This window comes from Calothrix sp. UHCC 0171, from assembly GCF_034931845.1.
Lineage (GTDB): Bacteria > Cyanobacteriota > Cyanobacteriia > Cyanobacteriales > Nostocaceae > Brunnivagina.
This window is the reverse complement of sequence record NZ_JAYGHN010000021.1, coordinates 1-57,671: the sequence shown is the minus strand read 5'-3', so window position 1 is coordinate 57,671 and position 57,671 is coordinate 1. Positions and strand designations below refer to the sequence as shown.

General features: G+C 40.6%; 49 protein-coding genes (1 of these 49 running past the window's edge). 18 read left to right on the top strand and 31 right to left on the bottom strand.

Annotation, left to right across the window (positions count from 1 at the left end):
* Positions 1–2,333: the 3' portion of a cation-translocating P-type ATPase gene (locus tag VB733_RS16530; protein ID WP_323341154.1), read on the top strand. 448 nt of this gene lie to the left of the window's left edge; the window shows 2,333 of its 2,781 coding nt (coding positions 449–2,781); the start codon falls outside the window, past its left edge; it ends in the stop codon at positions 2,331–2,333.
* A gap of 272 nt (positions 2,334–2,605) precedes the next feature.
* Positions 2,606–3,409, top strand: a complete 804-nt coding sequence (gene pstB / locus VB733_RS16525) for a phosphate ABC transporter ATP-binding protein PstB (protein WP_323341197.1) — start codon at positions 2,606–2,608, stop codon at positions 3,407–3,409.
* Positions 3,410–3,470: 61 nt separating this feature from the next.
* On the opposite strand, the gene VB733_RS16520 is transcribed toward pstB, so the two are convergent.
* The 4 genes from VB733_RS16520 to VB733_RS16505 all read right to left on the bottom strand — a co-directional run bounded on the left by VB733_RS16520 (position 3,471) and on the right by VB733_RS16505 (position 8,708).
* Positions 3,471–4,814, bottom strand: coding sequence for a glutamate-cysteine ligase family protein (locus VB733_RS16520; protein WP_323341153.1), 1,344 nt, complete (start codon positions 4,812–4,814; stop codon positions 3,471–3,473).
* Positions 4,815–5,054: 240 nt separating this feature from the next.
* Positions 5,055–7,817 (bottom strand): bifunctional acetate--CoA ligase family protein/GNAT family N-acetyltransferase, encoded by a 2,763-nt coding sequence (locus tag VB733_RS16515; protein WP_323341152.1) that lies wholly within the window; start codon positions 7,815–7,817, stop codon positions 5,055–5,057.
* 73 nt (positions 7,818–7,890) lie between these two features.
* On the bottom strand, positions 7,891–8,232 hold the full coding sequence (gene hypA / locus VB733_RS16510) for a hydrogenase maturation nickel metallochaperone HypA (RefSeq protein ID WP_323341151.1): 342 nt from the start codon (positions 8,230–8,232) through the stop codon (positions 7,891–7,893).
* Positions 8,229–8,708 carry a hydrogenase maturation protease gene (locus tag VB733_RS16505; RefSeq protein WP_323341196.1) on the bottom strand — a complete coding sequence of 160 codons (480 nt, stop codon included), beginning with the start codon at positions 8,706–8,708 and terminating at the stop codon, positions 8,229–8,231. Before VB733_RS16505 ends, hypA begins: the two co-directional genes overlap by 4 nt.
* Before the next feature lie 70 nt (positions 8,709–8,778).
* Between VB733_RS16505 and VB733_RS16500 the strand changes: the two genes are divergently transcribed.
* Positions 8,779–8,994, top strand: a complete 216-nt coding sequence (locus tag VB733_RS16500; RefSeq protein ID WP_323341150.1) for a hypothetical protein — start codon at positions 8,779–8,781, stop codon at positions 8,992–8,994.
* A gap of 37 nt (positions 8,995–9,031) precedes the next feature.
* Here the strand turns inward: VB733_RS16500 and VB733_RS16495 are convergent, their stop codons facing one another.
* From VB733_RS16495 to VB733_RS16480, 4 genes are all read right to left on the bottom strand, one after another.
* Positions 9,032–9,889, bottom strand: a complete 858-nt coding sequence (locus VB733_RS16495; protein WP_323341149.1) for a lysophospholipid acyltransferase family protein — start codon at positions 9,887–9,889, stop codon at positions 9,032–9,034.
* Between the two features lie 73 nt (positions 9,890–9,962).
* Complete coding sequence (locus VB733_RS16490; RefSeq protein ID WP_323341148.1) at positions 9,963–10,805, bottom strand: lysophospholipid acyltransferase family protein; 843 nt, start codon at positions 10,803–10,805, stop codon at positions 9,963–9,965.
* 248 nt (positions 10,806–11,053) lie between these two features.
* Positions 11,054–12,184 (bottom strand): aldo/keto reductase, encoded by a 1,131-nt coding sequence (locus tag VB733_RS16485; protein ID WP_323341147.1) that lies wholly within the window; start codon positions 12,182–12,184, stop codon positions 11,054–11,056.
* Positions 12,185–12,288: 104 nt separating this feature from the next.
* Complete coding sequence (locus VB733_RS16480; protein ID WP_096617146.1) at positions 12,289–12,783, bottom strand: bifunctional nuclease family protein; 495 nt, start codon at positions 12,781–12,783, stop codon at positions 12,289–12,291.
* Positions 12,784–13,157: 374 nt separating this feature from the next.
* Here VB733_RS16480 and VB733_RS16475 point away from each other — a divergent pair, with 374 nt between their 5' ends.
* Positions 13,158–13,829, top strand: coding sequence for a riboflavin synthase (locus VB733_RS16475; protein WP_323341146.1), 672 nt, complete (start codon positions 13,158–13,160; stop codon positions 13,827–13,829).
* A gap of 39 nt (positions 13,830–13,868) precedes the next feature.
* On the opposite strand, the gene VB733_RS16470 is transcribed toward VB733_RS16475, so the two are convergent.
* Together VB733_RS16470 and VB733_RS16465 are read right to left on the bottom strand one after the other, a co-directional pair.
* Positions 13,869–15,533: a M23 family metallopeptidase gene (locus tag VB733_RS16470; RefSeq protein ID WP_323341145.1), complete on the bottom strand. Its 1,665-nt coding sequence runs from the start codon at positions 15,531–15,533 to the stop codon at positions 13,869–13,871.
* A gap of 38 nt (positions 15,534–15,571) precedes the next feature.
* Complete coding sequence (locus VB733_RS16465) at positions 15,572–16,384, bottom strand: biotin--[acetyl-CoA-carboxylase] ligase (RefSeq protein ID WP_323341144.1); 813 nt, start codon at positions 16,382–16,384, stop codon at positions 15,572–15,574.
* A 48-nt stretch (positions 16,385–16,432) separates the two neighbouring features.
* Between VB733_RS16465 and VB733_RS16460 the strand changes: the two genes are divergently transcribed.
* A complete protein-coding gene (locus VB733_RS16460) occupies positions 16,433–16,567 on the top strand; it encodes a hypothetical protein (protein ID WP_323341143.1) in 135 nt (44 codons plus the stop codon).
* Between the two features lie 278 nt (positions 16,568–16,845).
* On the opposite strand, the gene VB733_RS16455 is transcribed toward VB733_RS16460, so the two are convergent.
* From VB733_RS16455 to VB733_RS16445, 3 genes are read right to left on the bottom strand one after another with little or no spacing between them, the layout of a single operon-like run.
* Positions 16,846–17,079: a hypothetical protein gene (locus VB733_RS16455; protein ID WP_323341142.1), complete on the bottom strand. Its 234-nt coding sequence runs from the start codon at positions 17,077–17,079 to the stop codon at positions 16,846–16,848.
* Positions 17,080–17,113: 34 nt separating this feature from the next.
* Complete coding sequence (locus VB733_RS16450; RefSeq protein WP_323341141.1) at positions 17,114–19,375, bottom strand: heavy metal translocating P-type ATPase; 2,262 nt, start codon at positions 19,373–19,375, stop codon at positions 17,114–17,116.
* 36 nt (positions 19,376–19,411) lie between these two features.
* Positions 19,412–19,606: a heavy-metal-associated domain-containing protein gene (locus VB733_RS16445; RefSeq protein WP_323341140.1), complete on the bottom strand. Its 195-nt coding sequence runs from the start codon at positions 19,604–19,606 to the stop codon at positions 19,412–19,414.
* 225 nt (positions 19,607–19,831) lie between these two features.
* Between VB733_RS16445 and VB733_RS16440 the strand changes: the two genes are divergently transcribed.
* The 4 genes from VB733_RS16440 (at position 19,832) to rppB (ending at position 23,731) form a co-directional block, all read left to right on the top strand.
* Positions 19,832–20,743, top strand: coding sequence for a hypothetical protein (locus VB733_RS16440; protein WP_323341139.1), 912 nt, complete (start codon positions 19,832–19,834; stop codon positions 20,741–20,743).
* Positions 20,744–21,036: 293 nt separating this feature from the next.
* Positions 21,037–21,522, top strand: a complete 486-nt coding sequence (locus VB733_RS16435) for a DUF2808 domain-containing protein (protein ID WP_323341138.1) — start codon at positions 21,037–21,039, stop codon at positions 21,520–21,522.
* 81 nt (positions 21,523–21,603) lie between these two features.
* A complete protein-coding gene (gene rppA, locus VB733_RS16430; protein WP_323341137.1) occupies positions 21,604–22,308 on the top strand; it encodes a two-component system response regulator RppA in 705 nt (234 codons plus the stop codon).
* Positions 22,295–23,731 (top strand): two-component system sensor histidine kinase RppB, encoded by a 1,437-nt coding sequence (gene rppB, locus VB733_RS16425; RefSeq protein ID WP_323341136.1) that lies wholly within the window; start codon positions 22,295–22,297, stop codon positions 23,729–23,731. The genes rppA and rppB overlap by 14 nt, the downstream gene beginning before the upstream one ends.
* 53 nt (positions 23,732–23,784) lie before the next feature.
* Here rppB and VB733_RS16420 read toward each other — a convergent pair whose 3' ends face one another.
* The 3 genes from VB733_RS16420 to VB733_RS16410 form a co-directional block, all read right to left on the bottom strand.
* Positions 23,785–24,471 carry a DUF305 domain-containing protein gene (locus VB733_RS16420; protein WP_323341135.1) on the bottom strand — a complete coding sequence of 229 codons (687 nt, stop codon included), beginning with the start codon at positions 24,469–24,471 and terminating at the stop codon, positions 23,785–23,787.
* A gap of 317 nt (positions 24,472–24,788) precedes the next feature.
* Positions 24,789–25,295, bottom strand: coding sequence for a hypothetical protein (locus VB733_RS16415; RefSeq protein ID WP_323341134.1), 507 nt, complete (start codon positions 25,293–25,295; stop codon positions 24,789–24,791).
* 93 nt (positions 25,296–25,388) lie between these two features.
* Positions 25,389–28,511 carry an efflux RND transporter permease subunit gene (locus VB733_RS16410; RefSeq protein WP_323341133.1) on the bottom strand — a complete coding sequence of 1,041 codons (3,123 nt, stop codon included), beginning with the start codon at positions 28,509–28,511 and terminating at the stop codon, positions 25,389–25,391.
* Between the two features lie 155 nt (positions 28,512–28,666).
* Here VB733_RS16410 and VB733_RS16405 point away from each other — a divergent pair, with 155 nt between their 5' ends.
* A complete protein-coding gene (locus VB733_RS16405; RefSeq protein WP_323341132.1) occupies positions 28,667–28,909 on the top strand; it encodes a type II toxin-antitoxin system Phd/YefM family antitoxin in 243 nt (80 codons plus the stop codon).
* Positions 28,885–29,226: a Txe/YoeB family addiction module toxin gene (locus tag VB733_RS16400; protein ID WP_323341131.1), complete on the top strand. Its 342-nt coding sequence runs from the start codon at positions 28,885–28,887 to the stop codon at positions 29,224–29,226. The genes VB733_RS16405 and VB733_RS16400 overlap by 25 nt, the downstream gene beginning before the upstream one ends.
* A 269-nt stretch (positions 29,227–29,495) precedes the next feature.
* Here VB733_RS16400 and VB733_RS16395 read toward each other — a convergent pair whose 3' ends face one another.
* The 5 genes from VB733_RS16395 to VB733_RS27510 form a co-directional block, all read right to left on the bottom strand.
* Positions 29,496–30,230 (bottom strand): hypothetical protein, encoded by a 735-nt coding sequence (locus VB733_RS16395; RefSeq protein ID WP_323341130.1) that lies wholly within the window; start codon positions 30,228–30,230, stop codon positions 29,496–29,498.
* 65 nt (positions 30,231–30,295) lie between these two features.
* Positions 30,296–31,936 (bottom strand): efflux RND transporter periplasmic adaptor subunit, encoded by a 1,641-nt coding sequence (locus VB733_RS16390; protein WP_323341129.1) that lies wholly within the window; start codon positions 31,934–31,936, stop codon positions 30,296–30,298.
* A gap of 420 nt (positions 31,937–32,356) precedes the next feature.
* Entirely contained in the window at positions 32,357–33,928 is a 1,572-nt protein-coding gene (locus VB733_RS16385; protein ID WP_323341128.1) for a Na+/H+ antiporter, read from the bottom strand.
* A 230-nt stretch (positions 33,929–34,158) separates the two neighbouring features.
* On the bottom strand, positions 34,159–34,437 hold the full coding sequence (locus tag VB733_RS16380; protein ID WP_323341127.1) for a hypothetical protein: 279 nt from the start codon (positions 34,435–34,437) through the stop codon (positions 34,159–34,161).
* Positions 34,352–34,639, bottom strand: coding sequence for a DUF3011 domain-containing protein (locus VB733_RS27510; protein ID WP_416336330.1), 288 nt, complete (start codon positions 34,637–34,639; stop codon positions 34,352–34,354). Before VB733_RS27510 ends, VB733_RS16380 begins: the two co-directional genes overlap by 86 nt.
* A gap of 325 nt (positions 34,640–34,964) precedes the next feature.
* On the opposite strand from VB733_RS27510, the gene VB733_RS16375 reads away from it, so the two are divergent.
* Positions 34,965–37,712, top strand: a complete 2,748-nt coding sequence (locus tag VB733_RS16375) for a cation-translocating P-type ATPase (RefSeq protein WP_416336328.1) — start codon at positions 34,965–34,967, stop codon at positions 37,710–37,712.
* A gap of 140 nt (positions 37,713–37,852) precedes the next feature.
* On the opposite strand, the gene VB733_RS16370 is transcribed toward VB733_RS16375, so the two are convergent.
* From VB733_RS16370 to VB733_RS16360, 3 genes are all read right to left on the bottom strand, one after another.
* Complete coding sequence (locus VB733_RS16370) at positions 37,853–38,554, bottom strand: HAD family phosphatase (protein ID WP_323341126.1); 702 nt, start codon at positions 38,552–38,554, stop codon at positions 37,853–37,855.
* A 125-nt stretch (positions 38,555–38,679) separates the two neighbouring features.
* On the bottom strand, positions 38,680–39,573 hold the full coding sequence (locus VB733_RS16365) for a class I SAM-dependent methyltransferase (protein WP_323341125.1): 894 nt from the start codon (positions 39,571–39,573) through the stop codon (positions 38,680–38,682).
* Between the two features lie 440 nt (positions 39,574–40,013).
* Positions 40,014–42,008, bottom strand: coding sequence for an amylo-alpha-1,6-glucosidase (locus VB733_RS16360; RefSeq protein ID WP_323341124.1), 1,995 nt, complete (start codon positions 42,006–42,008; stop codon positions 40,014–40,016).
* Between the two features lie 495 nt (positions 42,009–42,503).
* Between VB733_RS16360 and VB733_RS16355 the strand changes: the two genes are divergently transcribed.
* Positions 42,504–43,280: a phage Gp37/Gp68 family protein gene (locus VB733_RS16355; protein ID WP_323341123.1), complete on the top strand. Its 777-nt coding sequence runs from the start codon at positions 42,504–42,506 to the stop codon at positions 43,278–43,280.
* Here VB733_RS16355 and VB733_RS16350 read toward each other — a convergent pair.
* Positions 43,270–44,421 (bottom strand): three-Cys-motif partner protein TcmP, encoded by a 1,152-nt coding sequence (locus VB733_RS16350; RefSeq protein WP_323341122.1) that lies wholly within the window; start codon positions 44,419–44,421, stop codon positions 43,270–43,272. The two genes, VB733_RS16355 and VB733_RS16350, sit on opposite strands and share 11 nt — an antisense overlap.
* A 197-nt stretch (positions 44,422–44,618) precedes the next feature.
* On the opposite strand from VB733_RS16350, the gene trmFO reads away from it, so the two are divergent.
* Positions 44,619–45,956, top strand: coding sequence for an FADH(2)-oxidizing methylenetetrahydrofolate--tRNA-(uracil(54)-C(5))-methyltransferase TrmFO (gene trmFO / locus VB733_RS16345; protein ID WP_323341194.1), 1,338 nt, complete (start codon positions 44,619–44,621; stop codon positions 45,954–45,956).
* 172 nt (positions 45,957–46,128) lie between these two features.
* Here trmFO and VB733_RS16340 read toward each other — a convergent pair whose 3' ends face one another.
* Positions 46,129–47,151, bottom strand: coding sequence for an iron ABC transporter permease (locus VB733_RS16340; protein ID WP_323341121.1), 1,023 nt, complete (start codon positions 47,149–47,151; stop codon positions 46,129–46,131).
* Between the two features lie 169 nt (positions 47,152–47,320).
* On the opposite strand from VB733_RS16340, the gene fni reads away from it, so the two are divergent.
* On the top strand, positions 47,321–48,367 hold the full coding sequence (fni, locus tag VB733_RS16335; RefSeq protein ID WP_323341120.1) for a type 2 isopentenyl-diphosphate Delta-isomerase: 1,047 nt from the start codon (positions 47,321–47,323) through the stop codon (positions 48,365–48,367).
* Positions 48,368–48,531: 164 nt separating this feature from the next.
* A complete protein-coding gene (gene sppA / locus VB733_RS16330) occupies positions 48,532–50,361 on the top strand; it encodes a signal peptide peptidase SppA (protein ID WP_323341119.1) in 1,830 nt (609 codons plus the stop codon).
* A gap of 237 nt (positions 50,362–50,598) precedes the next feature.
* On the opposite strand, the gene VB733_RS16325 is transcribed toward sppA, so the two are convergent.
* Both VB733_RS16325 and VB733_RS16320 read right to left on the bottom strand, forming a co-directional pair.
* Complete coding sequence (locus VB733_RS16325; protein WP_323341118.1) at positions 50,599–51,273, bottom strand: ribonuclease T2 family protein; 675 nt, start codon at positions 51,271–51,273, stop codon at positions 50,599–50,601.
* 175 nt (positions 51,274–51,448) lie between these two features.
* Positions 51,449–52,981: a SagB/ThcOx family dehydrogenase gene (locus VB733_RS16320; RefSeq protein ID WP_323341117.1), complete on the bottom strand. Its 1,533-nt coding sequence runs from the start codon at positions 52,979–52,981 to the stop codon at positions 51,449–51,451.
* A 304-nt stretch (positions 52,982–53,285) separates the two neighbouring features.
* Between VB733_RS16320 and VB733_RS16315 the strand changes: the two genes are divergently transcribed.
* Entirely contained in the window at positions 53,286–54,308 is a 1,023-nt protein-coding gene (locus VB733_RS16315) for a hypothetical protein (protein WP_323341116.1), read from the top strand.
* 167 nt (positions 54,309–54,475) lie between these two features.
* On the opposite strand, the gene VB733_RS16310 is transcribed toward VB733_RS16315, so the two are convergent.
* Both VB733_RS16310 and VB733_RS16305 read right to left on the bottom strand, forming a co-directional pair.
* A complete protein-coding gene (locus VB733_RS16310; protein WP_323341115.1) occupies positions 54,476–55,177 on the bottom strand; it encodes an NAD(P)H-dependent oxidoreductase in 702 nt (233 codons plus the stop codon).
* Positions 55,178–55,395: 218 nt separating this feature from the next.
* Positions 55,396–55,878, bottom strand: a complete 483-nt coding sequence (locus VB733_RS16305) for a nucleotidyltransferase domain-containing protein (protein ID WP_323341114.1) — start codon at positions 55,876–55,878, stop codon at positions 55,396–55,398.
* Between the two features lie 271 nt (positions 55,879–56,149).
* Between VB733_RS16305 and VB733_RS16300 the strand changes: the two genes are divergently transcribed.
* Complete coding sequence (locus tag VB733_RS16300) at positions 56,150–57,025, top strand: alpha/beta hydrolase (RefSeq protein ID WP_323341113.1); 876 nt, start codon at positions 56,150–56,152, stop codon at positions 57,023–57,025.
* A gap of 114 nt (positions 57,026–57,139) precedes the next feature.
* Here the strand turns inward: VB733_RS16300 and VB733_RS16295 are convergent, their stop codons facing one another.
* Positions 57,140–57,589, bottom strand: coding sequence for an REP-associated tyrosine transposase (locus tag VB733_RS16295; protein WP_323341112.1), 450 nt, complete (start codon positions 57,587–57,589; stop codon positions 57,140–57,142).
* Positions 57,590–57,671 lie beyond the last annotated feature (82 nt).

Genomic DNA, 57,671 nt, shown 5'->3' with positions numbered 1-57,671 from the left:
ACTGTCGCATCTTGCAAAGCTTGGGTTTGCGAACCCAAGAAGCCGCCCTGACAGGGATGCCAGAGCCAGTGGACAAGGACTCGGAGAAAATTGCTCCAGAAGTAATCCTGGGGGAACGATGCAACATTGGTTACATGGGTACGGTTGTCACCTATGGACAAGGGGAAGCAGTGGTGACGGAAACCGCTATGGCTACAGAGTTGGGCAGCATTGCTCAGATGATTCACGCAGTGGAACCGGAGCCAACACCCTTGCAAAAACGTCTTGATGAATTAGGCAAAAACCTGGCAGTGGCTTCTCTGGGGCTTGTGGGGATAATTCTAATTCTCGGACTGCTGCGGGGAGAGGATATGAAATTAATGTTCCTTACTGCCATTACCTTGTTGGTAGCTGCTTTACCGGAAGGACTACCAGCTGTAGTGACAATTGCCCTCACCTTGGGAGCTAGGCAAATGCTGAAACGTAGGGCGCTAATTCGCAACTTACCAGCTGTCGAAACCCTGGGTTCTGTCACCACAATTTGCTCTGGAAAAACTGGTACTCTCACCGTGAATCGGATGACAGTGACGGTGTTAGATGTTGCTGGGCATCAGTTAAATTTAACTGCTGACATGCGCCTGGCATCACCGGACAATCGCCAGCCGACAGCATTGTCTTCACCCTTGGTAGACCCCAGCCAAGAACGACCATTTTTGTTAAGTCAACCTCCAGCCCTCGCCCTCTTGCTAGCAGGTGCGACTTTGTGTAATAACGCCCAGTTGGAAAGCGATCGCGAAGAACCCCGTTACTTCCGGGCAGTAGGTGATCCGAGTGACGGGGCTTTGGTAATGGCTGCGGCTCGTCAAGGACTGTGGAAGGCAGACTTGGAAACAGTTCTACCACGAATTGCAGAAATACCTTTTGATTCTAGACGGCAGCGAATGACCACCGTCCATCATTTTCCAGGGGAATTTTCTGCTATCCCTTGCGCCCTTGAAGTCCTCTGGTACTGGAACCGGGCTGTGGGAGAAGGTACTAGGATAGCTTTCTGTAAAGGTCGCGTAGCTAGCTTATTAGAGGTGTCCCAATCTGTTTGGGTCGATGGGGGTGCAAAACCTCTGGATGGAAACTGGCAAGAAAAAATTATGGTTGTCCAGCGCCAACTCGTACAACAGGGATTACGAGTGATGGGAGTGGCTTTTCGACTCTTGCCAGAATATCCAGATGATGGTTTCGAGGATTTGGAGCAGGATTTAACCTTTATTGGTTTATTGGGAATGACCGACCCTGCCAGACCGGAAGCAAGAGATGCTATCCTCACATGTAAAGCTGCTGGGATTCGTCCAGTTATGGTGACAGGCGACCATCCTCTCACTGCTTGGCATCTCGCCCGTGAATTAGATATTGCCAACGAACACCCCGTTCTGACGAGTGCAGACCTTGCCCACCTATCGATTGAACAAGTAAGAGAACTTGTGGGAGAAATTTCTGTTTACGCACGGGTTTCTCCACAAAATAAGTTTGATATTGTCCGAATTTTGCAGAGTCAACATCATGTTGTTGCTATGACTGGTGATGGTGTCAATGATGCACCTGCCCTCAAGGCGGCTGATATTGGTGTGGCAATGGGTATTAGTGGTACTGATGTCGCGAAAGATGCGGCTGATATGGTGCTGTTGGATGATAATTTTGCAACTATTGTGGCGGCGGTGAAAGAAGGGCGGGTGATTTACGACAATATCCGCAAGTTTATTAAGTATCTTTTGAGTAGTAATGTGGGTGAACTTTGGGTAATGTTACTAGCTCCATTGTTAGGAATGCCTTTACCACTATTACCCCTACAAATTCTCTGGGTAAATTTAGCCACTGATGGATTACCAGCCCTGGCTTTGGGTGTAGAGCCAGCAGAACGGGATACCATGAAGCGATCGCCCTATCCAGCAAATGAGGGTATTTTCAGCCGGGGGATGGGCAGAGATATTATTTGGATTGGATTGTTATTAGGTATGGTATCTATTTTGACGGGATATTGGTATTGGCGTAGTGCTAATCCTGCCTGGCAAACCATGTTGTTTACTACCCTCACGCTTTCCCAAATGGGTAATGCTTTAGCAATTCGTTCGGAACGGGATTCTTTGTTTCAATTGGGAGTGCTTTCCAATCTGCCGCTTTTAGCCGCAGTCTTACTAACTTTATTGTTGCAAATAGCAGTCATTTATCTTCCTTTCTTCCAGAATTTGTTTGCAACTGTAGCTCTATCTGCTAGTGATTTATTCATTTGTTTAGTGGTAAGTACGATTGTTTTTTGGGGTGTGGAATTGAAAAAGTGGCTGATGCATCACAAAAAGTTATGAATAAAAATAATCCAAATCCAAAAATATTTTCCTACAAAGTTTTAATTCCTCACAACTTCTTCAAATTTGATCAATACAATAACTGTTGAGATGAAAGAATGGTAAGCGTCTCTATAGTGGTTTTAATTTTAAAGTTGACTGAGTCTGGATACAGAGCTTATCCTCAACAGGAAATTTGATATTTTTAGAAATTTTTTCAATTTTTATCAAGATATATATACAGCATTTGACAAATAAATAAACTGACAGGAGAGGTTATGAACGAATCTTCTTTGCCAACTACAATAAACTCGATACATAATCAAGATGTGATTATACACGCCCAGGTAAAAGCTTTTTATTACGATGATTTTCTGGCATTGCGAAATATTAACCTACCAGTTTATAAAAACCAGATTACTGCTTTTATTGGTCCGAGTGGTTGCGGAAAAAGCACATTACTGAGGTGCTTAAATCGTTTGAATGAAATGAACTCAAAAACCCACTTAGATGGGCAAGTATTATTTCACGGTCGTGACATGTACCATCCCGACGAGGATGCAGTCAGACTTCGCTGGCAAATTGGTATGGTTTTTCAAAAACCAAATCCGTTTGTCAAATCCATCTATGAAAACATTGCCTTTGGCGCTCGCATTCGCGGCTACCAGGGTAATATGGATGAACTAGTCGAGCGATCGCTACGTCAAGCGGCTCTTTGGGATGAGGTTAAGGATAGGCTCAAAGAGAATGCTTGGGAACTCTCTGGCGGGCAGCAGCAAAGGTTATGTATTGCTAGAGCGATCGCAGTTCAACCGGAAATTATTTTAATGGATGAGCCTTGTTCTGCTCTCGATCCGGCTTCAACTAAGCAAATTGAAGAATTAATGCATGAACTTAAACACCAACATACGATTGTGATTGTCACCCATAATATGCAACAAGCAGCGCGGGTATCTGATATGACTGCCTTCTTCAATCTGGAAATGAAGGAGGGAAGTCGTACAGGAGAACTGGTAGAATACGATCGCAGTCCGATAATTTTTAACCAGCCGAAACTAGAAGTTACTTACCAATATGTTAAGGGTTGTTTTGGCTAGTAGTTTAGCAAAGCGAGCTTGCAGGAAGCAAAATCTGCCAGCCAATCTCAACCCCCAAATTTTAGTTTGGCGAACCACTAGTGCTAAGGGAAGAAGGAAAGATAAAAACATCTTTGCGATCTAGCAATGATAATTCCTGTTCTAATTTATCGCAAGCATCACGCACCAAACGCAAACCCTCTTCTTGGGAAAGTTCGGCAACTGTGGGACTAAATTTTTGGAGAATTTCCGTTTCGATAGTTGTGTAATTGTCTAATTTCTCCCTCATTTCTACCAAATATTTACCTTCTTTGCTACCTTCGATAATGGCAAACTCCAAAATCGAATCGAGATAACTCTTGACTTTTGGATGCTTCACGCCCTCAGTAGCAGCAGCATAGAGCAAGTCACCATTTAAATACTCAAAGTCTGGAACCCAAAGAGATTGCCCATCTAGCTCAAATACTTGCAGTCCTTTTGCTGGTCGAACTTTTAATTTTTCATAACGGACTCGACGAGCCGCATTTTCAATCAGTAGTATTACTGCTAAAATTACCGATGGATAGTTGCTATCTATACATCTAATTTCTACTGTGCCCAATTTATTTAACCTGATAGGGTTCCATGCAGATTTGAGTAGACTTCCTCCGCCATCGAAGAAGAGATGACGCTCCACCCCTGCTTTATCCATTGCTTCCAACCAAGCATAGAAACGGGCAAATTGCTGTTCTACCAAACCTTCGACGCAATGTGCATAGGGCATTAGTCCCCCCACTGGTTGTAGGTGGGTGTAAACTCCTTCCCAGCCAAATTTTTCACTGCCTCGGTAACGAATTGTGTGGGAAGCTAAACCAATTGCTTGACCTTCATAAAAAGGACATGCCCTTGCTAAAGATATCAATGCTGAATCTAGAGCAGTCGCTAGGTTATAGATATTTAACAATTCTTCCCTTTCGGCGACAGTTGAGTTGTAAGATACAGCAACGCGATCGCTAATTACTCCTGGTGATACTTCTAAATGGATGTGGGTGCCTGTACATTTGCCGGCATGTAAAAATCTTTCATAACCAACAGTCCGGGCTTGAATGTGATAATTTAGTTTGTCGCGGATCACTGGCATAATATGCAAGGGGTAGCTAGAAAGGGGGTAAAGTCGCAAACCCATTTTTTTCCCCGCAGTCACGGCTATTTGGAGATTTTGCAGATATTCCCTGGCTAATTCCATCCCAGATTTACATGGAGGGGTGTTAATTTCCACCATGCTTTTGACAAATTCCGTGACGAAATATTCTGGACTACGATTATTCTCCACAGCAATTTCATGGCAACATTGCAAAAACTCATCAGCACTTTCAGTCAATGCACCAGTTTCATCGACGATGAAAAACTCTTGTTCTAAGCCAATGCGACGTTTGAGAAAATTCATATTTACCCCCTCTCGAATTGTTTGCTTAATTTGGTTTATATACAAATATTTTGAGGAATTTGTGAAGGTTAAATAACTTCCAATACACTTCAGTTAAGCGTTAGCTATTAGTGGTTAGCTTTTAGCTTTTAGAATCAATAGCATATAGATGATTAAGTCTTATTCTTACCCTTTTCCTCCCTAACCTAACCGTATTGAAACAACTTCTTTCATCAATTCAGATATGTCTGTTATGAATATTTATAGATTCTCAATTTCCGCCTTAACTACACTAGGTTCATCTGTATGATGGATGCGAAAACCCAGTTTTTCACAAACTTTTTGCATGGCATAATTATCAGCCAGAATATCAGCTGTAATTTTGGTAATTTGCTCATCAACACTAACTTGTAGTAATCTACGCAATAACTCTGTTCCTAAACCCAGACATTGATAGCGATCGCTGACAACAATTGCAAATTCTGCTACCTTCAATCCGTGTAATTTACTTAATCTCCCCACTGCTAATATCTCCCCTGTATCTGTTTGTGGGTGTTTCAACTCTGCAATCAATGCCATTTCTCGGTCATAATCAATACAGCACATACGGGTTAAACGTTCATGGGCAACTCGCTGACTTAATTTAATCAGGTGGAAATAACGAAAATAAACGCTTTCCTCCGATAATGTTTTGTGAAATTGCACCATCAAGGGTTCATCTTCAGGGCGGATGGGGCGAATTGTCACCTGGGTGCCATTTTTCATCGTCCATTGTCCGACATATTGACTGGGATAAGGACGAATCGCTAATCTGGGTAAATCCTCTTTGTGTATGTTTGCGTCGTGGAGAATAATCCGCGCATCCAGTGCCAGGAAACCTTCCGCAGAAGCTAGCAAGGGGTTAATATCAATTTCCCGAATCCAACGTTGTTCGGCAACTAATTGGCTAAATACCACCATTAATTGTTCCAGAGCAGCCATATCAACACTTTTATTGCCGCGAACACCCTGAAGCGCCTGGTAAATTTGGGTTTGTTCCATCATCCGTCGTGCTAAAGTTGCATTGAGAGGCGGAAGTGCGATCGCGCGATCGTGAAATACTTCTACTAACTGTCCCCCAGCACCAAATAGCAACACTGCACCAAACTGCGAATCGATAGTGCTACCAATAATCAATTCATAACCATGCATTTTCACCATTGGTTGCACAGTCACACCTAAAAAATGCTCACTACCAGCCTTCTGACTCACCGATGCGGCAATATGACGATAGGCTTGACGTACTCCTTCCCCATCCTGGATATTTAGCTGGACACCGCCAACATCAGTTTTATGGGTAATTGTCTGCGAAAACAGCTTGACAACTACTGGAAAACCGATTTTTTCCGCACATGCAACAGCTTCATCTTCACTGTTGGCAACTGCCGTCGCCACAATCGGAATCCCATAAGCTGCTAAAATTTGTTTTGATTCCAACTCCGTGAGAATAGTTCGTCCTGCTTGTCTGGCAGCAGCAATTATTTGTTTCACAACAGCCTGCCCATTCTCAGCATCCCATTCCCGATTTCCTAACACTGGAGTTTCATAAATTCCCCTGAGGTTATAGTTATAACGCCACATATGCGTAAATACACGTGCAGCTTCATCGGGATAAGGATAAGTTGGAATCCGGTTGCGATTGAGAATTGCTTGACCTGCTGTTACCTCTGCTCCCCCCATCCAACTCGCAAAAATCGGCTTACTTTGTAGAGATTTGATTTTCGCCACCGAGTTTTTTAACTCCTCGGCAGTTTGAGTTGGGTTTGTCATTGCTTGCGGAGTCAAAATTACCAACAACCCATCACTATTGACATCATTAGCAATCACCTCAAGTGTCTTTGCATACCTTTGTGGGTCAGCATCACCCAGAATATCAATTGGGTTGCTGTGGCTCCAATGTACTGGGAGAAATTGATTGAGGGATGTGTGAGTTTCTGCTGATATGGGTGCTAATTCGCCGCCCGTAGCAATCAGGGCATCAGTAGCCAGAACCCCAGGACCACCTGCATTGGTGATAATTGTTAGCCGTGAACCTTGAGGACGGGGTTGTTTTGCCAAAACTTCCGCCATATCAAACAAGTCTGCAATACTCTCAACCCGCAATACCCCACAACGCCGGAAAGCCGCATCAAGAACCTCATCACTACCAGTAAGTGCCCCCGTGTGGGAATTTGCTGCCTGGGCTGCGGCTTCAGTCCGCCCAGCTTTAATGACAATAATTGGTTTCGTTAGCGCCACTTCCCGCGCTGCTGAGAGAAACGATCGCGCATTACCAATTGACTCCATGTAAATCACAATACTTTGTGTCTGCGGGTCATCACCAAGATAGTAAATTAAATCGCCCCAACCCACATCCAACATAGAACCAATGGAAACAAAAGCACTAAAACCGACATTTTCCTGAAAACTCCAATCGAGAATCGCCGTACAAAGCGCACCACTTTGACTAATAAAAGCGACATTCCCCGGACGAGCCACAGCACTCGCAAAAGTGGCATTCAAACCGATACGCGGACTCATCACACCCAAACAATTAGGTCCAATAATTCGCAGGTTGCCACGACGAGCCTGTTGCAAAATTTCCCGTTCTAACTCCACACCCTCAGCACCAGATTCTTTGAAACCAGCACTGAGAATAATTGCTCCCTTCACCCCAAAATCAACACAGTCACTAATAATTTGGGGAACTGTTGCTGCTGGTGTGGCAATAATGACTAAATCAATTGATTCGGGGACAGCAAAAATACTCGGATAAGCTTTGATACCTAATATACTGTGTCGCTTCGGATTTACAGGGTAAACGGTTCCACCAAAAGGATTGCTAATCAAATTCCATAGCACCGTGCGTCCCACACTACCGGGTTTTTCGCTCGCGCCAATCACCGCCACACTCTTCGGTGCAAAGATGGCATCCAGAGGATTAAGATTCTCAGTTCGCAAGATATCATAAGCGCGATCGATAATTGGTTCCACAGGCTTGGGCATGGTTTGTAACCTTCTTTGGATGGCTAATTATTCATATCCCCGACTTCCACCATAGGAGAAATCGGGGTTTGATTTACGAAACAGCTAAAGTAGCTAATTCCAATTCCTTACCTTGTCTAATCTCGCAATAGGGTTGTTGGCATTCCGGGCATTGATAGAGCGAATTAATCGGTTTAAACTCAATATTACAATTAGAACAGTAACAAACTGTGGGTACATAGTTAATTTGGAGTTGTGCCATTTCCGCAATAGTCCCTTTTTTCACAACCTCAAAGGCTTGCTCCAAAGACTCCTTGGCAACATCAGCAGCCTCACCAAGACGCATTTCCACCAGATAAATGTGATGAGCGCCTTCTTGGGTAGCACGTTCGACAGCAGAGTCTAAAATATTTCGCATTAATCCAACTTCATTCATATATTTGCACCTTTGTCAATAATTTTGGTTATTTTTTCCAGCGCGATCGCAACTCCTCTTTCTCCAATTAGTGATAGATTTTCACCCAGTTCAAAATTCACTCCTGGCACTGTCACCAGCCGACTAGGGGGATAATGTCCGTAAATCGCTTGGGTGAGAGCTAACAGCGATTCGGGATTAGTAATATGTCCGGTGATAATTTTGTTGTTGCTAGGTTCCAACCGGTGTACTTGGACATCAGGTGGGCTGTTTTCTGGGCTATTTGATAAGTATTGTTCACCACTTTCCGAACTGATATAGGCATCCACAAAAATCACTAAATCAGCAGTAATTAAAGTTTCGGCGAGTTCAGGAGTAAGTTGGTGGACAGCAACAGACTTGACGTGAGTGAGATGTAAGCTATTGGCGACTCGTTGCCCAATGCCATCATCACTCCGCAAAGTATTGCCGTAGCCAATTACCACTACATTACCCATTTTTGTCAACTTTGTGATTGAGTACAACACCACTTTTACTTAGAAGTTAAGCAAAAAAAATGAGGAACTTGTGAGGAATGGAATATTTGCTGAAAATACTGCTTTTTCAGTTGATGTATCGAAAAAACCAAGACTTGGGAGAAGTTGGGGGGAAGATTTTCTTCCCCAAACCCCCGATTGGGAAAAGTTGACGGGGAGATGTTCTTCCCGTCAAACTTTGGACGGCTGCGTCCCCCAAGCCCCCTCCAGAAAGTTGATTCGTTTAAATTGGGGATTAATTTTTTAGAATTGATTCTCAAATATTTTCTTAACTGAAGTTCTGTCTAAAATTTAAAATTACTTTGATTTTCTGCCAGCAAAATATCTAATTCCTGCTGCATCTTGCTAACTACTAGCTCATAGCAATAATTAACATAACCTCTATCCATCGCCGCCTCATTCCCATATCTTTCAAAGACGATCGCCTGACAAACTCTAGTGTGAATAGTTACAGGCAAAGGAATATTCGGTAGAGGACCGATAGATAATCCCCAAGGTAAACCTAAATATATGGGGAATACTTCCGGGTCAATTCCCATCAACCAGGGCATTCCCCACTGGTGGAATTGCTGTAATAGGGGGTATAAATCTGTCAACACAAAGAAGGTGTCGTGAGCGCCTGCGGAGATGACGGGGACAATGGGGACATGGGCACGCAATGCCAGTTTGATAAATCCCTGTCTACCAGCGAAATATATTTTATTACTCAGGGAATGGGGGCGAAATAAATCCTGTGCCCCACCTGGATATACTAGTAAACTCGCATCACGGCGTAGGGCGGCGGCAGCCATTTTCGGATGAGCAATGATTGCCCCTGTTTTGGCGGCAAACTCAGCTAATTCTGGACTTACCCGCCAAGCTTTGGGATGCATTAACCCATAAATTGGACGTTCGACACCAAACCGAGAAAACCAGTCATACATCATCATGTGCATGTCTGGGGAAGCCATACCACCATTATGGGAACCGACAAGTAAAACTTTTTCATTTGCTGGTATATTTTCCCAACCACTTGTTTGCACGCGGAAGTAATAGCGATAAGCAAACTCCCAGAAAGGCATTAGCGACTGAATAAAATTGCGATCGCGTTTTTCTAAGGACCATCCCAGTTTAGTTTTTACGGTTTGTTGCGGTTCGGACATTCAAGCAAGTTTCCCAAAAAGCAGATGTGCTATTACTTATATTGAATGTCTCCATCAGAATTAGCAATATAACTTAAGCTTGAGTTTCCTTAACTAAGGCATCTAACTCTTGCTGCATCTGATTTACAACCATCTGATAACATGTATTTACATAAGCGCGATCGCTTGCTGCGGCTTCTCCATATTCTGGAAATGCGATCGCTCGACAAACTCTAGTATGAATAGTTACAGGCAAGGGAATGTTCGGTAAAGGACCTATAGATAACCCCCAAGGTAAACCTAAATATATGGGGAATAATTCCGGGTCAATCCCCATTAACCAGGGCATTCCCCACTGGTGCAATTGCTTAAATAAGGGGTATAAATCTGTCAAGACAAAGAGCGTGTCGTGAGCACCTGTAGAAATTACGGGAATAATTGGTACTTTTTCTCGCAATGCTAACTTAATAAAACCCTGTCGTCCGGCGAAATGAATTTGATGGCGCATTGAATAGGGACGAAATACATCTTGAGCACCGCCAGGATAAACCAAGACACTTGCCCCACTACGCAGTGCGGCACTTGCCATTTTTGGATGTGCGGCAATTGCTCCGACTTTGACAACTAACTCAGCTAATTCTGGGCTGACTTGCCATACTTTTGGATGCATTAACCCGTAAACTGGTCGTTCTAGCCCAAATCGATGAAACCAGTCATACATCATCATAATCATATCTGGAGCCGCCAGTCCGCCGTTGTGGGTGCCTACCAGTAAAACTTTTTCATCAGGGATATGATGCCAGCCACTTGTTTGGACACGGAAATAGTAGTGATATAGTAAACTCCAGATTGGCATTAGCGACTTGATAGAATTGCGATCGCGTTTATCTAACGACCATCCTGGTTTGGTTGTATATTGTGCTTGTAGCTCGGACATGAATGCATTTTTCCCAAAATTGCAATGGTGTTCCTATGATTTAGGGTTCCCAATGGCAATTATTAATCATCGCCGCCGGAAAGTTGTATAGAAAGTTGTACTTTTTGGATGATTCGGAAATTTACACCAACAATAATCACATCTTTTCGGCTAATCAGTGACAATAAAAATTTCCCCACGTCTCCGCGTCTCTAAGTCTCCGTGTCAGTCTTAATAATTAAGTCAATATCACACAATATCTCCTCGCCCTATCCCCAAAGTCTTCTTCCAGCTTTCCCTTGTAATCTCTCATGAGCATCATTTAACAAAGCCGGAATATCTAAATTTTCGGGACATTTTGGCAAACAATCACCGCATTCTGTACAGCGATTACCTTTCATTCCCGGAAACCAATGTCCGGCATTTTCAAACATGCCGTAACGATATTGCCCATAATCTGTCATCTCATAGGCAACAGCAAGATTTCGTAATCGTAATACTTCCGGAATCTGAATATTTTCTGGACAAGGCAGACAAGCATAGCACTGGCTACATTTTTCAGTCCCTAAAGCTAAGTTTTGCTGCTGTTCCAACTTTGCAAAGGCGATCGCTTCTGCCTGAGTCAATTCTCCCCCATTATCTGCCACTTGTAACGGTGCAATTAATTCTTCAGGATTCGCTGCACCGACACTCAAAGTTGTTATCCGCCCATCGCTGAGTAAAAAACGATAACTTAACGCTAGCGGTGAAAAAGGCTGGCAAAGTTCTTGCAGCTTTGTGGGTGGAGTGTATAATTTTCCACCCTTGTCGGCTGGTGAAATAATAAATATGCCCATATCTTTCTCTGTCGCCCGTTGAATTGCTAGGGCATTTCGCTGGTGAAAATAGTAATAATGCAGATTGACAAATTCAAACAAATCTGCATCCATCGCCGCTAAAATCAATTCGAGGGAACCGTGGGTAGAAAAACCAACATGACGCACTTTCCCCTCAGCAACAGCTTCCCTAACAGCTTGCATACAGCCATCTTCTGACTTTACCCAGTCGAGATGTTCCCAAGTATTTAAACCGTGAATCCCCAAACAATCCAGATAATCTAGATTTAACCGTGCTAAAGATTCATGAATATACCGACGCATAGTTTCCGCATCCGGTGTTGGTGGAATTTTGGTGGTGATGTAAATCTGGGAACGACACACCGATAGCCCAGATGTCACCGCACCACCCAAATACTCTTCACTATTCCCGTATCCCCTGGCAGTTTCGATATGATTTATACCCAGCGCGATCGCTTGAAAAATTGTTTGCTGGGCAATTTCCTCTGAACCCAAGTAACGCATGGTTCCCAAGGAAAAAACAGACAAATTGAGATTGGTTTTCCCAAAGCGTCGATATAACATTTTGGTCTTTAGATTTGAGATTGTATACTCTAGACTGTAGACTGTTGCTTAATTAACCTTTACCTTAGCCCAATCCAAAATCCAAAATTTCCAATCTCCAATCCTTAACTGTCTGTACCGAAGCGTTTGATTAAGTCTTCAGGTCTGAGGTTGGAGATAAATTCACGGAAAGCTTCTTGTTCCGCTTCATCGGCATCTCTATCTACGGGTATTGATGCATCCGCTATTACCTCTTCCATCACCCATATTGGCGTATTTGTACGTAGAGCAACAGCGATCGCATCACTAGGACGTGCATCGATTTCCTTTTTATTTTCTCCCTGCTGCAAAATTAAAGCCGCGTAAAACGTATCTTTTTGCAGCGAGTGGATAATTACCTTTTCTAACGTCATATTCCATGCTTCCAGAATATTGACTATTAGATCATGGGTGAGGGGACGAGGAGGCTTTTGGTTCTCCAACGCGCCCATAATTGCTTTTGCCTGTTCTTGACCTATGTAAATCGGCAAAGCACGACGTTCGGTGCTGTCTTTGAGTAGCACTATCGGGCTGCGGGTCATCGCATCTAATGCTATACCAGCGACTCTCATTTCAATCATTGGTTAAGCCTCTACAATCATGATGAATGCTAGAAGTGTATGTAACAAATCACACCTATAAAAAGGTAAGATTAAGATTGACATAAACATTAGTCTTTACTCGCTATAATTGCTTCTATTAAACTCCCTATTTGTGATGAATGCCAGAGTAAGTTAAGTCATTTGATTTTGACCAGAATCTACTTACCCAAGTATGCCTTGAATTTACTATTCATGTATTGATATCTCTATACAAATTAAAGTCAGAAATTATACTGAAATAGTGGGAAAGCAAGGGACTAAATACTGGGAAAATAATTGCTGTTTATCAAGTGCCTCCTGTGGAGAATCGCGTTGCCAATAGGGAATAAATCAAGCTAAATAAAACAAAAGCTGTGTTTACAGGATTAATTCAAGCACTAGGAACAATGAAACCCTTAGGAGGGGATAGTTGGCAAATTTCATTTATCAGCCATTCGTTAGATGTTATTTTACAAGATTTAGCATATGGCGATAGTGTAGCAGTTGATGGAGTATGTTTGACGGTCGAAAAAATATTAAATAATGGATTTGTGGCGACAGCTTCTCCGGAAACGTTGCGAAAAACAACTTTAGGACAGGAGTCAATGCAAACCCGATACGTCAATCTCGAAACCTCGCTGCGGGTTGGTAGTAAAATTGGCGGACATTTTGTTATGGGACATGTTGACGGGATTGGGGAGTTGGTGTCAGCACAACAAACTGCGACTTCTTGGGAAATGACTTTTTCGGCTCCCAGTCATGTGGCTCGGTACATAGTCCCTAAAGGTAGTATTGCCATTAATGGTATTAGTCTAACTGTTGCGGAGTACAACCCTGAGGCGATGCAGTTTCAAGTTGCCGTGATTCCGCTTACCTATGCGGAAACGAATCTCAGTCAACTCATACCTGGCAATTCGGTAAATCTTGAGGGGGATATTCTGGGTAAGTACGTCGAAAAATTCTTGACTTCTGGCAATCCACAGCGAAATGTAGATGAAGGAAATGCTATCACACCCGCTTTTCTGGCGGAAAACGGGTACTTATAAAAGGGATAGGACAGGGGAAAGTTCCCTTGTCCCGATTTCCTAATTACTTGGTTGTTGTGGTACTTGTGGTAGTCGTGCAGTTTGTATGCTTTGCATTAGCTGCGCCAGAGCATACTGTAAATGCACACCAGGGTCAGTAGCTACCCATCCATTTGGTGTTAACTGGCGCACTTCAAAGTGGAGGTGAGGTCCAGTAGAATTACCAGTGCTACCCACTAGTCCAATGACAGTTCCTTGCTGTACCCATTGACCTGGCTGGACATAGATTTGCGACATGTGCCCATAAAGGGTTTGTAGGGCGTTGCTATGGTTGACTACAACCGTTAAACCGTAGCCACCAACAAAATCAGCAACTTCAATTTGACCTGTATAGGCTGCTAGGACTGGTGTGCCCATTGCTGCACCAATGTCAGTGCCACTGTGGAATCTTCTATCTCCGGTAATTGGGTGTGTTCTCCAACCAAATATGGAAGTAATTGGTGAGGGAACTGATACGGGGAAAATAAATCCACTGGGATTGTAAGCTAATCCCCCTGTGTAGTTGACACGGGGTAAAGTCGATTCTAAAGGAATGTTGTAAGCGACTTTACTGGCACGGGGTGTGACATTTGCGGCTGTCATTGGTGAGGGTAAAGTCCCGGCACTGCCTGTGGGTGTTGCACTTAGAGTTGTGTCTTGGGGAATAAAGCTACTGGGGGCGGGAATAAAGCGATTGGGGTGATAGGTATTTTTATTGGATGATGCAACTAAATTCCCTGTATTGATGATGCGATTAACACTGCGATTGTTCTCAGAGGTTGGCACATCGCTAGCTGCGGCGATTCGTGAAGCTCTCCAACCACTATTATTTTCCCTGGTGGCGGTTCGTTTTGTGGGAATTGCACTGGCGACATCACTCTGACTCTTACGAATCCAGCTTGGGGCAGTCGCGGAAGTGCGATCGCTTCTAGATATTGCTAAACGCTCGGCGAGGGAAGGGGTAATGGGTGTGTTGACGCAATTACCGGAAATATTATCACCTGTGCCAATTACCGCACGGCAACCGTTAGAGCGATTTGTCAGGATGACGCTACTGGGGATGCTATTTGCTGATTCGTTGGGGTTAGTGTTGGCTGTGTTGTAATTGGTGGGGTCGATGTAGGCGTTATTATAGTCTTTGGTTTTACTGTCTGTATTGTCGATATTTACAGGTTGACTTGGCTGTGCTAGGGCAGGTAATTTATTGGGTGCGATGCGGACAACAGGTTTCTCTGCTCGATTTTGTACACTTGGTTGCGAAGTAACTTCTACCTGTTTTTTTTCAGAGCGATCGCTAGGAGTTACAACTGGATTGCGGCGAGATTCAGCAACTTTTGCTCTTAATTTTCTCACGACTGGAACAGTTGCGGCTTCCGAATTTTGTTGATTGCGAACTTTCCGGGCTGGTTCGGCAGATTGGGAAGCAACATCACGTTGCAAACGCTGTTTCAGTCGGGTACGGCGCGAAGAAAATTCAACCTGTGGCGATTCGCTCGCGGTTTTGGGTGTATTTTCCGTAGGAACTATATTGTCGATCGCGGACTCTGTTTGAGCCAGCACCAAGCCACTACTCATTAAACTCAAGCTACTCAGCCAACAGAGGCTTTGTGCGGGCAGAGAGCGCTGCCACGATTGATTGTGCGATCGATTGGCATCTTTCCGGGCAGAATGTTTGCGCTGCGTCATGGGTTCTGGTGGATTTTACTGTAAGATAACTGGCAAATTTAATTAGAGGAATTACTGTAGCCCAGACTGATTGTACCTGGTTGTAAATAAAAATCCGGTGTTCTTACCGATTTTGATTCGGAATTTTCCATGCGAACATGGAGACATCCAGAAGAAGTAACGCCGATTACAGTACCTAGAAGGTTTTCTACGTATACGCTATTGCCGATATTCGTTAAAAGATTGGTGTATCTCGGTAAAAGTATATCAACTCCTTTTTCTAAAAGACATTCAATACCGGATTCTATACCAAGTAAGACCTGAGTGGCGAGGTTTTCTAAGTTGGCAATTCCGGTAAGCTGATGCAGTTTTTGCCAAGATTGCAAATTAATCCCTGTTTCTGGTACTGGATTTGACCAGTTGATGCCAACGCCAATCACTGCTCGGTTGATTTTGTTGCCGCTAATTTTGGTTTCGGTGAGGATTCCACCCAATTTACGCTGATTCAAAATTAAGTCATTGGGCCATTTGATGCCGACAGGAATGTCGCACTTTTGTAATTGTCTAGTAATTCCCCAGGCAGTTGCAAAGGTTAGCTGATAACTATTTATAACATCGAAGTTCAGTGTAATTGCAGTTGATATATATAATCCTCCTCTCTGCGAAAGCCATTGACGACCCCATTGTCCCCGCCCTGCGGTTTGTTCTGTCGCAATTACTACTGTTCCTGATGTTGCGCCGTTTTGTAGTAATTCCCACAGAGTTTGGTTTGTGGAGTTGACAGTTTCGTAGAGATGTAGCGAAAAGGGCAAATAAGCTTGTTGACGAGCAGTATTTAAAGCAGTTTCTATTTTTTCTTGTTCGAGTCTCACAGGATTTAACACAGATTTACGCTGTTAAGTTTAGCTTGAAATTGGGGAGTGGGGTATATACCAATTCTCCAAAAGCAAGCAACAGATGGTGACGGGGAGATGGGGAGACGGGGAGATGGGGAGATAGGGAGACGGGGAGACGGGGAGATGGGGAGACGGGGAGATGGGGAGATGGGGAGATAGGGAGATGGGGAGATGGGGAGATGGGGAGATTTATTTTATGTGTTGCCAGATTTTGGAGAAACGATATTACTCATTATGATTAATTCCGTTTAGATAAATAGTTAGTCAAAATCAACTATTTAATCAGCTTCGGACTAGCCCTTTCCAGGTGCTAGTTAAAAAGCATGATTTGACGTTGCTCAAAATTTTTCGTGAAGCCGAGAAAACCGGTTTCTTTCGACTCAAGACAAAAATCTTTCGTATATCAACTGAAGAAACCGGGTTTCAGTCGTTAGTCGCTACTCACCTGTTTTTCCTGATTTCGACTTACTCAACAAAAACCACCATATTTCCACACCAATTAACCCTAAACCAAAAGTTGTCACTGCGACTTTTCCCCACAACGGCTGTTCAATCCGTTGAAACTCACTTTTGGGTGATATCTCAGATTTATGGGTGGTATGGGGTGTTTGTGCAACTGTTCTGTAATTATGAATACCGAACAATAACGCTAAACTGACAAGCACAGCCATAATTACCTTGTTCCTGAACATCTTTGCCCCCTATTTATGCAATTGCCTTGGGTTTAAAATTACGTAAACGTAGTGCATTTGTTAATACCGAAACAGAACTAAATGCCATCGCGGCTCCAGCAATAATTGGGTTCAGTAACCAACCGAAAATCGGAAACAGAATACCAGCCGCAAGTGGAATTCCGGCAACGTTATAAATAAAGGCAAAAAATAGATTTTGACGAATATTACGAATTGTTGCGTGACTGAGTTGAATCGCCGTCACCACACCTTGTAAATCACCAGAAATCAGGGTAATATCGCTAGCAGCGATCGCCACGTCTGTTCCCGTACCAATGGCAATCCCGACATCCGCCTGAGCTAAGGCAGGTGCATCATTAATCCCATCACCCACCATTGCTACAATTTTGCCTTCGCTTTGTAATTTGCTGATGGTGCTAGCTTTTTGTTCGGGTCTAATTTCTGCCAAGACACGTTTTATACCAACTTCAGCAGCGATAATTTGAGCTGTACGCTGGTTATCTCCTGTGAGCATGACGACTTCTAAGCCCAATTTTTGTAGTGCTTTGATGGCTTGGGTAGATGTTGGTTTTACTGCATCAGCGATCGCAATTAAGCCTTCAATTTTACTTTCAACTGCGATGTATACAGCAGTTCTACCGAGAGACTCTAAATGTTCTTTTGCTGCTGCCAAAGCTTGAGTGTTGATACCCAACTCTGACATCCATTGCTCTGTCCCAATTTGTACTAAGTAAACATCCACAATCCCCTGTACACCACTACCAGTTACAGCTGCAAACTGTTTCGCATCTACTAATTCGATTTCTTGAGCTTGGGCATATCTAACAATTGCTTCGGCAAGCGGGTGTTCGGAATTACGTTCTAAAGATGCAGCTAATTGCAACAATTTGATTTCATTACCATTTGCTGTACCATTGACAGTCATAAAATCGGTGACTGTCGGTTTCCCTGCGGTGATAGTTCCGGTTTTATCAAGGACAATTGTTTGGATTTTGTGGGCTAATTCCAAACTATCGGCACCTTTAATCAAAATACCGTTTTCTGCACCTTTACCCGTTCCCACCATGACTGATGTTGGAGTTGCTAAACCCAAAGCACAGGGACAAGCAATGATTAATACGCCCACCATAGTCATCAAAGCCAGGGTAAGATTACCCATGACATTAAACCAAATGATAAACGTTAAAAGTGCGATCGCAATTACTGCCGGGACAAAAAATCCTGTGACTCGGTCTGCTAATCTTTGAATGGGTGCCTTGCTACCTTGAGCCTGTTGCACTAACTGGACAATTTGCGCCAATACTGTATCTTTTCCTATTCGTGTAGTTTGAAATTGAAAACTACCTGTTTTGTTAATGGTTGCACCAATTACCTCATCTCCAGGTTGTTTCTTCACGGCAAGACTTTCGCCTGTCACCATCGATTCATCAATTGTGGATGTCCCAGAAATAACTTCACCATCAACAGGGATTTTCTCGCCAGGGCGTACTAATATCACATCTCCAATTTGTACCTCGGCAATGGGGATATCAATTTCTTCCCCGTTACGAATTAAACGTGCTGTTTTTGGTTGTAAACCCATGAGTTTACGGATAGCTTCTCCAGTTTGTTTTTTGGCGCGACTTTCTAACAGTCTTCCTAGTAAAATCAAGGCAATAATCACGGCAGAAGCTTCATAATATACATCTGCTCTTAAACCTTGAGAGATGAATAAATTCGGGAAAAAAGTAGGAAATAGCGAATAAATAAATGCCGCACTCGTGCCCAATACCACAAGAGTATCCATAGTTGCCGCATGATGTTTCCATGCTTTCCAGGCATTGGTATAGAAAGAAAAACCACACCAAAATTGGATTGGGATTGTTAGTCCTAATTGCACCCAAGGGTGATGTAACCACATGGGGATAAAAGGCACGTCTAACCCTGTCATCATCGGTATGGAGCCAATGACAATTATGGCACTCAGGGTACAGGAAACTACTACTTTGCGGGTTAACTGATTGACTGCTCTTGATTCTCGGCGTTTTTCGGCTGCATCTTCCTCTATTGTGGGGTTTTGTTCTGATAAAGGAAATGCAGAATAACCAGCTTCATCTACAGCATTTTGGATAGTTGCAATATCTGTTTTTTGGGCATCATATGCCACTGTTGCCAGTTCTGCACCAAAATTGACTATACATTCATTTACGCCCTGGACAGAATTAATTGCATCTTCAATGCTTCTGGCACAGGATGCACAGCTCATCCCGCGTAGTTTTAAAGTCACATTTTCCATTTTTTTACCCCTATTCCCTACTTTTACACCACTTTTTTATGCAACTAAGTAGCCAGCAGTTGTAATTACCTCTTTAATTAGAGCTTCAGATGCTTGGGTTTCAACGCTAACTAACTTTGTTTGCGAGTTAGTTTGCACCACAGCCGTTGAATCAACTGCCTTTATTGCTGCTGTGATTGTCTCTCCACAGGCAGAACAAGCCATATTGGGAACTTTTAGTTGAAGTTTCATCTTTAACCACCTTTCTTCTAGAAACTAATGCTATTGTGAATTCTCCTGTCTACTGGAGAGTCAAGGGGTTAAATAAATTTTTTTTGGTTAGACAGAATGAGGTGGTAAAAAAGGGATGTGTTCACACCCAAAAGCCGAAATTTCATCCTGATTTCATTTTTGGCTGAAAAACTGAGTATTAGCTTTCCCTATTCAGACTCGGAATTTTATTTATTGGAGACGAATATGAAACGTATTCTGACGGCACTGGCGATTACTTCAACTCTTGTTGCTGGTGGTTGTACTAAAGAAACTGCCAATAACCAGACAGCTACTCCGAGTGCGACTACTGTTGCGGAGGCAAACCATCACGAAGGTCATAATATGGATGGTGGGAAAACTTCGGGGACAGAACACAACTCACATGGGAATCATTCTACTAATTCTAAACTAGAATCTGCAAATGCGATCGCAAAACTAACTGTTGCAACTAAAATCACTCCCAAGACACCTGTAGATTTAGTAATTGATATTCAAGATAAAGCAGGCAAAACAATTGATAATTTTGATCAATTTCAAGAACAATTAATGCATTTAATCATTGTTAGCAATAATCTGGAATATTTTCATCATATTCATCCAACATACAAAGGAAAGGGCAGATTTGAAGTTGAAACAGATTTTCCTCAGCCAGGAGGTTATACACTCTTTAGTGACTATAAAGTCGCTGGGAAAGCCGAACAGGTTTCAATCTTAAACACCCAAGTTTCAGGTGCAAGTGCGAATAGTACAGCCAAAATTGATTTGGCAACAACTAAAACTTTTGGGAATACTCAAGCGAATCTAAAATTATCTCAACCAACTATCAAAGCTGGAGAAAATGTACATTTAATTTTTAATTTATTAGACACTGCAAGCAACCAACCACCAAAAGATTTACAAAATTATTTAGGAGAGCGAGGACATTTAGTTATCCTTAAACAATCATCCCCATTAACAGAAGCTGACTATATCCATGCCCATGCAATGAAAGATACTCCGGAGGGTGAGATTCATTTTATGACTAGCTTTCCCAAACCAGGAAAATATAAGATGTGGGGACAATTTAATCGTAATGGGAAAATTATTACTGCTGATTTTTGGATTGATGTACAATAAGATACTAGTACGACAAGGCAGGAAACAGAAGGCTAAACACATTGATATATAACCTTTTTTCCTTAAATTAAGGGGGGTTGCCTTATTTACGGCATACTGGACTAGCATCTTATCAAGATTAAATATTGATTTTAATTTAATCAAATTACTATTACTAATAGTAATCTCATTTTACCTAGTCAATAAAAGGCTTTATATTGACAAGTGTTAGAAACAAGTATTTATCAATAAAAATCATATTTTCTTGATATTCAAAGCCAAGTACAAAGTCTCATATATCTCCCGTATTAATTATGAAAAAAACATTGATTTATATTGGTATATTTACCCTGACTAACATGCTTTTCTTTCCTGCTCGCTACGCGATAGCTAACAATAATAATGGTGTACTACCCCATATTGATAGTAATTCACAATTCCCTCAAACACGCTGGCAAAATGTTAGGCATAGTTTTCGAGTACATATTCCTAATAATAGTCCAACTGTTTCTCAATTAAGTATTGAAGTACCAAATACTGTAACTTGGGGTCATGATATCAATGATATTACTATCGTAGATGATAATAACAAAAAAGTTAGTAGTCAGATTTCAATTAATGGCAAGAGTATAATGATTGCATTTACTAAACCAGTTGCTCCTAATACTCAACTGGAAATTGATATCAATAATATCAAGCAACCATTTCGTGGTAATGGTATTGTTTACAATATCAAAGCGAAACTTGCTAATCATAGAACAGAAATGTTTATAGGTACAGCAAGATTTCGTATCAATTAATTTTTTTAGGAGTAGCAACCTAATTATTAGCTATGCTAAGAATAGCTAATGAACACAAAACCTTGAATTGCTGCATGTGATATGCGTGTGTTGCTAGTCGAAGATGAACCTGATTTGGGACTTGCTATCAAACGCACTCTCAACCAACATAAATACTTGGTTGATTGGGTAATGGATGGTACAGAAGCATGGATATATTTAGAAAATAGCTCGGCACAATATACTGTAGTAATTCTAGATTGGATGCTGCCAGGAATTAGTGGTTTAGAATTGTGCCAAAGAATACGTTTGCAAGGAAGTCCTCTTCCTGTTTTGATGCTAACAGCTAAAGATAGGATGGAAGATAAAATTGCGGGTTTAGATGCGGGTGCTGATGACTATTTAATCAAACCATTTGGCATGGGAGAATTACTGGCGAGATTGCGAGCTTTGCAGCGTCGTTCTCCACAGTTTCAGCCCCAATTACTCACTGTTGGTAATCTTTGTCTGGATTATAGTCGCAGCGAAATTGTGAGTCAAAATGAAACGGGTGAGAAGCAAATAATTTCTTTAACTAATAAAGAATTTCAACTGCTGGAATATTTTATGAAGCATCCCAATCAAATTTTAACAACTGAACAAATCCGCAATCAACTATGGGAAGTAAATGCAGAAACAGGTAGTAATGTGGTGGCAGCACAAATTCGTTTGTTACGTCGTAAACTCACAAATAGTGGTTGTGTAAATCCGATTGAAACTTTACATGGTTTGGGATATCGGCTGAATTTTACTGATGAATCAAAATAAACTTTTTCGCCTCACCCGCATTCGTTTGGCTTTATATTATGTAGTTGTCATGGGTTTAATTTTAAGCCTATGTGCTTTTGGTTTTTATCGGGCAGTATTTCATGCCCACGTTGTCGCTTTAGATAATGAAATTGAGTCGGTGACTGGGACACTGCATGATAGTTTAGAACTCAAGTTACAACAACCGGGAATTTTAGAACCCATCGCACAGCAGCTATTTCCCAACCTTAATGATTGTAGTACAACAGCGACTTGCACTCAAAAGCCACTAGATTCTCAACGTCATTTGCTCGGTATAGTCACCAAAAATAATTACTATGTGCGTTTTTTTGATACTTCAGGAAGATTGATTGCAACTGCTGGTTATTATCCACAGGGATTACCTACTATTTTTAATTCCAAAATATGGCAATTTATTCATGATAGTAAAGGAAAAGAATACCATCAAATTTCTGTAGAGTTGCATACCCAAAATCATCAAAACTGGGGTTATATGCAAGTTGGACGCAGTTTAGAAGAGTTTAATAGCTATCTTGATAGTGTCAAATTAACTTTAATATTAGGATTACCCTTGGCGATGTTCATGATTGCCATTGCTAGTTGGTGGTTAGCTGGATTAGCAATGCAGCCCATATATCAATCTTATCGACAAATTCAACAATTTACAGCCGATGTTGCCCATGAATTACGAACACCATTAGCAGCTACAGGTGCAACAGTTGAATCAGCACTTTTAATGCCTCAATTAGCAGAGGAAGAAACACGAGATATTTTACAAACTATACAGCGTCAACATCGGCGACTTACTACATTAGTTGCTGATTTGCTGATGTTGGCACGTTTAGATAAACAACCGATTAAACAACAGGAATTATGTTGTTTAAATGAGATTGTCAGCGATTTAATTGAGGAATTTGCAGCGATGGCAACTTCTGTAGAAATTACACTGAAATCTGTAATTAGAGTGCAGCAACCTTTAAATATTATTGGCAATTCTGACCAAATTTATCGCCTAATTTCTAACTTAATTGTGAATGCAGTTCAATACACACCGACAGGTGGAGAAGTGACAGTATTTTTAAAGAAAAGTGATTCTTTTGCCATAATTAAAGTACAGGATACAGGTATTGGTATCCCCAAACATGAACTCCCTCATATCTTTGATCGATTTTACCGTGTAAATAGCGATCGCTCGCGTAGAACTGGTGGTTATGGATTAGGTTTAGCCATTGTTCGGGCTATCATTGTTCTCCATAAAGGTGAGTTAGATGTGGAAAGTGAATTAGGAAAAGGTAGCACTTTTACAGTGAAATTACCTTTAGATATTAACCCAATTCAACGGAAGTCTTCTATTTTCTTGTTGAAAGATTGGTATCGCAATAGTTATCAGTTGCTGAGAGTTTGGTTAGCTGATTTCTTCTGATGCGGAAGAGTTAAAGATTCATTAAAATTTTGAACTACAGTTTTGAACTAGAGTTAACTTTTTTCCGGCGTTGAATTATACCAAGCTTGATACCATTGCTGCATCTGATTAATTTCCAGATTTTGGGTTTTAATCATCGATTGGGCTAACTGGCGAAGTTCTGGTTTTTTACCTTTGTTAGCCACCATCTGCGACATTTTCACAGCCATTTTGTGATGGGGAATCATTTGCCGAATAAATTCTTTGTCAAAATCAGAGGCACTTTTCAAAGCTTCTAAATCCATCTTCATATTCATCATATTCTGGTGCATTGATGCATCCATCATGCCTTGGTGCATCCGTTGATGCCTTTGCATCATTGTTTCACTATTCATCGCCATAATTGGTACATCTTTGCCATACCATGCTTTATACCAAGTTTGCATTTGTTGAATTTCGCGGTTTTGATCTTTTTTGATTACTTGCGCTAGTTTTTTGATTTCAGGACGTTTAGAACTCGTTAAAGCCAAATCTGCCATCTCTACTGCTTGTTGATGATGGGGAATCATCATTTCGATAAAATGTTGGTCAACGTGGAGCATCATTCCTCGTTTTTGAGTAGAATTAACTTGACTGGGATGATGGATATTATGTTGCGAATTTGGAGACTGAGCTTGGGTATTATTAGTAACTAACAATCCAGCGATCGCACTGCTAGTTAATAAGCCAACTAACCCGTAAATCAGAGTATTATTTTTCATGGTTTTACCCGTTTTCTTCAATGAAAATCTACTATATATCTTAAGTTTTTCATGTGCAGATGAAATCAGGATGAAATATAGTTGTTGTCTTAATTTTTATTAAAAATACTAATTATTACTTAACAAATTAACTATACATAATACAAAAATACATTAAGATAAAATATGCCTTTAGCTAGATATTTTTTGCCAAAGCTACTGCCTTGATTAATTATATTAACTTTTCAAAATATATACAATTATTTTTTTGTAGGTAGTAGCTCCAGAAAAATTCAAGAGCTATACTTCCTTAACATCTGAATATTGATTTTTCGGTTTTATAGATTCACGCTAAACCTACCGTTAACTTTTTCGCCATCAATATCTGCATTAATTCTCACCTGATATTGACCAGTTTTCATCATATCTAATTTAGCAGCATAGTGTTTACCAGCAGCATCATAGGTTAGAGGAACTGTTCTTTGTTTGCCATCTGGTGACTGAATATCAGCAGTAACTTTAGCATTGGGAATCGCTGCGTGGGTGTCACCTGTTTGTAAATAAAAATCTAAGTGAATTCCATTTCCTTCCTTTTCAGGGACTAATTCTAAATGATACTTTCCAGTCTCGACAACTTCACCACCTTTACTACTACGAGAATGGTCAGTATTTTTCTGACTATTTGTTGTAGCTTTAGCTGTGGATGCAGTTTGATTCTTTGTAATACTTTCTGTTGTCCCAGTTTGAGAATTACTGCTAGAGTCAGCAGCTTGATTGGCACAAGCACCTAAAAAAACTAATCCCACACTAGCCAAAATGACAAAATTTAATTTGAGCGATCGCATAATTTTCTCCTTATCAATTTTCAATCAAAATTTCTATTATAAAAATGGTACATTCCCATCGGTATATCTAGGAAAAACATTATCCAATAAATATTAGATAACTGAACTTTGAATAGTATTAATATCTTGAATATTTTTCTGGGAATTCTGAGTAATTAAAAACTTACCAAACTTGGCATATAAAGCAGGTAAAACCAATAAAGTTAATGCCGTAGAAGTAAATAAACCACCCAAAACCACAACTGCTAAAGGCTGTAAAATTTCCTTACCTGCGCCACTACCAATCACTAATGGAACCATCCCTAAAGCAGAAGTTAAAGCAGTCATTAAAATTGCCACTAAACGCTCCATTGAACCGGCAAAAATTACCTCTTTTAAAGACATTCCTTGAGCAATTTTACTATTATAATTATCCACCAATAACAAACCATTTCTTGTGGCAACACCAAATAAAGTAATAAATCCCACCAACGAAGCAACAGAAACTATTCCCCCAGAAATCGCAATTGAAAATACACCTCCAACTACCGCTAAAGGTAGATTAATCATAATCATCAACATGGCGGGGATAGATTTAACTGCAAAGTACATCAACACGGCGATAATTATAATTGCGATCGCACTAAATATCAGTAAATTTTGGGTGGCACGTTGTTCTGATTCAAACTGACCACCATACTGAATAAAGTAACCTGTGGGTAACTGGACTGATTGACGTACTTGGGTTTGAATTTCATCGATGACAGAGCCTAAATCTCGTCCAGAAACGTTTGCAGAAACGACAATTAAACGGGAAACATTTTCTCTGTTGATGGTATTTGGTCCCGTTCCATAATCAATTTTGGCTACTTGAGCGAGGGGAATTTTTTCACCTGTGGGGGTATCAATTAACAGGTTACGAATTGTGTCTAAATTATTACGTGCTGCTGGTGTTAACCAAACGACTAAATCAAATAATTGTTGTTCTTGGAGAACTTGGGATACAACCCGCCCATTAAGTGCCGTTTCTAGCATTTCACTGAGATTACCTACAGTTAAACCATAACGTGCTGCTGCTGAACGTAAAAATTGAATTTGTAATTGCTTAATTGGTACTTGCGGTTCCAATTGTAAATCCACTAGCCCAGGAATTTCCCGCACCGCAGATTCAACCTCAGCACCAATCCGGCGTAACTCATCCAAATCAGCACCAAAAACTTTAATGGCGATCGCACTTCTCACTCCTGATAATACCTCATCCATACGATGGGATATAAACCCACCAATATTTGCTGCTACTCCCGGCATTTTCGCAAATTCTTGCCGCAACTTCTCAATACTTGCTTCCCGATTTTGCAATCCTTCTCGACTCAATTCCACGTCCAAATGTCCTAAATTCACTCCTCCCGCATCCGCATCACCAGGAGCGCGCCCGGAACGTAATTGTACGCTAGAGAAGCGTTTATCATCCTTTAAAGCATCCTGCAAGGCAAACCCGACTTGGTTCGTCGCCTCCAGAGAACTTCCCGGATACAGCAGTATGGTATTTACTAACGAAGGTTCTTGAAATTCCGGTAAAAATACCCGTCCTAAACTCAGTAAAATGACCAGAGAGGCAATTAAAGATGCTAATGCCGCCATCATAATCATAGTTGGAAATCGAATCGCAAAATTCAGTAATGGACGATAAAGTCTTTGCGATAAACTACTTACCCAAGTATCATCCGTCGGTAAGGGACGGTGAGCCAGTAAAATTGCACACAAAGCTGGAGAAAGAGTCATTGCTACCAAAGTAGAGGCAAAAATTGACACCAAATAAGCCACACCCATCGGTGTAAAAATTCGCCCTTCCACCCCCGTCAAAAAGAAAATCGGCGCAAAAACTACGGCAATAATTACTGTTGAAAAAATGACACTTACTCTGACTTCTACAGAAGTATCATAAACGACCTGAAACGGATGCAAGGGAGTCCCCGCTAACTGATTCTTTCGCAAACCCCGGTAAGCATTTTCCATATCAACAATGGAATCATCCACTACCGAACCGATCGCTACCGCCAAACCTCCCAAGGTCATTGTATTGATACCTTGACCAAATAAAGCCAAAATCATCATCCCGATCAACATAGACAAGGGAATGGCACTCAGAGTAATAATTGCCGTCCGCCAATTCATCAGAAACATCAACAGAATTACGGAAACAATAATCGTACCATCACGTAGGGAACTAGTAACATTTGCTAACGCTGCATCAATAAAATTACTTTGGCGAAAAGTCTCCGTCACCTGTACATCCTTAGGTAAACCAACTTTCACCTCTGCGATCGCTTTTTCTATGGCTTTCGTCACAGTCGGTGTATCATACTGAGGCTGCTTATTCACCATGACTACAATTGCTGGTTTACCGTTAAAACTCCCATCTCCCCGCTTCAGGGCTGCACCAATTTTTACCTCCGCCACATCTTGCAGCAACACGGGTATACCATTACGAGATGCAATCGCAGACTTCCCTAAATCTTCAATCGAATCAATCCGTCCCACACCGCGAATAATAATTTCCTGATCGGGATTAATTAAGAAACCCCCAGCAGTATTGACATTTGCAGCTTTTGCTGATGCTGTCACTGCATCTAAACTGACATTAAAAGCCTTGAGTTTTGCTGGATCAACTAAAACTTGATATTGACGGACATCACCACCATAAGCAATAACTTGAGAAACACCCGGAACTGCTAATATTCGGTTAGTAATATCTCGATCAACAAATCGCCGCACTTCCATCAAAGAAGTAGTTTCCGCAGTCAAAGCATATTGCAAAACCGTCCCAATCGGCGAAGAAACCGGTGAAATTTGCGGATTTTCCACCCCTGCTGGTAATTTCTGTACAACCTGTTGCAACCTTTCCGTCACCAACTGTCGTGCTTGATAAACATTCGTCCCCCATTTAAAAATTACCTTCACCACCGAAATACCCACCGCCGAAGCAGAACGTACCGTTTCCACTCCCGGTGTCCCGTTCACCGCACTTTCAATTGGCAAGGTAATTAGAGATTCCACCTCTTCTGGTGCAAGTCCCGGTGCTTCCGTTTGAATTTCTACCTGGGGAGGGGCAAAATCAGGAAACACATCCAAAGGCATTTGGGTAAGATTATACGTACCCAAGAATGTGACTATTATTGCACCAATGACAACTAGCCAACGTTGGGCGATCGACCATTTGAGGATGGTATTGAGCATAAAATACAGATTGGTGTCGGGTGGTAACAAGAACTGCAACAGCACTCGCAGCAGTCACATTACAGTTTTGCAGATGGGTATGAAATGAGGATGAAATATTTGCTGGGCTGTGTAGATGAGCTACATTAAAATTATTGCGAGTTTAGGATAACAACATGTCTTCACTTTCTGTGAATGAAGCTCAAAATAATCTCCAACAGCTAATTGATCAGGTTGCGACTCAAGGGGAACCTGTTATTATTCAAGGTGAGCATGGTAATGCGATTTTACTTGCTGAAAAAGATTGGTCTGCTATTCAGGAAACTCTTTATTTGTTATCCGTACCAGAAATGCGAGAATCTATCAAGGAAGGGTTAGCAACTTCTGTTGAAGAATGTTCCGAGGATTTGGAGTGGTGAGTCAGGAAGGTATTGAGGATTTCTCCTATGAGCAAATAACGAACTCCGAAGTGGTGACTTGGAAGCTAGTTTATACAAAACAAACACAAAAAGACGCGAAGAAATTAGCTTCTAGTAACTTGAAGGAAAAAGCAGAGGAATTACTCGCAGTTATCGCCAAAAATCCCTTTCAAAATCCTCCACCTTATGAAAAATTAGTTGGTGATTTATCTGGTGCTTATTCTCGCAGAATTAATATACAGCATCGATTAGTATATGAGGTTATCGAATCCGAACAAAAAGTAAAAGTAATTCGGATGTGGACGCATTATGAGTGAGTCTTTGCATATAGTCCCAGAAAGCTGAATAAATGATATCGGAAATGTTTTGTAAGAATACATTTTTGCGTTCTAACGAAAAATATTATGACGATGCAAATCTATATACTTTTAGTATTATTATTGCTGGATGAAATTAACTTGTCGCTTAATCCAGCCCGCAATTATTCAAAACCTTAAATAGCATAGGCTTTAGTGACTAAAAGCCTTTTTTAAAATGCCCTCTGTGACTGGTTTTCATGGATTTTTTAGCTTATTTGGGAACAGTTCTATTGTATGCTTGACAAGCGGTGTAAAAAATCATCGACTACCTCATCAGGCTTACTATAGCACCTTGCAGCATCATAAAACTCAATATATAATAGACCATAATTTTTGAAGAGCCTTGCTCTCTCGTGGTCTTTCATTGCCGTACTGCTTGGATGGTAAGGCTCACCCATTACCTCAAGAATACCCCATTTTCCATTTTGACAAACTAAAAAATCCGGTTCTTTTTTTATATCTTTGCTGCCTAACACTGCTGTTGCATTTGCAAAAAACAAAACATTACGTTTCTTAAGCACTTCGTATATCTTTATTTCACTACGAGAACGAAATCTCAAACCATCGTGTAGCAGGTTCCCAGGGGAAACGAGTGATGCGGAATTTTCTAAGTTAATTTCTTCGTCTGGTGGAGCTTCAATCACTGGAAGTATTTCTAAATAGGTGATGTCATAACCAGCATCTGAGGGAAAATTTTTCTTAACTGCACACAATAAATCTTTTTCTATTTGTGTTTTAGTATCTATTTTCTTGAACTCAGTAAAAACGTCATGAGGTAAAAGAAACTTGACTGTTGCTTCTCTAGAATAATAACGATAACCAAATTCTTCGTTTTCTAAGAATTCACACTTTGATTTTATAAGCCAATTAACAATATTATCTTTATCTTTTGCTTGTAAATATGTTATTAGTGTATGAAGAAACTTTCTGGATTCTGGAAAAACATAAGTAAATTCAGTCAACTTTACCCTCTTATCTCGATTAATGCTCGTAATGTGAATAACACTAATTTTAACACCAGAATACTTTATTCCTCCCTCTCTCCCTTTTCTCCCACAGATGTACTCAATAAATGCGGTTGCTGATCTACAGTAACGTCAGTTGTATACTTGAATCCATCCATAACCAAACTCCGACGCACTCGACGAATCGACCAAAAATTACCCGCCGCAAAAGCCGCAGCAACTATTCCTACTCCCCCAATCACTAATAACCATAAGGGTATTGGCAAACTACTTGTTTGCACCTGAGTCTCTTCTGCATGAGAATGCTCGCCTTCTTTTTTACTTCTACCCCGTAGAGATTGTGCGTATAGTTGCGGTGCGCGTTGTGTGACAATGATATCACTAGCAAACAAACCACTCTTGATTTCCACCATATCGCCGGAAGTTTGACCGAGAGTGACTTCTGCTGCTTGGAAGGTATTACCATTTTGTATGTAGACTAATTTTTTTCCATTCCCATCAACTACCGCAGCAGTAGGAATCGCTAAAGTCGGTGCAGAAGTTTTGTTTGTTAACACTTCCAGTTCTGCAAACATCCCTGGTTTTAGTTTCCCAGCCGCGTTATCAATTTCGGCTTGTACGGGAACAACTTGTGTTTCCCCTTCCACGGATGTGGCAACACGGGAAATTCTCCCAGAAAAAGTCATCTTGGGTAAGCTGGCAACTTGCAAAGTGACTCTTTGCCCAACTTTGATTTGTTCTAAATCTTTCTCATAAATATTCGCTGTGGCAAAAACTCGACTATCATTCACAATTGTCATTAATTTGCCACCCGCATCGTTAAAAGTTTGACCAAGGGTAACTTCACGATCGCTAATTTTTCCAGAGATAGGAGCAGTTACCGTTACCAATCCTTTAGAATTAGCAGTATTGCCAATTTGTTGCAGTCTCACCTTATAAGTAGCATCACTGAGGCGTAAACGTTCCTGGGCTACTTGCATAGCTGCCAAAGCCCGTTGCATTTGCGCTTTAGCGGCGATCGCATCCCGTCTACTATTGGCTGAGGTAAGTTTGGTTTTTGCTTCTGCAAGTTGGGTTTGCGATTCTAAAGCATTGCGGCGAGGTAAAGCACCCGCATCAGCTAACTGTTGATCTTGAGTATATTTTTCTTGAGCAAATGATACCTGGCTTTGGGCTGCGGCTATCTCTGCATTCGCTATCTGCACATATCTTTGATAATTTTCCTGGGCTAATCGGAAATCGGTTTGTGCTTGTTGTAGTGAAGCGATCGCATCTGCACGTTTTTCTTGTGATTCAATGCCCAATGTCGCCAAATCGGGACTGGTGACAACCGCAACTGGTTGACCTTTTCTCACAGTTGCCCCAGGTTCTACTAACAACTCAACTACTTTCGCCCCTGTAATGGGAGTAGTAATTTCGACTTTCTGGCTAGGTAATGTTTCAATCTTTCCAGTCGTTTTGATGCCGATGGTGAGAGGTTGTCGTTGGACTTTTTCTGTTTTAATACCCAGTCTGCGAGCAGTATCAGTATCAATTTTAACTGACTCAGGAGTACCTGCTGTATCGCCCCCACTTTTAAATTCATCTCCATGTCCGGCATGAGCCAGAACAACAACTGGGTTTGCCAATAACAATAGGCTCAAGAGCGTGTGAGAAAGGCAACTAATTGCTGTTTGTGCTTGCTGACGGTGAGAGAGTCCCATTGCTAAATGTCCTTACGCTCTTGGTGTTGGCTAAGTGGAGCAGGGTGCAAGCAAGCCGTTTTACTCCTGAAATTGGCTTGAGATGCGACACCACTTAACTTTAGAGTTTTACAGATGGGTATGAAATTAGGATGAAATTCAGAGGGAAGGGGATATGATGCTCGTCCGGTTGAATACTTATTATTAAGCCTGACATGGAGAATTAGAGACGCGGGGACGCGGAGAAATTTTAATTTTAAGTGATTAGGAGATTTCCAGGAAATAATGTACCGAAAATTCTTGTAGTGTGGAGAGGAGTTTCCGGGGAGATATTCTTCACGGAAAACTCCGGGGCATCTTGCCCACTACAGCAACAACAAGATGGGTAATTTCTTTTTCGCAAATCACCTTAGGCGAACATGATATACAACATCAAAAAATTTATGTATGCCCATCTGGTTGATCATTTATTGTTTGTAAAAAGGGTGAAAGTTCTTTATTTAATCTGCCTGCACGGACAAACTCTGCATAGGTATCAGCTTCAATTGCCAATAGTTCTCCTCGCAATTCGTTGGTTATAAATTCCTCTAAATTGGGATATTCATCAAGTAACTTGTCAATTTTTTCTTGTAAGATATTAATTTCCCCGACAATTAGTGTCTTTTGGTAATTATAAAACTCAGACTTAATTCCCGGACGCTTTTGTGTTGTTTCTAAATATTCTAGTGTTCGTTGGAGAGCAACTTGACGGGCAATTGCTTCCATATATTCTTGACGTAGTGGTTGCGAACCTAAAAGCCGCAGTTTTTCTAACAATGGTTGAGTAGTTAAGCCCTGTACTAACAGTGTAAATAAAACGACTCCAAATACTGTGGCAATAATTTCTTCTCTTTGTGGGAGTGTAGCTGGTACACTCAAAGCCAGAGCTATGGAGACAGAGCCGCGCAGTCCACCCCACCACAACACAGTTTGTTCAGGTAAAGAAATTTCGGATTTAGTTAGCCAATTACTAAGATTGCTTAAGGTATAGATAGATATTGCCCGTGCCAAAATCATGGCAACAATTGTGACTGCAATAGTTTTGAGATTATCTCCTAAGATAACAAAGCGAATTTGATCACCTATTAATAGAAAAACAATCGAATTCACGAAAAAAGCTAGAAATTCCCAAAATTCAGTAACAATAATCCTGGTGCGGGGATTCATGCCAATGCGCGAACCAAAGTTACCTAAAATTAAAGCTGTGGTGACAACTCCAATCACTCCAGAACCACCAAAATTTTCTGTAATTAGGTAAGTGCTGTAGGCGGAAACTAGGGTGAGGGATTGTTCTACTAGGGGTAAATCGAAACGTTGTGTCAGGTAGGAAATGCCAAACCCGACTAGCCCTCCGATACTGATACCAATACCCACCACCTGAAAAAATTCCCATAAAGCAGACTGTAGATTGATTGTGGCAGTACCTAATGGTAGAGCCACTAGCAAACCAAAAGCGACAACTGCCATGCCATCATTAAATAAACTTTCCCCTTCCATGAGCATTGTTAGGCGTTTACCTGCTCCTAGTTCCCGAAACAAAGCCGTTACCGAAACTGGATCAGTTGCTGATAAACTAGCTCCTACCAATAGAGCAATGCTCAATTCCATTCCCGCGAATTGATTTAGCCCGAAGGCTACTCCAGCAATGGAAATTATCACCCCTATGACTGCATACAGACAAATAGGTGACAAATCCCGCTTTAAATCTGACCATTTTAAATTCCAAGCGGCTTCAAACAACAGGGGTGGGAGGAAAATCACCAGAATCAATTCTGGGGAGAGGTTAACTAATCGTACATTTACAAATGCTAACCCTAATCCGACAATTACTAGTAGTAGTGTGTAGGGGATGCGGCGAAACCAACTAAACACCTGTGGGAGTGTGGCGACACCTAAAGAAACAGAGAGAACTAGGAGAAATTGTTGAAGTTGTTCTACAATTACGACTTCACCCGTGGCAGATTCTAATGCCATAAGAATATTCCAATTACAGAAAATATTTATCATCAATAAAAATAGATAAACTATCAAACTACCAACATTTTATCCTGATATAATGCCTTCGCCAAATTTAATCACCGCTTGAAAAGCGACTATACTATTTAAATTCCTAGTTGCGTTGGTAAGTTAGTTGTGCATTAGCTGAAGAGAAGCAATCTGAATTGAATAGATTAAGGGAATTATAACTTGGTTTTTTGTCTTATTTACTCCCAAATAATATCCTCGATTTCTGGCAGAAGTCGAGGACAGAAAATACTATTTTTGGGAAAAAATAATTTGACAAAATCAAGATAACTTACTGTCGTAGATTTATTAGCCTCTATTTTACCAGTTCTGAAAGTTGGTGAAATTATTGATGAATATCTGCTTCTAATTATTTGATAATTCACCCAGATATTATCTATTATATCTACGATTTCTGCCATCTCTGCCATCTCTACGAATTCTTGGGTTGGTGACAGCGAACTCACCTCGGCAACCATTTCTCACCCAAATTCTATTTCTGCTATAGCCCCAATTTCCTCGACAACTATTATTAGACAATTGCCTAACTAACCTGACTCTGGCTGCTGGGGGTATTGTACAAGTATTCCTACGATTATTTCGGCTTTCACAAGTTCTGATTACCTGAGCAGAAGCGGGGGGTACAAAACTAAAAAGGGTACCGATGCTAATACTAGTCATCATCAAAGTAACAGCCATTATGGGCAGACGAACGACCATAGTAAATTGATACTCCGTAAATAAAAATTAATGAAAATTAGTTAAATTTACCTAAATACGAACCATCCTCATCATAAAATCAAAGTTAGAACAGCACATATGTTAAAAGTCATAAATACCCTAAATACATTTATGCTTAAAGTCATATTTTTTCTAATGTGCTGATGGTTGGCTCAACAAATCATTTTTCCGTCACATTTATTGTGCGTAATTTGACTGATGAACTCATAACTAAAATTATCATCATCTAAATTTGCTCTGCCTGTAGTCAGTTTTGAGGCAAACAATGACAATCATATCTCAAGAATCTAAAGAAATTACGCAGCCACATCAATGGCACAATCTACCCGCATCGAAGATTGCTCAACATTTAGATGTAAATTTGGACACAGGTTTAACTTCAGATGAAGTAGTTAAACGGCAAGAGCGTTTTGGTGCGAATGAACTCAAGGGTAAGCGTGGAACCAGCCCAGTATTAAAATTTTTGTTGCAATTTAACCAACCGCTACTGTATATTTTGCTGATTGCGGGTGCAATCAAAGCCTTAATTGGACAGTGGGTAAATGCTGGGGTAATTTGGGGTGTAACTCTAATTAACGCTATTATTGGCTTTATCCAAGAATCGAAAGCCGAAAGCGCGATCGCAGCTTTAGCTTCTTCAGTTAAAACTAATGCAACTATCCTTCGCAACGCTCAAAAGGTACAAGTTCCCTCAACGGAGTTAGTACCGGGGGATTTGGTACTTCTCGCTTCTGGTGATAAAGTCCCCGCCGATGTACGTCTTGTACAATCTCGAGATTTGCAAGTGAATGAATCAGCACTCACGGGGGAGTCAGTCGCGATTGAAAAAAATACCCAAGTGATTCAGGTAGATGCGGTTCTTGCAGAACGCACTAACATGGCTTATGCAGGCAGTTTTGTTACCTTTGGTACTGGTAAGGGAATTGTGGTGGCGATTGGAGAGGCGACGGAAACCGGACGAATTTCCCAATTGATTGAGCAAGGAACGAGCCTGAAAACCCCCTTAACCCGGAAATTTGATAAATTTAGCCGCACCTTGCTGTACATCATTCTCGCCATCGCGGCGTTGACATTTGCAGTTGGGTTAGGATACGGCAATTCCTGGGTAGGAATGTTTGAAGCGGCGATCGCTTTTGCAGTGAGTGCAATTCCGGAAGGATTGCCAGCTGTTGTCACTGTCACATTAGCAATCGGTGTTTCCCGTATGGCGCGGCGACATGCGATCGTTCGCAAATTGCCAGCAGTGGAAACTCTTGGTGGTGCTACTGTTATCTGCTCTGATAAAACTGGCACGTTAACCGAAAACCAGATGACTGTACAAGCAATTTATGCAGGTGGTGAACAATACACAGCCACAGGTACGGGATATGCTCCAGATGGGGAAATTTTATTAGATGAACAGCCAATAGATTGGCAGAATTTTCCGGTTTTAGGAGAATGTCTCCAAGCTGGATTGTTATGTAATGATTCGTACCTAGAACAAAAGGAAGGACAATGGCAGGTTTTTGGTGATCCCACAGAGGGAGCATTGATAGTTGTTGCCAATAAAGTGGGATTGCATCGCCGTCACTTAGAAGCCCAAATGCCCAGGTTAGATGTCATCCCCTTTGAGTCAGAGTTTCAGTACATGGCAACTTTGCATGAAAATGGGAGTAGAGAAAATTCTTCAGGACTGAGAACTATTTATGTAAAAGGTTCGGTAGAGGCAATTCTGAAACCTTGTCAGCAGATGTTCAATAGGGAGGGGAATATTATCTCTGTAGATGCAGAAACTGTACATCAAGAAGTCGATGTCATGGCAAATCTGGGTTTACGGGTGTTAGCTTTTGCCAAAAAATATGTAGCTGATACTCAAGATTCACTTAACCATGCAGACATCGAACAGGATTTGATTTTCTTGGGATTGCAAGGAATGATTGATCCCCCCAGAAGTGAGGCTATCAAGGCAGTAGCAGCCTGTCAAAATGCGGGGATTCAAGTCAAAATGATTACAGGTGATCATGCTGTCACGGCACGAGCGATCGCTCAAAGTATGGGTTTTAATAAAAATGGGGAAGTGCTAGCTTTTACAGGCAGTGAACTTGCCCAAATGGATAAATCAGAACTGGCTACAGCGATAGAAGATGGGGCAGTATTCGCCCGTGTTGCACCAGAACAGAAGCTCCGCATCGTGGAAGCCCTGCAATCGAAAGGAGAAGTGGTGGCGATGACGGGGGATGGTGTCAATGATGCACCAGCCTTGAAACAAGCAGATATTGGCATTGCCATGGGAGGTGCGGGAACGGAGGTAGCCAAAGAAGCCTCAGATATGATTTTGACGGATGATAACTTTGCTTCTATCGAGGCTGCGGTGGAGGAAGGGCGAACTGTTTATCGAAATTTGCTGAAAGCGATCGCCTTTATTTTACCTGTTAATGGTGGCGAATCGATGACGATTTTGATTAGTGTATTATTTGCTAGGGAATTGCCCATTTTATCTTTACAAGTGTTGTGGCTGAATATGGTTAATTCTATTGCCATGACTGTACCCTTAGCCTTTGAGCCAAAGTCGGAACGGGTAATGCAACAATCACCACGTAGCCCCCGTGAACCATTACTTTCTAAAAGTTTAGTCAAGCGGATTTTGGCAATTTCTATCTTTAACTGGATTTTGATTTTTGGTGTCTTTGAATGGATACGACAAACTACAGGAAATATCGATTTAGCCCGCACAATGGCAATTCAGGCTTTAGTTGCTGGGAGAATTTTTTACCTTTTAAGTATTAGTCAATTAGGGGCGGCTCTGATTAATCAGATTCGGGGGATTAGACAAACATTTAGTGATGCCTCAGCAATTGGAATTGGTATTGCGACTACGATAGTTTTACAGATTATTTTTAGTCAGTGGAATATCATGAATAGTTTATTTGCGACTGCTCCTCTGAATTTGAATCAATGGTTAATTTGCTTTCTAATTGGATTACCAATGATTGTCGTATCAATTATAGTAGATCGTTTTGATCCTCTCAACTAAATGTAGATAAGTTGCGCCTGAATCATTACAAGCAAACTGACACAATCTGACTAACGGAGAGATAGGGAGAGACAGAGACTTAGAGACGCGGGGACGCGGAGAATTTTCATCGTCACCGATTAGCTGGAATCGATATTACATCATGTTGAAAATATTTCCATGACTCTTTCTAATTCTAAGTCGGAAAGATAATCAACAGTCCAATTTGCTTGGCGTTGCAACATATGAAAAGGGTAAGTATTCGCCACGCCTAAAACCTGCATTCCCGCACGTTTTGCTGCTTGAATTCCTGCGGGAGTGTCTTCGATCGCTAAACATTGATTTGGTAGTAAATTTAAATCAGGATATTGTTGGTTGAGGGATTGTACAGCAAAGCGATAACCATCGGGTTCGGGCTTGCTGGTGGTGATATCATCCCCAGCGATAATCACGGGAAAATAATCTCTTAATTTTGCCCTTTCTAAGACAAGCTCAATTTCTTGACGGATTGCGCCACTAACTAAACCTAATTTTAAGTCTTTGGAACGTATTTGAAAAATTAAGTCATCCACACCAGAAAATAATGGTAATTTGTCTAATTTTTCTAATTCTTGGATATATAATTCAGCTTTTTTGGCAACTAACTGTGTCACATATTCTTCATGAATCACTCGCCCCCGACTATTCAATAACTCCTGTAAACAAACTCTATCACCACGTCCCAAACAAACTTTTTCAAATTCACCTGGTTTTAATCCTGTAACATTTTCACTAATTAAAATTTCCTTAATTAATCGTTTGTGAATTGGCTCATCATTAATAATGACACCATTAAAGTCAAATAGAACTGCCTTTAAACTCATTCGATTTTAGGTTTGCGATTTTAGGTTTGTGATTTTAGGTTGGCAATTTTAGATTTTAGATTGATTTTTATCAAATTGAAAGCCCTATAAATTTATTGACAAATATTTAGTCACCATATTTAATCCTAATTCTCAAATGCAGGAGCCGGAAAACCCTGTAAATTATCATCTAGTTTTTTAGGTACATATTGCTTGACATTTGCTCCCTGGGTACTTTCTCCATGAATTGGTTTCACACCACTAGTAACTTGATGTAACCACCACACATCTTGAGTTTGTACTGCTCCAAATCCAGCAGCACCCATCCATGCATCCGTACTACTGATACCATAATCTCTGATATATGGCTCTTCAAAAACATGATTGAGCCATTCCGTCTGCCGGAGTGACTTTTGATTCCCATCCAAAACTAATATTTGTCCGCCAAATGTGAGCAAACGGAAAGATTCGCCGAGAATATTCTGGGATATATTAGTTGGTGTCTCATGAAACAACAATGAGGCGGTAATTAAATCAAATGATGCATCAGGAAATCCAGTTATCTCTGCATTACCATGTCGCCAATTAATTTCTAAATTAGCCTCAATTGCTTTATGTTCAGCCCTTACCAACATATATGGAGATAAATCTAAACCAACCACTTCAGCTTCTGGGAATGCTTTCTTCAACATTAACGTTGTCGAACCCGTACCACAACCTAAATCGAGAATACGTCGTGGCTTAACTTTTACCGCATCAATCAAAGCCTGTCGAATCCAACTTTCATGGGGAGGTAGCACATACTGAGTGACAGCATCGTAAGTAACCGCAGCACCGGAAGTCAGATATCCGCCCTTGATACCATGAAAATTTTGACTACTGTAGTATCCTGGGATAACTACATCTGCACGGCGAATGCGATCGCATTCTCTTTCCCAATCTATACTTTTACTATACTGGCTTAAGGCTTCTTCATCAATTAATAAACGTACTACAGGTGATAAAAAACGCTCCCAGATAGTATTTTCATTTATCCCCATAGTCTTTTCGGCTCCATTTAGCTACTGAAATGACAATCTATTCTTTACAGATTGTAACGGAAAGTACCAAAATCTGCTGTTAACAAACTGTAACCAAAAATAGCTTTTAGCTATTGGCTTTTAGAATCAATAGCGTATAAATGATTAAGTCTTATTCTTACCCTTTTCCTTCCTAATCAAACCGTATTGAACAGCAGTCTACTTTTGATGAAGACTGAAACTGAGACTTAGGAACAGGAATTTAATAACTTGCAATTCTGAACGAATATGAAATGGTGCGTTACGCTGCGCTAACAACACCCTACTTTTGCACTTTATTTAATTCACATTCCTTAGAGACGCGGGGACGCGGAGAAATTATAATTGAAGTGATTAGCCGAACATGATATTAATCCACATTCCTTGGTATACTCCTGCGTTCAAAAAATTATACGAAACAATTATAAATTAAACCAAACACGCAACACTTCGGCTACTGTCCAAGCTTGAGCAAAACAACCTCGTGGTGTAAATGGCACATCACCATCAAAAATTTCACTCAAGCTCCCGACTCCATGGGCATAAAGATGATTTGCCATTGGTTCGAGAAATTGACGTGCTTGGGCGGGATTCTCATATACCCTCAGATGTGCCGATACAAATGCACCTAGTAACCATCCCCACACCGTACCTTGATGATAAGCTCCATCACGTTGATACTGACTTCCACCGTAATTCCCCTGATACATTTTGTCATTGGGACTGAGCGATCGCAAACCGTAGGATGTGAGTAAAAAACGACCGCAAACATCGACTATAGATTGTTGTTGGAGAGGTGACAAAGCGCTTTCTGGTAAGGAAACAGCAAAAATTTGATTGGGGCGCAATGTGGCATCATCTCCATCAGGTGTATCCAAAACATCATAACAATAGCCGAGTTGCGGATGCCAAAACCGTGAAAATTTCGCCAAAGTTCGATCTGCGATCGCTGTATATTCTAAGTGGGGTTTACCGAGATGACGGGCAAAACTATCCATTGCCCGCACCGCATTATACCAAAGAGCGTTAATTTCAATTGGTTTACCAATGCGAGGTGTCACCACCCAGTTATCAACCTTGGCATCCATCCAAGTTAATTGGGTTCCATTTTCTCCCGCATACAATAAGCCATCGGCAGCATCGAGGTGGATATTGTAGCGAGTACCCCGACAATGCCAGTCAATGATATCTGCAAGTATGGGAAAGAGTTGTTCCAGTAAGGTGTCGTCTTCTGTTGCTTGATAATAGGCGCGAATTGCTTCAAAGTACCAAAGTGTGGCATCAACAGTATTGTATTCGGGTATTTCTCCGGCATCCGGGAAGCGGTTAGGTAACATGCCCTCATTCACATACTTGGCGAAGGTACGAAGAATTGAACGGGCAACTTCCGGTCTTCCAGTGGCGAGGGTTAATCCTGGTAAACTAATCATGGTATCCCTTCCCCAGTCACTAAACCATGGATAACCAGCAATCACAGTTTTACCGTGGGGTTCGTTGGGGGATGGGCGTTCGACAATAAATTGATCTGCTGCTAATACTAAATGTTGAATCCAGGCTGGAGATTCTTTGCTTGGGGAGTTATTTAATTGCTGGGAATGTTCAATTGTACACAGTTCTAATAGTTTTTGCTCGTGGCTATGACGAGACTTGAGAGCAATTTCTCCCTGATGATGTTGAATTTTTGTTTCGGTACCGGCAATAACAGTAAAAGTTTCTCCAGGGTTAATAGTGACTTGAAATGTGGCAGCATGAAGATGATCTTCACTATCACTTAATCCTCGGTAACGTTCGATCGCTAAATCAAAACCATAGTACCAGTTATGTACTGGGAATATATTGGCATTTTCCGCAAATAAATATAGGGGTGTTGCGCCGGGATATGCAGTTACAGAAATTCCCCCCTCCATCTCTTCTATCGCCATCTGCCAACCATTGGCTTGGGTGCTGCCGTGGTAGTCACGATAATTCACCATTGCTTTGAGTGAGAGTTTCAATGGTTGAGTTGCACGCCGCAGCAGGTATTGGACATAAGTTGTATTTTCCCCTTGTTGCATCCAAATGCGTTTTTCCAGAATTGCATCCGCACAAGCAAATCGCCACAGAGGAATCGTTCCTTCCAGAGCAAAACTTTCAATGTGACGAAATCCCTGGGGACTAACTATGCCATCAGCCCAACGATTGGCATGTAAAGGGTAAGTACGCTCGTCGTAAACAACTGTTTCATCCAGTTTCGTGAGTAGCAAAGTTCGCCCTAGTGGTGGTTTCAGGGCTGCCATCAATAGCCCGTGGTAGCGACGTGTTAGCAATCCGGCGATCGTTCCGGAGGCAAAGCCACCAATACCATTTGTTACTAACCATTCTCGTGATTCTACTGTGTCTAGATGACCACAAATTTCCCGCCCAAATTCGATGCACATTGCTCAACTCTGAGGAACAATATTTCGATTATCTGTGTTTGGGCTAAGTTTGTGTTGTGACTTCGGTTAAGAGTTGTTGAGGAGAATTTTGCTAATCATGCGAGAAAATTGACGCGGAGACTTGGAGATAGGGAGATGCGGAGAAATTTGAGTCTAGGGCAAGAATTTTACCCATACGACGTGGTTAATTAGATTTGGGCTTAATACCCAAGGCATATCGCATTCTGTAATAGTATCGCATTTCCCAAAATGACTGTAATAGTGGTGGGGTTTGGAGAAGTGCGATCGCTTATTTAATTCGCTTACCTAGCAAGGTGTTTCAATAAAATTGCTGGAATTGTGCTGAGGTTGGAAAGGTGCGATCGTATTGTTGTACTGGCAAACACAATTACCCTATAAATTAACTAGTTCTGCTATAGTACAGATACACTAAGAATTTTTACGATTGTAGAAACTATAATTTAAAAGTTTTTGATTTGAATGGGATTGTGCTGTATGTCTAGTATTCACACAGGTATTGAGTGGACAGATAAAACCTGGAACCCAACGACTGGTTGCACTAAAGTAAGTCCTGGTTGTACGCATTGCTACGCAGAAACTCTAACTAAACGTTTTCCCAATCATTTTAAAAATGGATTTGATTTAACTTTACATGAAGAAAGGCTGAAAGAACCTACAAAGTGGCGTACTCCGAGTCGAGTCTTTGTTAATTCAATGAGTGACCTTTTTCATGAAGACGTACCTCTTGACTTTATTAAAAAGGTTATTGAAGTTATTCAAGCAACACCTTGGCACATATATCAAATATTAACAAAAAGACACGAACGTTTACTTGAGTTATCGCACCATTTAGAATTTCCCGAAAACATGTGGTTAGGAGTATCAGTCGAAAGCCAAAATTATGTTCATCGCGTAGATTTTCTCCGTAAAGTTCCTGCATCTGTTCGTTTTCTGTCATGTGAGCCACTTTTAGACTCTTTAAATCTTGATTTAACAGATATTCATTGGGTGATTGTTGGTGGGGAATCTGGGCAAAAATATCGTCCAATGAAAATTGAATGGGTAGAAGATATTCGTGACCAATGTCAAGCAGCTAAAGTTGCATTTTTCTTCAAGCAGATTGGTGGAAGAACCTCGAAGGCTGGGGGTAGACTATTAGATGGTAAAATATGGGATGAAATGCCTGATGTCTGGGAAGCACATAAAAAGAATTGGGGTAATTCTCCACTAAAAGTAGCAAATAAGAAAGAGAAACTAGCACTTACTGCCTAGATGGAAATTTTACTATTACGTTATCTGCAAATGTAATTTCACCTTTCTGCTTTCTCCGTTTATTAGCAGGTGGTTCTGCAATTACTTTCCCTTGTGCTTCGAGATTATTCAGAGCCGCCTTATAATTCCTACTTATGTAGCGTCTTCCTACGTGATGTAGATCGTAGATATCTTTCATGGTCATAGTTCGACCTGCAAATTCATCCAACAACATTTCTTCTAATTCATCAAGGGGACGATATAGCTCAAATAGTAATGGTAGTCTGGAAGAAACTGCTGGATTATATTCAAAAGAAGCTACACCTTGATTTTGCTCTGAACTTTCTTTTGCCATTATATCCTTCATGATTTCGTACCCTTTAACATGCTTACTTACAAATATTAAGTGATGGCTGGTACGATTTCCTTTATCATTTTTAAAGCCAAATGGTAAAACATATTCTCCACCCATTTCTTTTAAGGCTTCGCAAATAGCTTCAACAATTGTTAATTCTCGCTCTTCTGGCTGTAATTGCTTAAGTTGTTTTCGTACTTCGTCCGCTCGAACTTTTCCAAATAATGCATTTAAGTGTTCTTCTACAGCTGCGTTATTCAAGCCCATATTAATACGATTGTAATTAAAAAAGAAAATGCAATCGCATCCCCAATCCTTCACAACCGAGTTAATAAGTTGTAACGATAGTCCTTTATACCCCCAAGGGTCTACAAAAAATAGAGTAGGAATTAACTTAATGTCATTAAATTTTCTAACAATATTTTCTCCTACTTCTTGGTTAATGATTTGAGGCTGATATTTTAAATTATTAATATTTGGAAGTGAGTTTATAGCTTGCTGGAGTGAATTTACATTGTTAGTATTAACATCATTAAACACTGTCACTAACATGTTTTGCATATCTGGCTCGGAAAGAGCAGTTTCTAAAACTTTTAATGGGGTCGATTCTGAACCATCTTTGTAACGACCAGGACCAGCAAAAAGGTCTATATATGCAATTCTCTCATCCACTCTTCTGCCTTTAATTTTAGTACCTTTGATGACTCCAATAATCACTTTAGCCCAAGCCCAAAAATATTTCTCAACAATTCTAGCTTTGATTAAAGACTGCTCTTTCTGTTCATCAAAAAACGAAGGGTTACTCATCTGAAATAGACTATTATGTGTTGTTGAGTTTTTCTCTGTTAATTTTAACCTATGTAAAATAATTATTTAAAGTTAAAAATCATACAAAAAGGAAAATAGTAAGCAGCCCTCCACCCCACAGCAAATCATCTATGATATTTGATATACATATCTACACACCCATATCTACACACCAAACCATCCTTAACCAAACCGAAATGTCACAACAACCAATTCACGTCATCGGAGGAGGACTTGCGGGAACAGAAGCTGCTTGGCAAATCGCAAAAGCTGGTATTCCCGTAATTCTCCATGAAATGCGTCCTAAATACTTCGGAGGAGCGCACCATACCGAACATCTGGCGGAATTGGTTTGTAGTAATTCCTTTGGGGCAATGGCTGCTGATAGGGCGACTGGTTTACTCCACGAAGAGTTGCGGCGACTGGGTTCTGTGGTAATTACGAAAGCAGACGAACACAAGGTTCCTGCGGGTGGTGCTTTGGCTGTCGATCGCGGTATATTTAGCGAAGATTTAACGAATACTCTGTCCCAACATCCTTTAATTGAACTGCGACGGGGTGAAATTCCGGCGATTCCTGATGATATTGTAGTTATAGCTAGTGGTCCCTTGACCAGTCCGGCTTTAGCTGAGGATTTGCGACGGTTGACGGGGATGGAATACCTAAGTTTTTTTGATGCCGCAAGTCCAATTATTGTCGGAGAATCAATTAATCGAGATATTGCCTTTATGGCTTCACGGTACGATAAGGGTGAGGCGGCATATCTTAATTGTCCAATGAATAAGGAGCAATATCTGCGGTTTCGGGAGGAACTCTGCAAAGCCGAACAAGCGGATTTGAAGGATTTTGACAGAGAAAAAGTCAAATTTTTTGAGGCTTGTTTACCAATTGAGGAATTAGCGCTACGAGGTGAGGATACCATGCGTTTTGGTCCTTTGAAACCCGTAGGTTTAGTTTCTCCTAACGCACCATTGCGAGAAGATAGAAAACCACAATGGGCTTATGCTGTGGTGCAATTGCGACAGGAAGATAAAGCCGGAAAGTTATGGAATATGGTGGGTTTCCAAACAAATCTGCGTTGGGGTGAACAAAAGCGGATTTTCCAGATGATTCCGGGGTTGGAGAATGCTGAGTTTGTGCGTTTGGGTGTGATGCATCGTAATACCTTTATTAATGCACCGCAGTTGATGAATGGAAAGTTGCAATTTAAAGAACATCCCCACGTACTTGCAGCCGGACAAATCATTGGCACGGAAGGATACACGGCTGCATCTGCGGGTGGTTGGCTCGCTGGTACAAATGCAGCACGGTTAGCTTTAGGAAAAGATGCTGTAGAACTGCCAAATACAACAATGATGGGGGCTTTATTTGAGTTTATTAGTTCGGCTACACCTAAATATTTTCAACCAATGCCGCCAAATTTTGGTATATTACCTGACTTAGGAGTGAAAATTAAGGGAAAACCAGAACGATATGGGAAATATCGCGATCGCTCTTTGAGTGATTTGGAGGCTTGGAAACAGAATTTGCTGTGATGTTTGTCAATATCCCCGATTTATTTGTGAGATATTTTGGATTTACTTATATATCTACAGTACAAATATTAACAGGCGGGGATATTAGTATTCCTCAATTAATTTTCAGTTTAGTTTAAACGCCAAATTTCTTTAATCACTAACTTTCTGTTTTTATTTTTTCATCTTCATATTACGAACCAATTCCGGAACTAGAACGACGATATAACAACCAAATAAATAAGGGTGAACCTAATAAAGCTGTCACCGAACCAACGGGTAATTCAACAGCACCTAAACGGGAAAGTAAATCAGCAAAAACTAATAACCATGCACCAGCTAAAGCTGATAGCGGTAACACAAAACGATGGTCATTTCCAACCATTAAACGCACACCGTGGGGAACAACTAAACCCACAAATCCAATTAACCCACTAATACTAACCGCACCTGCCGCTAGAAGTGTCGCCACAGCACCAATTAAAAGACGCGATCGCACCAAAGAAACTCCCAGTCCCACTGCTAAATCATCTCCTAAAGCCAGAACATTTACTGACTTTGCTAATAAACAACCCGCGACTAATGCAGCAATAATATAAGGCGCAGTAGTAATTAATTCTCTCCATCCGCGACCATTTAAACTCCCAATCAGCCAATTTAAAGCCACCTGAATTTGCCCATCTTCTGCTAACAAAAGTAATGTACTTTGTACAGAACCAAACAATGAACTAATAGCCACTCCCGCCAAAATCAACCGCTCAACAGCAATACCCGTTGGCGATCGCCCTAGAAAAATGACGATAGTTGATGTCACAATTGCGCCCAACCAAGCCGCTACGGGAATGAAGCCTGTAAAGACTTGTAACACCACCATCAAAATCACAATTAAACCAGCACCCGCCGAAATGCCAAGAATAAAAGGGTCTGCGAGGCTGTTGCGTAACATCCCCTGTAATAATGCCCCAGACATTCCCAATGCCGCACCCACAGTTAAAGCGGCAACAATACGCGGAAGTCGTAAATCCCAAACAATTGTTTGTTTTAACGGGTCGCCTTGACGAGCGATCGCTTGCCACATTTCTGGAAAACTCAGGGGAACAGCACCTTGAGAAAGTGACAAAATTAAAGTGACTACTAACCCAATCACTAAAAGTACAATAGCTGCACTGAGACGGTAAGTAGTAAATTTTACTGGTAATGACTTGAGTAAATTCATCGGCGATCGCTTGATCATATTTAAGAATATAAATAATCTTTGATATCAAATTCGGCTAATTAATTATCATTAATTTTTCTCCACGTCTTTGCCATCTGGGAAAGACTCGCCACTCCTGCCTGAAACTGCGAGAATAATAAGGCAAAGCTTGAATTGATTTGTACTGCTTGTGAACGTTCCCTCTAGTATTTCTGCACAAACGCAATCGCGTAAAGCCGACCACATCCGTATTTGCTTAGAATCTGATGTTCAATTTCGTCAAACTACAAATGGCTTGGAAAAATATCGTTTCAACCATTGCTGTTTGCCAGAACTAGATTTTCGCGAAATCGATATCAGCACTGAATTTCTCGGCAAAAAACTCAACGCACCCCTACTTATCTCCTCAATGACTGGAGGTACAGAACAGGCAGGAATGATTAACCGTCGCCTGGCTGAAGTCGCACAACAATATCAAATCGCTATGGGTGTCGGTTCACAACGAGTCGCTATCGAAAAAAAACAAGTCGCAGATACTTTCGCAATTCGCAAATATGCTCCCAATGCACTGCTATTCGCAAATTTGGGCGCAGTACAGCTTAATTACAATTATGGCTTAGACCAGTGCCGGCAAATTATTGATATTCTCGAAGCTGATGCCTTGATTTTGCACCTCAACCCCCTCCAAGAATGCATTCAACCCAGAGGTGATAAGAATTTTAAAGGAATTATTGACAAGATAAGTATTTTATGTAGTGAATTATCTATACCTGTAATTGCCAAAGAAGTCGGTAATGGGATTTCGGCGGAAATGGCACAACAGTTAATTGCTGCTGGGGTAAAAGCGATTGATGTTGCTGGTGCAGGTGGAACTTCCTGGTCAAAGGTGGAGAGTGAAAGGGCGGAAACTATGATGCAGCAAAGGTTGGGGAGAACTTTTGCGGATTGGGGAATCCCGACAGCAGAGTGCATAACTAGTATTCGGGCGATTGATGCCAAAATACCATTGATTGCATCGGGGGGATTACGCGACGGCTTAGAAGTTGCGAAAGCGATCGCTTTAGGGGCAAATCTAGTCGGTTTGGCAATGCCATTTTTACAGGCGGCGGCTGAGTCTGAAAGGGCGATTTGCGATTTGGCTGAAGTATTAATTGCTGAAATTAGTACAGTGTTATTTTGTACGGGTAATGCAACTTTGGCGCAGTTGCAAGCTTCGGGCAATTTAACAGCTATTTGATCAATATATTTTCGATAAATATTTCGATAAATATTTGATACTCCAACTCAGAAAACCAGTTTGTCGCTAAAACTTAATACTTACTTGATAAATGCTCTTTGAGCAATAACCATTACCCAATGCCTAATAAGCATTAACCATTAACCAAATATATTGTGACCATAATGCGTAATTTTATTAAACAAACTTTTGCCAGCGTGATTGGCAGCTTACTAGGACTAATTATATTTTGCGGAGCAGGTACTACAGGTTTCTTACTGTTGTTATTTGCTCTAGCTTCATCAAAAAATATTGGTCCCGAAGTTAAAGATAAATCGGTAATTGTCTTTGATTTAGCCATGAATATTACCGATGCCGCACCGAGTTCTGGACAGGTGTTTCAAGAAGCCCTTTCTGGAACCAGTAAAGAACGCATGTCCTTACGAAATGTCTTAGACACCATCGAAAAAGCCCGAAAAGATCAGCGAATTGTAGGGATTTATCTTGATGCGACTCGTGTCTCCCAATCATCAAGTGTGGTTGGGTTTGCAACCCTCAAGGAAATTCGTCAAGCATTAGAAGAATTTCGCACTAGCGGAAAGAAAATCATCGCCTATGGGATGGAATGGGGCGAACGCGAATATTATCTGAGTTCGATCGCTGATACAGTGGTAGTTAACCCCTTGGGGGCAATGGAAATTAATGGTTTTAGTTCACAACCCATGTTTTTGAGTGGGGCACTACAAAAGTATGGCGTTGGGGTGCAAGTGATACGGGTAGGTAAATTTAAGGGAGCGGTGGAACCCTATGTACTCAACAAACTCAGCGATGAAAATCGCCAGCAAACACAAGCGCTTTTAAATGATGTTTGGGGTGAATGGCGAACTGCGGTAGGAAAAAGCCGGAAAATTACCCCGCAAAAGCTGCAAACAGTCGCAGATAGTAAAGCCTTTTTGGAAGCTAATGAAGCTAAACAGCAAGGTTTAATCGATAAAGTAGCTTATCAAGACCAAGTTGTTAGCGATTTGAGAAAATTAACCAATACAGCCCAGGAAGATAAAACATTTAAACAGATTAGTATTTCTGACTATGCTCAGGTAGTAGATAAAGGAACAGAAAGCCAATCGAAAAATAAAATTGCCATAGTTTATGCTGAAGGCGAAATAGTTGATGGAACAGGTGAAGATGGTCAAGTTGGTGGCGATCGCTTTGCTAAAATATTCAATAAAATCCGCCAGGATAAAAATGTGAAAGCGGTGGTATTGCGTGTCAATAGTCCCGGTGGTAGTGCGACTGCTGCTGAAGTCATGCAACGTGAGATACAGTTAACCCGCGAAAAAATTCCCGTTGTTGTCTCCATGGGTGATGTGGCGGCATCGGGCGGTTACTGGATAGCTACCGACTCCAATCGTATTTTCGCCGAACCAACTACAATCACTGGTTCCATTGGTGTATTTGGATTACTATTAAATTTCCAAAAACTTGCCAATGATAATGGTATTACCTGGGATGCTGTCAAAACAGGGAAATATGCCGACAATCAAACCGTCGCCCGTCCCAAGTCACCAGAAGAATTGGCAGTTTATCAACGCACCGTCAACCGCATTTATAATTTATTCTTGAATAAGGTTGCCCAAGGACGCAAATTACCGCAAGCAAAAGTAGCTGAAATTGCCCAAGGTCGTGTTTGGTCTGGTACAGCAGCCAAAGATATTGGTTTAGTTGATGAAATTGGTGGTTTAGATGCCGCCATTGAACATGCTGCCGGACTGGCAAATCTTGGGGAAAATTGGAAGTTACAAGAATTTCCCAAAGGTAGCAGTTTTGGAGAACGCTTTTTCGGGCGCACAGTTGAGGAAGCGCAAACTAATTTAGGAATTAACCCCAGCAAACAACAAAATCATCCGCTCACGCAGGAGTTACAAAAATTACAGCAAGAAATTAGTGTTTTACAAAATCTCAATGATCCCTTAAATATCTATGCACGTCTACCATTTAATTTGAAGATTGAGTAAGGGATTCGCAAAAAATAAATTACCCAATCAAGTAGGGTGGGTTAGCGACAGCTTCACCCACCATGGATAAGTATTTGGATTAATTCAAATTCAAACAAAACTCTGAACCCGAACTCAGGTTATCTTCAATCCATAAATTAAATGTCTGCTGGGAAGCAACACAAGTCGAAGAAAGCAGGTTTCTCTACATACGAGAAAACTCAAAGAAATCCAGTTTCTACGCAAAAAAATTCCAATTTATCTGACGCTTCTCACCAAGAAATCTGGCTGTCCACAACTTCTTTGGGAGCGCTTGAGAATTTCAGGACTACAAGCTCCCGGTTTTCCATCTTTGGTATAACAAACAAAAACTTCTTGTAAAAAGCGTCCAGAACCGGAACAGTAAGGAGCTACGCTATCACTGCTCAATCCTCGATTTGCCTTGGTAAACTCTTGTTTCAGATTACTGATGGTGGCGCGAAAAGGTTTAGCAGGTTTGTTATAGGTTGAAGGAATAGCAACTGCGTCTTTTAATTGTTTTGATAAACCAAGGTACTGAGTTGGAGTCAATCCCGTACAAGTACCATGTTTTGACCACTCATGAGTGTATAGTTTGGCACTGGGAAATAAATTTGGAAACTGTTGTTTGACTGCTTCCGGTAATTTTTCCAAAGTACAATTAGCTGGATAACCCTTTTGGTACTGAGGCCAAAGTCCGTGTAAAACAAAACCTAGCTTTCTACCCTCTTTACATTGTCCAGGATCGCGATCGCCATTTTTGGCACAGTAGTCTGGAGACCAAGACATGGCGAGAACATAAAAATCAAATTTACCAGGAGTGCCTTTACTTTGGGCATTGACGTTACTGGGAATCGCAACAGCAGATAATAAAGATGCAGCCACCAACAATCTTTTTCCGAACATACGCAACATACGCAGTTTTCTACCTAATCAAGAGGGATAAATTTATGTAAACTTTACGAGTATGGCTCAAAAATTCGTAAAGAGCTAATTTTACCCTCTAGTCAGGCAAGAAAGGGAAAAAGAGAGAAAGGGGGAATAGAAATAAATCAGTATTAATACTGATAACAGCGATAAAATATTGATTTTATCGAGGACGACCAATTGTAGTTATATATAAAACCGCTTCATCTTGGGGAATACCCAAAACTTCGTTTACTTGGTCATCAAAGAAACCACCAATACCGCTAACGCCAATATTTAACCTTGTAGCAGCCAAATTTAGTCGTTGCCCTAAATGTCCGGCATCCATATGTAGGTAGCGATATACCCTATCTCCATACTGAGCAACCGATGCTTTCAAATCAGCAGTATGAAAAATCACAGCAGAAGCATCACGCCCTAAGTCTTGACCCAAGCAGAGAAAATGCAATTCGCGTCGGAAGTTTTTAAAGCGAATTTGTCGTAATTCTTGCGCTTTTGGTGCGTAATAATAACAACCAGCTTCGAGTCCTTCGATTCCCGAAGTAGCAATAAAGGTTTGTATTAAATTTAGGTCAAAGTAATCGGGAGAAATATCTAAATCTTGGTCAATATAATGTTGGGGTTGATATGTAAAATCGAGTAATGATTTGAGTTCGTCTAATGTTAAATCCTCGCCACTATAGGCACGAGTGGAACGACGCTTGAGAATTGTGACTTCCAGTTTATCCAGCTTTTCTCCCCAGTCAATTGGGGTTGTGAGGGTGGAGATTTTTTGACAGAAAGGAAAATTATATTTATCTTCAATGGATTTGTCTTGTAGGACTTCTGGCAAATTCAATTTACCTGTAGTACCAGGTTGAATCTCCGTCATGCGGTGAAAATATGACAATAGTTCGCCATCGGGAACTTGAGGGTATTCGGTTTCTGTGGCTGAAGGTAAAGCTGTACGTCCCCTTGGTAAATTCTGCTTGGCATCGAGTATATCAGCTAGAGGGAGAACTGCGATCGCACCTTCTTGTTGTGGGTCAATATACAGCATTTCGTTCACAGCTGTATCCACAAACCCACCAATGAGATGGGGACGAAAGTCGGTAATGGAAGCAGCAAGCTCGATATTACCTAATAAATGACCTGTATCGAGAAAAATTCGCCGATAAGCCCGATCTTCATATCGCCATACGGAACGATAAAACACCGCAGTCACAACCAGGGCAATTTGGGTATTTTCTAACGCCGAATGCCATAAACAGGCATCTTGTAAACTTTGCCAAACATCGCTTTCCCAAAAACGCATGAGCGAATGGGTGCGACATTGATAGTTATACAAGCCCGCAGGTAACAATGGTGTACCCCGTGACACCAGATATAGTTCGGCTGGATACAATCCTCCCGCGCTGGGTGATGATCTTAAATAGACAGCACTACCCATTGAAGGCATTCTCGCAGTTAATCCGTAGCTGCAAAATAGCAAGCGTGAGAGTCTCCGCCACCATAAAGCGTCGGGATTGTCAGCAAATTTCTCTGGTGTTTCTTGAATATACGGTTTTAAGTCAATTGTCGAACCAATCTTATACTCCTTAAATGGTACTGGCTGTTTTGGCCAATCCAAACCCTGGCTTTTCGAGTTTATAGTCTCCGGGTTGTACTTAGTTCGTTCGTGGTAGTGGTGAGCTATGGAATGGCGTAGTTCTGGCATAAAAGGTTCAATACGCTGCTGCTAATTATCTTTGCATTCTTATGGCTCAAGATTTCGTCATTATCGGTACAATCTATAAAATCTACATAAATCAGCAGGTAGTATATAAGGTAAGCTTTTTAATTCTCGACTTTGGCGGCAAAATAATTCGCAAATCTAAAAAATATCTTAAGTTTTTATTAATCTTCATTACAAAATCTGTAGTGAAAAATTGACATGATGTTATAGATTTAGTGTTGTGTAAAAAATTTTGCACAGAATTTTGCACTGATGCGATCGCGCTAACAAAGGTATAGGATATTTTATGAAGAGCGAAGATAAGGCACAACAAATTTTATCGCCCTGGTGGCGGTTGCCTCTTGAAACGCTATTTCCAGATAAAAGATTTGATGGACAGTTACAAAACCCTGGCAATGAACAGTTTTTTGATTTTGATGATGTCATTGCTTTGCCACATCCAATCGCCAAAATTGCTGAAGAAATCGCCTATTACCCAGAAAATGATCAACGTGAACTCTTTGCGATATTTATCTCTGGATTGGGGCAACGGGAACATGAGTCTGCGCGAAGAAGTCGCAGGTATGCACATACCCTGGCAACTGGTATTGCCAATTTGCACAATGCTTCTTTTCTCAAACAATACCCGATTACTGGTTTTATTAACCGCTATTTTGATTGGATTAATGCAGCTTTGGACAGAATCAGGTTATCTGGTAGTCCAGTAATTAACAATGCTGCCCAATTGATTGATTATGCAGCCAATAACAACATCAGTCTCAATTTTTCTGCTGATAGTTTGGGGACAATTTTACTGGCGAGAGCAATTAGACGCGCTAAGAGACAGTTTATCAGCGATCGCGCCCGTATGTTTGACTTTGCCGCCCGAAAAATTCAAGAAAAAAAATGGGAGCAACGCACTAGTCAACTAATTAATCTGTTCATTTTTGGTAATGGCTATCGACAATGGGTGAAAGGTCCAAATTATATCATGGTATATATGCAAGGTGATCCTTTACCGCAGATATTTGGAGTTACACCCCAGAGAGCGATTAAACAAAAGCGAGATGATATCAAGTTTTTAATCTTTCCTCGTTTGTTTCCAGAAGGAAGTTTTGAAGCTCATAATATGATGTTTACGAATGAACTTCTACGCCAAACTTTTATCAAAAATAAGATTGAAATTGGTGATTTTTTTAGTTTATATAACAAACTTGTCCAAGGTAATTTAGAAATTGCCACAGCCGATGAAGTCACTTGGACTAGTGATATCAAGGAGTTTGTATGGAATCCTGATAGTTTAAATTATATTCCTAATTTATCACCTTAATTGTTCAGGTAATTTGGAATAATTAAAGCCAATCTTTTAAAAGTAAGAGAATGGTTTATAATTTAATTTAATAACTAAGAAATCAAAGAACTAAAAAAATAAGTTTTATTTTCATCTCCTCACATCCCAAGCGAAAAAATCATTGATGATGAACTAACTTTAATGAACTAACTTTTAAGTTGAAAATCCGCATCGAAATCTTCTAAAATAGGGTAAATAATGGGATGCGTATCATTAATATTCAGCAATCTTTCTTCATACTCTTCTAAATAACCTTGACGACGTTCGTTATTAATTTGGCTAACACCAAAAATAACAAATGAAGGCAAAACATCAAAACCAACAAAGTGTAAAATTCCATGGTTGATTGGATAGAGAATGCTGCGAATATCTCCATTAATTCCAATTTCGGTATACATTGGTAATTTTCCGCCAGTAGTTAAGGACAACATGGCTTTTTTGCCTTTAAAAATACCATTGTCATACCATTTGCCACCACCATAAATTTTTCCAGAAGCAAACACTCTATCTACCCATCCTTTTAAAATCGCCGGCAGCCCAAACCACCACAAAGGAAATTGGAAAATTAACATGTCGCACCAAAACAGCTTTTCCATTTCGGCTTTGATATCGGCAGAAAAACCATCATTTTCGGTAGCGTACTTTTCTTCAAGCTGTTGTTTGAAATAATTAGAGTCTTGTTGAAAAGTAAAATTTCTCCTGTCAGAAATCGGGTCAAATTTCATCGCATATAAATCGGAAATTATGACTTCATTGCCTGCGGCTTCCAAGACATTTTTAGCATGACGAGTTAATCCGGCATTAAAGCTTTTTTCTTCAGGATGGGCGTGAACAATAAATATTTTCATCTGGAAATTAATATGGTGAGCAATATGTATATTTAAATATGCACAATATTATATAATAATCCTATTGTAAATTCATAGTCATTAAAATTTGAGAATATATAGTGCCTCTCGGTTGTATCCAATACACTAACCTAACCCCCAACCCCTTCCCTGCAAGGTAAGGGGAGCAAGATAAACGTATTTTACTTATATGAAAAACCGCTATATCTAATCAAACTCTATAAATTCTCTTGTAATTGCCGTAAATCTGCTAAATCATTTGTTCTACCAATTAATTCTTTATCTTGAATTATTTCCTCTAGAGGTTGGACTCTTAACTCTAATCCTGCAAAATGAATCAGATTAAACTTGGATAAATTATGATTGAGACGAACTGGTGAATCATGATGACAAACAAATGCATCTTCAGCTTGATTAATTTCAATATCAACATGCTCAATTTCTAATGTCATTATCCGTAAATCAAATTCATCATCCACAAGTCGCATTAAAGCGATCGCAATATATTCTTGAAATAATTCTTCAACTTTATTAATATCTTTTTGTGCTACCTCAATATCAATATCATGTAGTTGCCATTGCGAACCATAAAGATTACCAGCTAATCCACCTGTAATCCGATATGTGATATTATTTTCCTGAAGGATCGGGATAATTTTTGTTAATGCTTTAATATGATTATCTGAAATTGCTGGATGCATTTGCTTCTCTATCTTAATGATAATTTTTGGGTAATAAGTTTGTAACTAACGTTGTAAATAACTTAATAAATTAAGTTTATAAATAACTTTTTCAATCAACTTTATCCTATTAACTCTAAAATCAAAATGAGTAAATATTTTCCGATATTTTCCCGGTGACAGCTAAAATTACAAGAAATAATCACTAGTAAAATAAGAGATTGTCAGCTACAGATACTGAGATTTTTGCTCAAACAATTTAAGATTACTATATATCTACAAAATTAGAACAATGCCGCCTGTACGTCAAACTTTATTCACGTCGGATATTGAGCTTTCTTACCTAGAATGGAACAAAGGAGAAGAACCACTGCTGCTATTACATGGAATGGCTGATAATGCAGTAGTTTGGTCAAGTTTAGGCGAATATCTAGCACCAAAGTATCATATTATAGCGCCCGATATGCGTGGTCATGGCGATAGCAGCAAACCAGAGGAAGATTATACTTTTAATAGTGCGATCGCAGACCTAGAAGCTTTGATGGATAATTTAAAATGGTCATCAGCACATATTATCGCACATTCTTGGTCAGGTAAACTTGCTGCGATTTGGGCAAGGCAAAATCCTCACCGTTTGCGAAGTATGATTTTAGTTGATCCGATTTTTATCTGGAAAATACCGAGTATTTTTAAATTGACGTTTCCTTTGTTATATCGGCTATTACCATTTCTACAAGGGATGGGACCATTTGCTAGTTACGAAATTGCCCAAGCAAAAGCACAGCAAATGAGTCAATATCAGGATTGGACGCAATTACAACAACAAGTATTTCAAGCGGGAATCGAAGAAAAAGCAGAGGGGAGTTGGGGTAGCAAATTTACTATAGCAGCACGCGATCGCATTTTTGAGGAAGTTATGCGTGTCCCAGGTTTGACAACAGAAATTGATATACCTTCTTTATTTATTCAGCCAGAAAAAGGTGTGAATCGTCAAGAATGGCAATTAAAACCTTATAAAAAATATTTAAAAAATCTCAAAGTGCAGCAAGTACCAGGAAATCACTGGGCTTTTTTAACAAAACCCGAGGAATTTAATCAAACTGTTGAGACTTTTTTACAACAACAAAAAGGTAGAGGTAGAGTACCCAAGTCTGAGGAGATGTATTAGCTTCAACACCCAACCATTTCTTGCAACCATTAGCCTTTAAGTATGGCTTTCCCAAAGTAACTTTTAGTAAAATTGCTTAAATGCGATCGCGCTTAGTTGAATTATTTTAAATAATTAGAATGACTCCCAAAAAAATGGGTAATCTTCAGGAGTCTTTGATAAACCTGCCTTTACGGGATTCTGTCTAATGTATTCCCATTTATTTTGAAATTCATCTTCATTTCTAATCATCTCATCGTATCTACCATCCTGCCACACTTTGCCAATGTGTACCATTGCCTTGGGAATTTGTTTCGAGCTATAACTTTTGATACTATGCAAAATACTACTAATCGACCAATAATCATTTTCTGTTTTCAAATAAGGTTGAATTAAAATATGTACATGGTCTGGCATAATGACAGCAGCAAAAAGCTCGTATCTTTCTCCATGAAAAAACCTGCAAGCATCTAGTACAATTTGTCTAGCATCTGGAGTCAATTCTAATCTTTCCCACGTTACAAACGTAATAAAATATTTCGCTGTTGGTTTTTCTAATGTTGGTATTCTTTTTTTAAATTTCATACTTTACTCGGCTTTTTATAATTGTATAAAAATAGGTTGAGCTATTTTAAATTTTGCTTGTAGTGCGGGCATCTTGCCCGCG

Bases quoted from the DNA above. Each gene is read 5' to 3' on its own strand.
- VB733_RS16350 (WP_323341122.1), bottom strand. From the start codon at position 44,421: ATGAGTAACCCTTCGTTTTTTGATGAACAGAAAGAGCAGTCTTTAATC.
- VB733_RS16365 (WP_323341125.1), bottom strand. From the start codon at position 39,573: ATGGGGATAAATGAAAATACTATCTGGGAGCGTTTTTTATCACCTGTA.
- VB733_RS27510 (WP_416336330.1), bottom strand. From the start codon at position 34,639: ATGACTAGTATTAGCATCGGTACCCTTTTTAGTTTTGTACCCCCCGCT.
- VB733_RS16320 (WP_323341117.1), bottom strand. From the start codon at position 52,981: ATGCCAGAACTACGCCATTCCATAGCTCACCACTACCACGAACGAACT.
- VB733_RS16415 (WP_323341134.1), bottom strand. From the start codon at position 25,295: ATGCGATCGCTCAAATTAAATTTTGTCATTTTGGCTAGTGTGGGATTA.
- VB733_RS16375 (WP_416336328.1), top strand. From the start codon at position 34,965: ATGACAATCATATCTCAAGAATCTAAAGAAATTACGCAGCCACATCAA.
- VB733_RS16495 (WP_323341149.1), bottom strand. From the start codon at position 9,889: ATGTCCGAACCGCAACAAACCGTAAAAACTAAACTGGGATGGTCCTTA.
- VB733_RS16300 (WP_323341113.1), top strand. From the start codon at position 56,150: ATGCCGCCTGTACGTCAAACTTTATTCACGTCGGATATTGAGCTTTCT.
- VB733_RS16390 (WP_323341129.1), bottom strand. From the start codon at position 31,936: ATGGGACTCTCTCACCGTCAGCAAGCACAAACAGCAATTAGTTGCCTT.
- VB733_RS16295 (WP_323341112.1), bottom strand. From the start codon at position 57,589: ATGAAATTTAAAAAAAGAATACCAACATTAGAAAAACCAACAGCGAAA.
- VB733_RS16340 (WP_323341121.1), bottom strand. From the start codon at position 47,151: ATGAATTTACTCAAGTCATTACCAGTAAAATTTACTACTTACCGTCTC.
- VB733_RS16310 (WP_323341115.1), bottom strand. From the start codon at position 55,177: ATGAAAATATTTATTGTTCACGCCCATCCTGAAGAAAAAAGCTTTAAT.
- VB733_RS16450 (WP_323341141.1), bottom strand. From the start codon at position 19,375: ATGGAAAATGTGACTTTAAAACTACGCGGGATGAGCTGTGCATCCTGT.
- VB733_RS16420 (WP_323341135.1), bottom strand. From the start codon at position 24,471: ATGAAAAATAATACTCTGATTTACGGGTTAGTTGGCTTATTAACTAGC.
- trmFO (WP_323341194.1), top strand. From the start codon at position 44,619: ATGTCACAACAACCAATTCACGTCATCGGAGGAGGACTTGCGGGAACA.
- sppA (WP_323341119.1), top strand. From the start codon at position 48,532: ATGCGTAATTTTATTAAACAAACTTTTGCCAGCGTGATTGGCAGCTTA.
- VB733_RS16440 (WP_323341139.1), top strand. From the start codon at position 19,832: ATGAAACGTATTCTGACGGCACTGGCGATTACTTCAACTCTTGTTGCT.
- VB733_RS16445 (WP_323341140.1), bottom strand. From the start codon at position 19,606: ATGAAACTTCAACTAAAAGTTCCCAATATGGCTTGTTCTGCCTGTGGA.
- VB733_RS16505 (WP_323341196.1), bottom strand. From the start codon at position 8,708: ATGGGTAATGTAGTGGTAATTGGCTACGGCAATACTTTGCGGAGTGAT.
- VB733_RS16405 (WP_323341132.1), top strand. From the start codon at position 28,667: ATGTCTTCACTTTCTGTGAATGAAGCTCAAAATAATCTCCAACAGCTA.
- VB733_RS16485 (WP_323341147.1), bottom strand. From the start codon at position 12,184: ATGTTATATCGACGCTTTGGGAAAACCAATCTCAATTTGTCTGTTTTT.
- VB733_RS16355 (WP_323341123.1), top strand. From the start codon at position 42,504: ATGTCTAGTATTCACACAGGTATTGAGTGGACAGATAAAACCTGGAAC.
- VB733_RS16435 (WP_323341138.1), top strand. From the start codon at position 21,037: ATGAAAAAAACATTGATTTATATTGGTATATTTACCCTGACTAACATG.
- VB733_RS16520 (WP_323341153.1), bottom strand. From the start codon at position 4,814: ATGAATTTTCTCAAACGTCGCATTGGCTTAGAACAAGAGTTTTTCATC.
- VB733_RS16400 (WP_323341131.1), top strand. From the start codon at position 28,885: ATGTTCCGAGGATTTGGAGTGGTGAGTCAGGAAGGTATTGAGGATTTC.
- VB733_RS16325 (WP_323341118.1), bottom strand. From the start codon at position 51,273: ATGTTGCGTATGTTCGGAAAAAGATTGTTGGTGGCTGCATCTTTATTA.
- VB733_RS16455 (WP_323341142.1), bottom strand. From the start codon at position 17,079: ATGGCTGTGCTTGTCAGTTTAGCGTTATTGTTCGGTATTCATAATTAC.
- VB733_RS16370 (WP_323341126.1), bottom strand. From the start codon at position 38,554: ATGAGTTTAAAGGCAGTTCTATTTGACTTTAATGGTGTCATTATTAAT.
- VB733_RS16515 (WP_323341152.1), bottom strand. From the start codon at position 7,817: ATGCCCAAGCCTGTGGAACCAATTATCGATCGCGCTTATGATATCTTG.
- VB733_RS16380 (WP_323341127.1), bottom strand. From the start codon at position 34,437: ATGGTTGCCGAGGTGAGTTCGCTGTCACCAACCCAAGAATTCGTAGAG.
- rppB (WP_323341136.1), top strand. From the start codon at position 22,295: ATGAATCAAAATAAACTTTTTCGCCTCACCCGCATTCGTTTGGCTTTA.
- VB733_RS16470 (WP_323341145.1), bottom strand. From the start codon at position 15,533: ATGACGCAGCGCAAACATTCTGCCCGGAAAGATGCCAATCGATCGCAC.
- VB733_RS16490 (WP_323341148.1), bottom strand. From the start codon at position 10,805: ATGTCCGAGCTACAAGCACAATATACAACCAAACCAGGATGGTCGTTA.
- VB733_RS16305 (WP_323341114.1), bottom strand. From the start codon at position 55,878: ATGCATCCAGCAATTTCAGATAATCATATTAAAGCATTAACAAAAATT.
- VB733_RS16385 (WP_323341128.1), bottom strand. From the start codon at position 33,928: ATGGCATTAGAATCTGCCACGGGTGAAGTCGTAATTGTAGAACAACTT.
- VB733_RS16480 (WP_096617146.1), bottom strand. From the start codon at position 12,783: ATGATTGAAATGAGAGTCGCTGGTATAGCATTAGATGCGATGACCCGC.
- hypA (WP_323341151.1), bottom strand. From the start codon at position 8,232: ATGAATGAAGTTGGATTAATGCGAAATATTTTAGACTCTGCTGTCGAA.
- rppA (WP_323341137.1), top strand. From the start codon at position 21,604: ATGCGTGTGTTGCTAGTCGAAGATGAACCTGATTTGGGACTTGCTATC.
- VB733_RS16410 (WP_323341133.1), bottom strand. From the start codon at position 28,511: ATGCTCAATACCATCCTCAAATGGTCGATCGCCCAACGTTGGCTAGTT.
- VB733_RS16360 (WP_323341124.1), bottom strand. From the start codon at position 42,008: ATGTGCATCGAATTTGGGCGGGAAATTTGTGGTCATCTAGACACAGTA.
- VB733_RS16315 (WP_323341116.1), top strand. From the start codon at position 53,286: ATGAAGAGCGAAGATAAGGCACAACAAATTTTATCGCCCTGGTGGCGG.